The organism is Dyadobacter alkalitolerans DSM 23607 (genome assembly GCF_000428845.1).
Classification (GTDB): Bacteria; Bacteroidota; Bacteroidia; order Cytophagales; family Spirosomataceae; genus Dyadobacter; species Dyadobacter alkalitolerans.
In genome coordinates this window covers 57672-115342 of the sequence record NZ_AUAS01000009.1, presented here as the reverse complement: position 1 = coordinate 115342, position 57671 = coordinate 57672, and the positions used below count along the sequence as shown (strand labels likewise).

36 protein-coding genes (2 of these 36 cut by a window edge) are annotated in these 57671 nt (G+C 48.7%); 4 read left to right on the top strand and 32 right to left on the bottom strand.

The window, feature by feature from the left end:
- The 16 genes from G395_RS0118525 to G395_RS0118445 all read right to left on the bottom strand — a co-directional run.
- Positions 1-1043, bottom strand: the start of a protein-coding gene (locus tag G395_RS0118525) for a SusC/RagA family TonB-linked outer membrane protein (protein ID WP_026631422.1). The gene continues 2104 nt to the left of window position 1, outside the view; only the first 1043 of its 3147 coding nucleotides appear in the window; the start codon lies at positions 1041-1043; its stop codon lies off the left edge, out of view.
- A gap of 252 nt (positions 1044-1295) precedes the next feature.
- On the bottom strand, positions 1296-2777 hold the full coding sequence (locus tag G395_RS0118520) for an FGGY family carbohydrate kinase (protein ID WP_026631421.1): 1482 nt from the start codon (positions 2775-2777) through the stop codon (positions 1296-1298).
- A 67-nt stretch (positions 2778-2844) separates the two neighbouring features.
- On the bottom strand, positions 2845-5160 hold the full coding sequence (locus G395_RS0118515) for a glycoside hydrolase family 95 protein (protein WP_026631420.1): 2316 nt from the start codon (positions 5158-5160) through the stop codon (positions 2845-2847).
- 41 nt (positions 5161-5201) lie between these two features.
- Positions 5202-7463, bottom strand: coding sequence for a DUF5703 domain-containing protein (locus G395_RS0118510; protein WP_229204220.1), 2262 nt, complete (start codon positions 7461-7463; stop codon positions 5202-5204).
- Between the two features lie 99 nt (positions 7464-7562).
- Positions 7563-8156: a DUF3826 domain-containing protein gene (locus tag G395_RS0118505; protein WP_026631418.1), complete on the bottom strand. Its 594-nt coding sequence runs from the start codon at positions 8154-8156 to the stop codon at positions 7563-7565.
- Between the two features lie 12 nt (positions 8157-8168).
- A complete protein-coding gene (locus tag G395_RS0118500) occupies positions 8169-9053 on the bottom strand; it encodes a sugar phosphate isomerase/epimerase family protein (RefSeq protein WP_026631417.1) in 885 nt (294 codons plus the stop codon).
- 62 nt (positions 9054-9115) lie between these two features.
- The gene (locus G395_RS0118495; protein WP_026631416.1) at positions 9116-10198 is read right to left on the bottom strand and encodes a sialidase family protein; all 1083 of its coding nucleotides are present in this window, start codon (positions 10196-10198) and stop codon (positions 9116-9118) included.
- The gene (locus tag G395_RS0118490) at positions 10195-11745 is read right to left on the bottom strand and encodes an MGH1-like glycoside hydrolase domain-containing protein (protein WP_035361726.1); all 1551 of its coding nucleotides are present in this window, start codon (positions 11743-11745) and stop codon (positions 10195-10197) included. The genes G395_RS0118495 and G395_RS0118490 overlap by 4 nt, the downstream gene beginning before the upstream one ends.
- 2 nt (positions 11746-11747) lie before the next feature.
- Positions 11748-14870 (bottom strand): DUF6298 domain-containing protein, encoded by a 3123-nt coding sequence (locus G395_RS29750; protein ID WP_035361773.1) that lies wholly within the window; start codon positions 14868-14870, stop codon positions 11748-11750.
- 37 nt (positions 14871-14907) lie between these two features.
- A complete protein-coding gene (locus G395_RS0118480; protein ID WP_035361771.1) occupies positions 14908-16608 on the bottom strand; it encodes a pectate lyase family protein in 1701 nt (566 codons plus the stop codon).
- A 303-nt stretch (positions 16609-16911) separates the two neighbouring features.
- On the bottom strand, positions 16912-18666 hold the full coding sequence (locus G395_RS0118475; protein ID WP_026631413.1) for a RagB/SusD family nutrient uptake outer membrane protein: 1755 nt from the start codon (positions 18664-18666) through the stop codon (positions 16912-16914).
- Between the two features lie 11 nt (positions 18667-18677).
- A complete protein-coding gene (locus G395_RS0118470; RefSeq protein ID WP_229204219.1) occupies positions 18678-21767 on the bottom strand; it encodes a SusC/RagA family TonB-linked outer membrane protein in 3090 nt (1029 codons plus the stop codon).
- 392 nt (positions 21768-22159) lie between these two features.
- Positions 22160-23944, bottom strand: a complete 1785-nt coding sequence (locus tag G395_RS0118460; RefSeq protein ID WP_229204218.1) for a RagB/SusD family nutrient uptake outer membrane protein — start codon at positions 23942-23944, stop codon at positions 22160-22162.
- A 21-nt stretch (positions 23945-23965) separates the two neighbouring features.
- Positions 23966-27397 (bottom strand): TonB-dependent receptor, encoded by a 3432-nt coding sequence (locus G395_RS0118455; protein ID WP_229204217.1) that lies wholly within the window; start codon positions 27395-27397, stop codon positions 23966-23968.
- A 134-nt stretch (positions 27398-27531) separates the two neighbouring features.
- Positions 27532-28518, bottom strand: a complete 987-nt coding sequence (locus G395_RS0118450; protein ID WP_026631408.1) for a FecR family protein — start codon at positions 28516-28518, stop codon at positions 27532-27534.
- Between the two features lie 106 nt (positions 28519-28624).
- On the bottom strand, positions 28625-29197 hold the full coding sequence (locus tag G395_RS0118445) for an RNA polymerase sigma-70 factor (protein WP_211237789.1): 573 nt from the start codon (positions 29195-29197) through the stop codon (positions 28625-28627).
- Positions 29198-29307: 110 nt separating this feature from the next.
- On the opposite strand from G395_RS0118445, the gene G395_RS29745 reads away from it, so the two are divergent.
- Entirely contained in the window at positions 29308-30633 is a 1326-nt protein-coding gene (locus G395_RS29745) for an alpha/beta hydrolase family protein (RefSeq protein WP_229204216.1), read from the top strand.
- 13 nt (positions 30634-30646) lie between these two features.
- On the opposite strand, the gene G395_RS0118435 is transcribed toward G395_RS29745, so the two are convergent.
- The 12 genes from G395_RS0118435 to G395_RS0118380 all read right to left on the bottom strand — a co-directional run bounded on the left by G395_RS0118435 (position 30647) and on the right by G395_RS0118380 (position 52320).
- On the bottom strand, positions 30647-30997 hold the full coding sequence (locus G395_RS0118435) for a hypothetical protein (protein ID WP_026631406.1): 351 nt from the start codon (positions 30995-30997) through the stop codon (positions 30647-30649).
- A 10-nt stretch (positions 30998-31007) separates the two neighbouring features.
- The gene (locus G395_RS0118430; protein ID WP_026631405.1) at positions 31008-31673 is read right to left on the bottom strand and encodes a dihydrodipicolinate reductase C-terminal domain-containing protein; all 666 of its coding nucleotides are present in this window, start codon (positions 31671-31673) and stop codon (positions 31008-31010) included.
- A 156-nt stretch (positions 31674-31829) separates the two neighbouring features.
- Positions 31830-33038 carry an inositol-3-phosphate synthase gene (locus tag G395_RS0118425; RefSeq protein WP_026631404.1) on the bottom strand — a complete coding sequence of 403 codons (1209 nt, stop codon included), beginning with the start codon at positions 33036-33038 and terminating at the stop codon, positions 31830-31832.
- 178 nt (positions 33039-33216) lie between these two features.
- Complete coding sequence (locus tag G395_RS0118420) at positions 33217-34368, bottom strand: efflux RND transporter periplasmic adaptor subunit (protein ID WP_035361766.1); 1152 nt, start codon at positions 34366-34368, stop codon at positions 33217-33219.
- Positions 34369-34375: 7 nt separating this feature from the next.
- The gene (locus G395_RS0118415) at positions 34376-38737 is read right to left on the bottom strand and encodes a CusA/CzcA family heavy metal efflux RND transporter (RefSeq protein WP_026631402.1); all 4362 of its coding nucleotides are present in this window, start codon (positions 38735-38737) and stop codon (positions 34376-34378) included.
- Positions 38738-38834: 97 nt separating this feature from the next.
- A complete protein-coding gene (locus G395_RS0118410; protein ID WP_229204215.1) occupies positions 38835-39194 on the bottom strand; it encodes a hypothetical protein in 360 nt (119 codons plus the stop codon).
- Positions 39195-39262: 68 nt separating this feature from the next.
- Positions 39263-40822: a glycoside hydrolase family 30 protein gene (locus tag G395_RS0118405; RefSeq protein WP_026631400.1), complete on the bottom strand. Its 1560-nt coding sequence runs from the start codon at positions 40820-40822 to the stop codon at positions 39263-39265.
- Positions 40823-41051: 229 nt separating this feature from the next.
- On the bottom strand, positions 41052-42737 hold the full coding sequence (locus G395_RS0118400) for a RagB/SusD family nutrient uptake outer membrane protein (protein WP_035361722.1): 1686 nt from the start codon (positions 42735-42737) through the stop codon (positions 41052-41054).
- Positions 42738-42748: 11 nt separating this feature from the next.
- Complete coding sequence (locus tag G395_RS0118395; protein WP_026631398.1) at positions 42749-45907, bottom strand: SusC/RagA family TonB-linked outer membrane protein; 3159 nt, start codon at positions 45905-45907, stop codon at positions 42749-42751.
- 207 nt (positions 45908-46114) lie between these two features.
- A complete protein-coding gene (locus G395_RS0118390) occupies positions 46115-50308 on the bottom strand; it encodes a hybrid sensor histidine kinase/response regulator transcription factor (protein WP_084439709.1) in 4194 nt (1397 codons plus the stop codon).
- 16 nt (positions 50309-50324) lie between these two features.
- On the bottom strand, positions 50325-50567 hold the full coding sequence (locus G395_RS0118385; RefSeq protein ID WP_026631396.1) for a hypothetical protein: 243 nt from the start codon (positions 50565-50567) through the stop codon (positions 50325-50327).
- A gap of 103 nt (positions 50568-50670) precedes the next feature.
- Positions 50671-52320, bottom strand: a complete 1650-nt coding sequence (locus tag G395_RS0118380) for a glycoside hydrolase family 28 protein (RefSeq protein WP_229204214.1) — start codon at positions 52318-52320, stop codon at positions 50671-50673.
- A gap of 356 nt (positions 52321-52676) precedes the next feature.
- Between G395_RS0118380 and G395_RS0118370 the strand changes: the two genes are divergently transcribed.
- The 3 genes from G395_RS0118370 (at position 52677) to G395_RS29735 (ending at position 54361) form a co-directional block, all read left to right on the top strand.
- Positions 52677-53150 (top strand): GNAT family N-acetyltransferase, encoded by a 474-nt coding sequence (locus G395_RS0118370; RefSeq protein ID WP_051350243.1) that lies wholly within the window; start codon positions 52677-52679, stop codon positions 53148-53150.
- Entirely contained in the window at positions 53150-53401 is a 252-nt protein-coding gene (locus tag G395_RS0118365) for a hypothetical protein (protein WP_026631393.1), read from the top strand. Before G395_RS0118370 ends, G395_RS0118365 begins: the two co-directional genes overlap by 1 nt.
- A 144-nt stretch (positions 53402-53545) precedes the next feature.
- The gene (locus tag G395_RS29735) at positions 53546-54361 is read left to right on the top strand and encodes a hypothetical protein (RefSeq protein WP_051350257.1); all 816 of its coding nucleotides are present in this window, start codon (positions 53546-53548) and stop codon (positions 54359-54361) included.
- On the opposite strand, the gene G395_RS0118355 is transcribed toward G395_RS29735, so the two are convergent.
- The 4 genes from G395_RS0118355 to G395_RS0118340 all read right to left on the bottom strand — a co-directional run.
- Positions 54354-56057, bottom strand: a complete 1704-nt coding sequence (locus tag G395_RS0118355; RefSeq protein WP_084439707.1) for an alpha-amylase family protein — start codon at positions 56055-56057, stop codon at positions 54354-54356. The genes G395_RS29735 and G395_RS0118355 overlap by 8 nt on opposite strands.
- A gap of 82 nt (positions 56058-56139) precedes the next feature.
- On the bottom strand, positions 56140-57039 hold the full coding sequence (locus G395_RS0118350) for a histone deacetylase family protein (RefSeq protein WP_026631391.1): 900 nt from the start codon (positions 57037-57039) through the stop codon (positions 56140-56142).
- A complete protein-coding gene (locus G395_RS0118345; protein ID WP_035361717.1) occupies positions 57040-57465 on the bottom strand; it encodes a DUF1810 domain-containing protein in 426 nt (141 codons plus the stop codon).
- Positions 57466-57569: 104 nt separating this feature from the next.
- A protein-coding gene (locus G395_RS0118340) for a hypothetical protein (RefSeq protein WP_026631389.1) crosses the window boundary here: on the bottom strand, positions 57570-57671 show its 3' end. The gene runs 579 nt beyond the window's last position; the window shows 102 of its 681 coding nt (coding positions 580-681); the start codon falls outside the window, past its right edge; it ends in the stop codon at positions 57570-57572.

Genomic DNA, 57671 nt, shown 5'->3' with positions numbered 1-57671 from the left:
ACAGCCGTTTGATCCAGGTAAGCAGCCGAAAACATGTATTGCGTTTTTTCCGTGCCACCCGAAATCGTCACTTGCGCATTGTAGGACGGGGCTGTGCGGAACATGACATCCTGCCAGTTGGTGCCTTTTCCGAATTGCTCCGGATTATTTGTAAAGTCTTCCGGTATTTTTAATGTTGCGGGACGCACACTGTTCGGGTCGCTGGCCTTCCCGCCCTGCGCCGTCCACGCATTGTTTTTTGCATCTTTATAGGTTTCAATGTATTGCTGTGCGTCCATCATTTTCACGCGACGGACTACTTTTTGCGATCCGTATTCCACATTTGCGCTAACGCTTACTTTTCCAGGCTTGCCCATTTTGGTCGTAACCAAAATCACCCCGCTGGAACCTCTGGAACCGTAAATTGCAGCAGAAGAAGCATCTTTCAAAACCTCGATCGACTCGATGTCCTGTGGATTAATGAGGTTCAGATTGAAATTTTCAAGCGGAACGCCGTCCACAACGATCAGCGGGTTTGTGCCAGCTGTAATGGAGCTGACCCCACGGATCTTGATCACCGGTGAAGCGCCCGGTGCTCCCTGCGATTGGGAAATGTTAACCCCCGGCAAAGTCCCGGCAAGCGACTGCGTCACGTTGCTGAAAGAGCGGTCTTTGAATTTATCATAATTAATAGAAATCACCGCCCCGGTAACGGCGCGCTTGCTTTGTGATCCATAACCGACCACGACCATTTCTTCCAGTGATTTGCTTTCTGAATTTAGCTTTACCGAAATCTCCGTGCGACTCCCAACTGTCTCTTCAACAGACTGATAACCTACGAAACTGAAAACCAGCACTGTTTCCTGACTCGGCACCTCAATCTGGAATGTTCCATCCGCGCCCGTTGTCGTTCCCCGCTGCGTCCCCTTGATCACAACACTCACACCCGGTAAAGGGTCCGTGTCATTAACGCCTGTCACGCTGCCTTTTACAGCGAGACTCTGCGCATTCACCACCGGCACAGCCAGTATCAATGCCAGGATGATCGGTAAGATTCTCTTCATATGTGATCTTTCTTTTACTTTCTTTTTTATTCTATTTTTTACGAAAAATAGGAACATTTTCACATACAAAAAACAGTTCGCTAATATTTATGTCTTATTTCGATAAAAAATTGTTTAAAACCATCCCGATTACGCATTTTGACTCTCAAAAGAGCATGCAATCGAAATGTTGTCTGGTAAAAAATAGAAAGTAATATAAAAAGCCTGCGTGGGACATAGAGGCTTCATCTACTAATAAAATGCTGATTTTAATCAACCAATCGCTTCCTGCCAACCTATATATCCAGCCCGGGCGATCGCATTGTCAGGCGAAGGAAGCAGCATTGTATGGTTGCTGTCCAAATTTTTGAGAAAAGCAATGTCCTTGTATACACCAGCTTGCAAGCCAGCAAGATAAGCCGCGCCCAAGGCCGAAACCTCTGGAAAGCCCAGATTCACTACCGGCTTTTCCAGTAGATCCGCCAGGAACTGAACGACGAATGTGTTGGCGGTGAGGCCGCCATCAACTTTCAATTCCTGCAACAAAATGCCCGTATCCGCCTCCATAGCCGTAATTACATCCTTGATTTGGTAGGGAATGGATTCCAGGGCAGCCCTTACCACGTGATTTTTATTACAGTCAAAAGTCAGCCCGGTGATGGAGGCTTTGCGGCTCATATCCCAGTGCGGCGCGCCTAGTCCGCTGAATGCCGGAACCAGGTATACGCCATTATTATCACGGACCGCATTTGCCATCTCCTGCGTATCTGCAATGTCCCCAAACATTCCAAGATTATTTTTCAACCATAAAACCGTCGCGCCGCACGTGACGATAACGCCTTCCAGCGCATATTCTACGTGGTCGCCCGTACTCCATCCAATGGTCGTTACCATGCCATTTTTGGAAGATTTTGGCTCTTTTCCTATATTCATTAAGATGGAGGAGCCCGTCCCCAATGTTGCTTTTGCCACGCCCGGCGCGAAACATCCTTCCCCAAAAGCAGCGGCATGCGAGTCGCCGATCATACCGGTGACATTGATTTTGGTTTGCAACAATCCTTCAAAATCAGTTGCACCAAAGGAGGAAGATGAAGGTTGAATATCAGGAAGTTGCAGGTTTTTCAAGTCAAATTTACTTAGCAAGTCGCGGTCCCAATCCAATGTTTTAAGATTGAAGAATAAGGTCCGCGAGGCATTGGTATGATCGGTGAGATAGGCTGAGCCGCTGGTTAATTTGTACAGCAACCAAGTGTCGACTGTCCCGAAAAATGCCTTTCCAGCTTCGATAGTGGCTTTTACGGCTGCATTATGCTCATTGAGCCAAATCACTTTTGAGCCCGAGAAATAAGGATCGATCAGCAGTCCTGTTTTCTCCCGGATCTCATCTTCCAGGCCGGATGTTTTGAGTTTTTCACAAACAGCAACCGATCTTTTACATTGCCAAACCACGGCCGGGCACAAAGGTTTTCCAGTTTCATCCCACAACACGAATGTTTCGCGCTGATTCGAAATCCCGCAGGCCGTTATCTCGGAAATGATTCCACCCTTTTGCTCAAAATCGGCTAGGCATTTCCGAACGGATAAAAGCACATTTTGGTAAATCTCCTCAGGATCCTGCTCTACAAGCCCACCATCCAGATACTGCGTATGAAGCGCCTCCACGCCGCGCGCGACAGCAGCGCCCATTCTGTCGAATACGAGTGTTTTAGTGCTGCTCGTGCCTTGGTCAATCGCCAGTATAAATGGGCCGTTCATATTATTCAAAAGTCAGAAAGGAAATAAATAAAAAACATTCGGAAGTAAAGATAAATACAGGACAGGTTTACTGTACTTGAAGGTCCGCATTCAATTTATAATGCTTCCCTTTCACCGTCTCGAATGTCACGCGTTTGGATCCATAGCGGACATGGCAAGGGTTACCCGCCTTCGAAAGTACGTCAACACTCTGTAACTGAGCATTTTTCCATTCCATAGTAATTTCAAAAGCGCCCCTGGCGACCAGGCCGGACACTGTTCCATCGGGTAATGCCTTGGGAAGAGCAGGCAATAAATGCAGTTCTCCCAGATGGCTTTGCGCCAGTAATTCCAGGATGCCTGCTGCTCCGCCAAAATTCCCATCGATCTGGAACGGTGGATGCGCGTCGAAAAGATTGGGATAGGAACCTCCCCCGCCCTTTTTTACGGAAGCATCCATGATGGGGTTAAAGAGCTTTCGGATCATTGTGTAAGCATGTTCGCCATCCAGGAATCTCGCCCAGTAATTGATTTTCCAGGCAAGGCTCCACCCAGTTCCGTCATCGCCGCGGAATTCGAGTGATTTTTTTGCAGCTTGAATCAGTTCAGGCGTTTTGTCAGGAGTGATTTCCTCGCCCGGATACACGCCCCACAAATGCGACACATGCCGGTGATGGCTTGTTGTGTCATCAATATCCGTCATCCATTCTTGTAATTGACCTGCCTTACCCACCTGATTGGGAGCGATTTGCGAGGAAAGTTTCTCCAATTTCGCTGAAAAATCCTGATCTGTTTTCAGCACATTTGCGCTTGCAATGCACGCTTTGAATAATGCCCTGATAATCTGGTGGTCCATCGTTGGTCCAGCTACCAAGCCACCGTTTTCAGGTGAGTTGGAAGGCGAGCTGATCAGCATGCCGGTCTGTGGGTCTTTGACCAAAAAATCAACAAAAAATGCTGCTGCGCCCTTCATGAGCGGATAAGCCGTTTTTTCGAGAAAAATTTTATCCTGTGTAAAACGGTAATGTTCCCACAAATGCAGGCTCAGCCACGCACCGCCTGTGACCCAGATCCCGTGATTGGAAGCATTGATCGGCGCCGCACCGCGCCAGACGTCGGTGTTGTGATGCACCAACCAGCCATTTGCATTGTAATGTTGTTTTGCTGTTTCCGCGCCGGTTTTCGACAGATCGGCAATCATCGCGAAAAGCGGCTGATGACATTCCGCCAGATTGCCCATTTCGACCGGCCAGTAATTCATTTCCGTATTAATGTTCACCGTGTATTTGCTGTCCCAGGAAGGTTTCAGCTGGTGGTTCCACTTTCCCTGTAAGTTCGCCGCATGCGTGCCGGGCCGACTGCTCGCAATAAGCAAATAGCGCGCATACTGCACATATAAGGCCAAAAAAGCCGGATCATCGGGGTTATCCTTGAATTTGACAAGTCGTTCGTCTGTGGGCAATGCGGAATTGGTTTTCACAGGAAGATGCAGCGCAAAACGACCGAAAAGTCGCTGATGATCTGCAATGTGGTCTTTCAAGGCCTTATTAAAAGGTGGTGCATTTTTGAGGATAGCAGCTGATCTCTCAGCAGGATTTCCATTTACAGTTCGATAATCCACATAATTCGTTGCCGCTGAAAGAATTACTGTTGCTGTTGTAGCATTGTCAACATTAATTTTACCATTCTCCTGACTGACTTTCCCATCCGTAACGACCTTCATTTTGGCCACGCCTTCAAGCACCCCATTTTCAACCTTCACTTGCAATGTCAAATCGTTAGCATACCCGGTTATGTTTTTTTGCGCATGAATGGCATCCATGCGAACGGCGAAATTCAGCTTTCCGGCTTGATCGGCTGTAAGTTTTACATAAATGGCCTTGGCCGGATAACTTGCAAAAACTTCCCTTTTAAAACCGACATTACCATTCTTATAATAAACCTGCGCAATCCCTTTTTCAAGATCCAGCTCGCGGCGATAGTCGCTCACGTTTGTATGCTCCGGAAAATCAATGTGCATATCGCCGAATGCCTGATAGGCCATTTGCCGCAGCGGAACACCCATAAAATGCTCACTGGCAAGCGCTTCCGCTTCTTTTTGCCTGCCCTCGTTCAGCAATGTCCGGATCTGAGATAAATACTGGCTTGCGCCTTTGTGCGCATAACTTCGTGGCTCGCCGGTCCACAACGTCTCCTCATTAAACTGGATCCGCTCATTTTCCACACCGCCAAACACCATCGCCGCCAGGCTGCCGTTGCCGATGGGCAATGCATCTTCCCATTGTTTGGAAGGTTGTTTATACCAAAGTTTCAGATCCTGCGCATGGCTTGACATCGTGCTCAGACTGATCACAAGCCCGGCCAGTAATGTTGCTTTTGAAAGTTGTAAGAACCTGAAAATCATTTGTATACATTTAGATTAAGAACTAAACCGCTTTACTGCGCTCAATACGAGTTCGTCCATTCAGCCATCACCACGTCTTTTCTCCGTGCTTCCGGGGTCACTTTCAAATGATAGACCTTTCCATTTTTCAGTTCTCCCTCAACAGTTGTGTTATAAGGCGCATGAAGCTTGAAATGCACATCCCAGCCTTGTGGCCAGGCCGGGAAAAGGTAAATCGAATCGCCGACGGTTTGCATCAGCATTTCCTGCAAGCCAATCATGCCCGAGCCGCCCCAATTATGGTCGGGAACCCAGTCGTGACCCGGCCCCCAGAATGCCGGAAACCGGCGGCCAGAATCTCGTAACTTCCTGATGGTAAGCGCCGCGGCTTCCTCGGCCAGCGCTAGTCTTGCGCAAAAAATATTGTCCTGGTGCCAGCTCGTATGGTTCCTGTTTTTGATGGCTTCGGTGTCATATTTCCAGGTGTTCACCGCCACTTCCAGGTCTGGCAGGCCCACGCCGTACATGCCGAAAGGGAAAACGGGGTAAAGCTGCGGGATCTCCGTGTTCTGGATCCGCTCCCAGGCCTGGGCCGGCGCAATGGTCTGGCGTCCCTCCATTTGACGAAAACTTAATGGCGGCACCCTACTAAGCCTGCTTTCCCAATCTTTTCGCTGATCCGGTGTTCCGTATTTTTCCGGCAGGGCGAGCAAGCGCGAAAGCACTGTTTTCAGGCCGGAAATGGTGGTTACGGAGTTGTAAGTCATTTTGTAAGTCTCCGCTGCCGAGCCTGGGAAAATGATGAGTTGACCGTTTTGATTGAGCTTTTTCGCTCCGCGTTTTTCAGCCAGGTATTGATAATGTTCGTCAAAAAAGACGGTGCAGCTTTCAATCAGCGGAAGATATTTGCTAATGTCAGTTCCTGTAAATCGCTCGATATCAAGCATCATCAGGCAAAATTCTAGCGACGTGTCCCAGACATATTCAAGCCAGGCATTGTATTCCAAACCCGGATCAAAATCCTTCGGGCGTTTTTGTCCGTATTCTGCATAATTGGGCAAGCCGAAATTTTCAATTTGCTCCGTAAAAGAGGCGCCCTTGTGGCCCCAGTAATGTTTTGTGCGTGCTTCTGCATTGCGCAATGTGCGCAGGTAAAAATCAAATTGCGAAGACATCATATCAAAATCGCCGCTTTTCAGCATCGGCCAATAAACCAGCCGCTGGTTCTGGGCCGTGAATGTCCCGCCGCCCCAGCTCCGGTAATCCGGCCCGAATTTCAATGTGGAATCGATAAAAACTGGATCGTATGTGAACAATCCGCCGTTGAATTTTGTGGGGTACGAACCATAAGCATTGCAACCCAGCATATATCTGAAAATCTGATAATTACGCCCCACTTGCCAAATCGGAGAAGCCGCGTCCGGCTTGCTGACATTAATTGCAAGGTGGCTTCGCTGCCAATAAGCTTTCCACCAATCCAGCGTCTTCTGACGGGCTGTTTTTTCTTCTTTTTTAACTTTTGAAACAATGGCCAGCAGCCCGCTTTTCCACTTTTCGGCATGGCTATTGTCGTCGATATGAAGGAACACATTCAGTTGATGCGTTCGGGCTGCGGCCTTGCTTCTCAGACCAAATCCCTGAAACGGAGCATTTACATAATTTCCGGAAACTGCCTTCAATTTCCCGTTGTCAAGGTTGGGAACCATATTTTCGCCCTGCATCCAGCCGCCATAAACCATCCCTTTCAGTGGATTCCATAACGCCGATTTCACAGGTTCGAGCTGCTGCTGTTTCACTGCCAGATCGAACAAGGTTGAATCTTTATTTTGATGGTAAAAAAGAATCCCGTTTTGGTGCAGATCGATAATGTCCTTTGAGGCGATTACCTTGTCTTTCAGCCATTTGAACGAACTCGCGTTCTTTTCCCGCGCCTGCACTTCCCGGTCCCGCGTCCGCCAGCTTTCATACCAGGCGTTCACGTTAACAGGCTTGTTACCAGACACATCCACATGCACAACCGGATTGAAAACATCAACCCAAACTTTTAATATAACCTCCTGATTTCCAGACTTGCCTGTAATCTCCACATATCCTTCCAGCAATTTCAGCTCCTGCCTGAATTCGGCCCCTTTTTCAAACGGATTAGGCGATATACGAACCCGCACGCGCCCTAATTTTGGAAAAATATTATTCTCGTCAAATGCCCCGCTTCGTGATAAATAAAACAGCACATCCCCATTTTCAACCCACACATTCAGCCCAACGTCGCCGCCGCCGCAAGGCATGGATTCTCCCGAATTTTTGCTCTGGCTTGTCCACTTCACATTGTAGTTCTCAGGTGAAAACGACTGCGCATATACACTATTTATAAGGCATATATGGATGAAAAACAAGAAACTACATCGTGACGAAAATGACATGGATCAGCCGTTTGATTTGGATGCTTTCTGGCGCGCTTCCCAGTTTTTCCGCTCCTGCTGAATGTCGTAGCCCCGACCCGAAAGATAGTTATTAATGCGGCCTTTGTATTTACCAAAAACCTTGTGCTTTTCTTCGGAAGATCCGCCGTCCATCGCCAGCTCCCGGGCTTCTGTTAACCAACTCATAATCTGCGCTTTCTCATCTTCTTTCAAAGATGGGATCATGTCGGTATAAGCCTTGTAAGTGATCGGAAGAACGCCATAAGTCATGCCATCCTTGATCTTTTCGACTTGCGTGGGCGTGAGCTGAGCCGAAAGTTTAGCTATGTATTGCTTGTGGAGATCAGTCCGTTTTTGAGCCGCCTGTTCGGCGTTTTTATCTTTTTCAAGATCATTCAGATCAACATATTGCTGCACCATAATTTCCCTTACCTGCTTATATTTCACTGAATCCGCGATTTGCAGCCCGGCCAGTATTTTATCGGAACGCTTAGTGACAGTTGTGATATAAGCTTTGTCGTTATCAGGGTTGCTTTGGGCGTTTGCCAATGCGCAAGTCAGCAATGCAATGCTAAGCAAAAATGATTTCAGGTTCATAATGGTTGCGTTTTATGCGTTTTGAAAAATAGATTTCATGAATCTGGTGTTGGCGCCGAAATTCCCTTTTACGTCGCGCGGTTTTGCTGCATCGCGTGAGCGCTCTATCACCAGCCAGCCTTTCCAGCCCATTGTATCCAATGTTGCCTTCACCTTTTTCATGTCGAGACGGGTGTTGTTTTCGAGCCAAACGCCATCCTTATCCGTGCAATGGATCTGACAAATGCGGTTTTTGCCCAAAATCTTTAATTCCTCATTCACATCCCGGCCCGCTTCCAGCGCGTTCGAAAAGTTAAAATAGATCCGAATCGCTTTTGAGCCAACGTCGTCCAATAACTTCACCTCTTCTGCCGCACTCAGCGCGGTTTCAATGCCAATGACAACGCCCGCTTTCTCGCCCATGGGCGCGATGCGTTTCAGCCTCTCAATGATCTGAGGCCGCAATTCCGGATTTTTAACCAGATCGCCCTGCACGCCCATTGGCAGAAAAGCGGTTTTTATGCCCATCTGTTTCATGGTTTCAATGCAATCGCCAATCGTCTTTTCAATGCCGTCGCGTTTGGCGAATGATTGCGAATAAAAACCGGTCATCGCCAGCGAGCAGATTTCGAGATTAAGCTCCTTAGCTTTGTCTAAATATTGTTTTCTTATCGCCGGATCGGCCAGTTTGTTATCAAATGTCGGCCTGTCTCCCAGCCCGCCCATATCCACTTCCAACCCATCCGCCCCGATCTCTTTCGCTAATGGTAAGGCGCTCAATTTCTGCCGTTTCAGGATCATCAGATCAATGACCGCAACCTTATAGCGCTGCTTTTTCCCTTTTGCCAAAAGCGTCGGTGCCCATAGCGAGAATGCGCCGGAGAGGGTTAAAAGGCTTAAAAATGTCCTTCGTTTCATGATTGATCTTTGGTAAAAATTCAGGCTTAACATTCGTAAACAGCATTCTCGTCAGCCCACATTTATTGCGGCCATTTGCCGTCATTAATGGCCTTTCCTTTTAACTTCATCGGATCAATTTTCACATATTTGATCCGCTCGCGGCGCCAGGTGTATACAATGTGCACCATGCCATCGGCCGACTGAATTACAGAAGGATAAGAATACTGACTGATAGGCGAATCTTCCAAAACCAGCGCGGCTTCCCAATTTTTACCATCTTTTGAAATCGCCACATTCAATGGTGTCCGCGGGCCTTTTGCTTCATTGCCCGGAGGCAGCACGTGGTTGTAAACGAGCAATTGCCGACCATCTATCAATGTCACCGCATCAGTCCCGGAGTTGTTATTAGGCAGATTGGAAGCCGTCATTTCCGACCAAGTTTTACCGCCATCCTTCGACCACGATTCAACAATGGCGCGGTTCCGGCTGCGGCACAAGATCTGCATATCTCCGTTTTTATAAGTTAAAAGGCTCGGCTGAATGGCCTGGATCGTTTTCCCGTCATTCAGCGGGCCCACTTTTCGCCATGTTTTCCCAAAATCGGGCGTCACTTCAAAATGAACGCGCCATCCGCCCTTGCCCTCCGTGCTCGACGGGCACCATAGTTCGCCGTTCGCGAGCAAAACGGGTTTGTTTTTGATCGGGCCGAGAAATCCTTCCTGCAATTCCCTGGGTTTTGACCAGCTTTTGCCATTGTCCTTCGAGGTGATCAGGAAGCCCTTCCAGCCCGGCACATTAGGCCCGACTTTGTAGAATAGCATCAGTTCACCATTGGGAATCTGATACAGAACCGGGTTCCAGCAGGCATAGCGCAATGTATCGTTTACGATGCCGTTGGCCACCTCCACGGGCGCGGTCCATTTGCCGCTTTCGAGGCGGCTTACCCAGATTCCTACATCGGGATTGCGTTCTTTTGTCCCGCCAAAAAACGCGCTCACCAGTCCGCCGGGCGTTTCTACAATCGTGGAAGCGTGACTTTCCGGGAAGGAGGTTTTTTCGAAAATAAATTCGTCGGTAATGATGCCGTCTTTCCAGGTTTGAGCATAGGCATTACTGGCGAGACAGAACAGGAATGCGGCGATTGGGATGAGGTGTTTTTTCATATTTGTTTAATCAATAATCTTTCGATTGTTTCTGATGATCCTGCTTTTTTACCGTTGACCAAAACTTGTAATCCTTTTCCTTTTTTGTAATGATCTCCATTTTTATCCCATATGATAGTCAGGATCTTACCGTGATAAAGCACATTATCTAGGCAAAACCAGTCCCACTTTTCCTGCGGGATCAATGGGTTGACTTCAATCATATCATCTTCCCTCGGCCGCAACCCGACCAAACCAGAAATAATGAGATCATTGAATGTCGAATGATTGTAATAGCGGCTTCTTTCCTGGTCGCCTTTGAGCCAGTAACCCGTCGTTTCGTCCAGATATTCGCCGATGTAAGGTTTCCCGCGATAATATTGCGATTCTACGTATAGCTCCATTAACCGGAAATACGTGGTGTCCGTTAGTGGCTTTGCCTGGTCGGCATTCATCCGGTTGGCCATGCCGGTTAATGTCTGAGAAGTGGCGAATGGCCAAACTGCGCCGTCCCACTCACATTTACAACAGCCATGCGTCCGGAAATCGGGGTGACGGCGCTCGGCGGTAGTGAGGCCGAATGGCGCCCGAAATCCCTTTGGATCGATGACTTGCTGCCAGGCTACATCGTATTTTGCATCAGGCAAATTAAAATACCAGGGAATGTAACCGATCGCCTCGCGAACGCCTGCAAATTCTCCTGCGCCGCCCTTTTTTACTGTTTCAAAAAAGTTGGTTTCCGGATTCCAGAGTTTGCTGGTGATCAATTTTTTAAGTGTATCTGCCTTGGCGTTATACAGGCTTTTGGTCATTGAATCGCCCCTTAAAGCGGCGATTTGGGCGATGGCGCGGGCGTTGCCATACATGTAACTGTTGATGGTGGGCCGGGCATTCTGCTCGCGCCTGCCGCCGCTGAGCGATTCTTCCATGCCATCTTTTACGTCTGTTTGCCAGAAAAGTCCGGTGGCTGTGCGGCGGTCTTTTTCCCAGGCCTGATATTCAGATTGCAGGTCGGGCAACATGTTCAGCACAAATGCTTTATCCCTGTTAACCTTGTATCTATTGAAAAGCGCATCGGCTGTCCAGCTGCTGAATGTGAGCAGTTTTTTCATTCTCCCACCTTCATTTCCCCGAAACCAGACATTCACATAATCATTGATATACTGCTGGTTATGGAGCCAGCGGCCTTCATAAATGTGATGCCCAAGCGCGCAGCTGATCATGTTGTATTTATCCGCATAATTACGGTCGACCAGGAATTCGGTGATGATAAAACCCTGCGGCGTGTTGTGAATGTGCTTGCGGAATGTCCACCAGCGGTAATAATAGATCTCCTGAAAATTATCCTGCGGGCTATCAAACAAGGGAATATTGGCCTTCATCCAGTCCCACGATTGCGTATTGGGAATGGCATTCACCTTATTTTCGTCCTCCATCCGGTTGAACTTTTCCACGTGATGCCGGTAGTTTTCTGCTTCTAGCACCGCAGGTCCAATGCTTCTTTTGGAACACGCACTTATGGCGACGAGGAAAATCAGCAAAACATATAGTCCGTTTTTTGTACGCATAATCAATTTTTTGAAATCCAGATTACCATAGGAGCCGCCTTTGCTTGGGCAGAAGTCACCGCCTGAATTATCTCTCCACCCTTCACTTTTTCGCTTTTGCCAATCCATGTTCCAGTGGCCGGATCAATGCGGCGAAGCACATAATTTCCTTTGCAACCGGTCAGATCAATGTTCAGATCAGCATTGGCCTCCTTATAAAAAACGGTCGCCACACCCGGATTCACCAGTTTATAACCGCCAGATGTATCCGGCTTCATCCTGGAAACGTCCGCCAAAAATTCATCCGAAACGCGTGGGATTGCGCTGATGGATCCGCCAGCCATGAACACCGCCCAAGCATTGGAATCGTAATTTCCGGCTGAATATAGGACCGCTTTTTCGGGATGTTTTTGTCTGTATTCGAGCACAGCTTTGTAAATGGATGCAAAGGAAATTTTACCCGTTTTCTGTAATCTGGCGTGTTGGCGGGGAGCGAGATTTTTGCCTCCTTCCGGAGCATAAAATGTGCCATCCTCGCGCAAATGCCAGTAACGTATGTCGATGACGTCTACGATTCTGGAATAGTTGGGCTCTGCCAAAATAGCATCCTGAACGTCCTTCGCGGTGCTTAATGCGATCAGTGCGTTTTTGCCCGTTTCCTTTTCCCAATCCACAATCACGTCCAGCCAGAACTTTACAAAGTGCAGCGGCCCCGTGTATTCTGCACCAATAAATTGAATGACGCCGCTTTGATCTGCGAAGTTTTCGAGGCATTTGCGGATGTAGGCCGTGTGGATGGCCCGGCGTTGCGGATTGCTTATGTCGTAAAACTGCTCGGCCATGAAAATTCGTTTGTCGCCCGCGTAAGGCGGCGGTTCGGGGAAGCCTGTGTTGTTTACATTGTTGGCTGTGCGCCAGGGAAAATCGGCGTAATGTGCGCCTGCTTCGAGAATGTTGTGCTGGAAATAATTTTGATGATAAAGCACAAGACCTTTCTGGTCAGCTAGTTGCGCGAAGGCTTTGAGCCTTTGCCAATACCAGTTGTTGTATTTTGTGAGATCGTATTTACTGAGGTTATCCCAAGCCGCGTCCTTGCCGCTTCTGGCAAACGGCTGCTCATAAAATGGCGGCCACACTTCCGCGTCGATCCGGCGGATGCGCTCGTGATCGTCGCGGCGGCGGTCGTACCAGAGTCCGTAATTGTGGTCGAGTACCGTGATGTTTTTGGCTAATAATGAATCTGTCATTGCTTCCGGAATGTCGGTTAATCCCGCGCTTGACCGACCTGGAACGAAGCGGGTAATGTGCGGTTTGGCCTGCGCCACATCGTGCGGACGAATGCTTCCGCGCCACCACGGCACTTCCTGGCGGTTGCCGGTAACCACTTCCTCACCACGCACCAGCCAGCCGTTTTGGATGGTTAACGGTGGTAGATTTGTCTTTCGCGCTATTTGTTTTATACCAATTTCGTCAATGGTCTTCGCATTGGTGTAGGCAACGGGAATCGGATCTCTTTTTGAGGCCTCATCAATCCAGTCTGCCAATGAAGCTGCCGGAACATTCGATTTTGCAGTTAGTTCTGCCGCCTGCGCAATGCTCGGACTGCTGGATGCCTCGGATTCTTTTGGCATAAGCGCGGCATTTGCGATTGCTTCATTACCAATCCTTTCCGCTAGCTGTGTAACATACAAACTGCGCGGTTTAATGTGCTCATTCACATTTTCCCAAAAACCATCACCCGCAAATTCTGCCCAGATCCCGAATGCAAAATTCGTCGCACCTGGCGGGCTGAAATTCTCCACACGAGAGGCAGCACATTGCCACATAACACTGTTAGCCGCAGTCCAGCCGGCACCATGGCCATCCTGACCGCGATTTTTGAAGCTCAATGCCTGCCCATCGACATTTACATTATCAAAAAGAACCCCGGAAGCCCAGCTATCCGCAGCGCCACTGAACCCGAATGGCTGAATTGACTCGCATTGGACGAATGCATTAGGTCCCGCCGCGCGGTAACCCGTGGTGAAATCGTGATAGCCGTTTTCGGCATAACACCTTTGAAAAAGCGTTAACTGCCCTTGTGTGTAGAATGTATTCCGCCGCTGCCCCGCTATTTCAGAGACAGGCATCACCGACTTGCAATCTTCAACAGTAACCCGCGAAGCCGCCTCAAAAAGTGCCACCGCCGAGCCCGCAAGGCCTTTAAAATGAACCTGCCTTACCCATGCATTTTCGACATTATCCATTGTTACACCCATCCAGCGATGTTCTTCGTCTTTTGGATTAGCCGGATCAAATGTGGATTCAATGCAAAGATTTTCAATCCCGACCTGACTAATGCGTCCAGGCCATTCATATTTGGTTATAAAAGCGCCGCCATATTTATTGTCCAAAGCGGTTGTCAAAGGTGCTTGAATGGTGATTTGGTTGCCCGAAATGGCTGTAATGGTGCGGTCCCAGACAATGTCCCGCTGCCCAGGCTTCCATCCAAGCCAGCCGGTTTCGCCGCCGAATTCCTCCATTTTTAGCAATTGAATCCATTCCTTCGTAGATGGCCGCTGAATTTGAATCCGGTCACCGGTTTTCAGATTAGCTGCATTTGATACATTGAATTTCAATGCATTAACCGGGACGTATTCATCTGCTACTTCAATGGATTTGCTTTTCTTTATATCATTCGCACCTGAAATCTGAATGATAGTTTCCCGCGAAAGTCCGGCGCCTAGTAATGTTGTTTTGTCTTTCCCCGTGCCATTTCCCCGGATAACGATTCCTGATTTTTCAATTAAAATACTTCCCTGAATGGCATGGACGCCTTTTTCCAAGAAAACCACCCCTCGAATCCCATCCCGATCCGCCGGCAAGGTTCCCACATAATCGATTGCGGACTGAATCCGTAATGTAGCATCACCCGGCTTGGCAGGCACGACAACCCGGATAGCAACATCAGGAATTGGTTTGTTTCCCGACATATAACCTGCATAAGAGAAGTCGACAATGCGGTTCCCGAGCGAATCCGGCGCGTAATGCAGCTTTCCGTCATCGCCCATGGCGACGGGAGATGGTGCTTTGATTTTTTTCTGGGCCAGGGCATAATCGGGCACAAATAAATACAATCCCGTCAGCGACAGGATTGTATTTTGCACAATCACCCTTTTTATATAGTCCTTAACCTTCAAAACCTTATTTTCTGTTAGACGTTTCCTTTAATGAAGCCAGCGTATCGCGGTTATTCTTAGGGTCTTTCCAATTTGTTTTCTTTTTCGGATCGATGCCGTTGATGAATTTTTCAATGTTGGCATAACCGTCGCCGCTCATGTCCTTTTGTGCGTCCGAAGCGTCGTTTGGATTGAGGCTGTATTTGATTTCCCAATCGTCCGGCATGCCATCATCGTCCGAATCCTTGTAAGGCGTTCCCTTGTATTCCGGATAGCCGCCAACTTGCGAAATGTCCGTGATAATGCCGTTTTTGTATGAATCAATCGGCAAGCGACGGTGCTCAAACTGTGTTTTTGGCAAAGTAACACCATCAATCGGATTGATCTTTCCTGTCCTGACCTGTGTAGTCACCCGCGTATCTACCGGATCGCGCCTGGGCAACGTTGCGCCTGCGTGAGTGAGCACATAATCAAAGGATTCTTTGGCACTCATGATCGGGAATTGAGGCATAGGCAATGGCTGGTTCCACTTCATTTTATCTTTGTATTTTCCTGTATTAGGAAGCTCTTCCACCTGCACACCGCCGTTCCAATTGTCTTTGGTGACCGCGTCGAAACCCTCCATAATATTGCCATGCACATAAGCACGGCCATAAACCTGGTAACCAAGTTTGCTCCTGCCCGCTTCGGGTTTGACGATCCGGTGCGCTATCGGGCCGTCTTTCGGCGTCTGCGGACCTGGCTTAAAATAGTTGTTGATAATGTTATACATCGCCCGGTAATCGCCGCCATCAATGGAGCGGTGGACCCAGTTGAAGATCACATTATTCGTAAAGTTAAATATACCAAACCAGCCGATGGAAGGATTTCTACCAGCGTTATTAGCCCATAGATTGCGCATAAACGTACAATTCTCCCCACCCAGCGTGCTTCCGAAAGAGTGGTTCCAGGTGTCCAGTGTTTCTGAAAAAATGGAATTTTGGATCGTAATATTCACCGTAGGAAGCTTCGCTTCGGCAGCGCCCGTGCTGTCATTATACATATGCCGATACATCGACATATTCTCATCCAATCCCCAGCTCGCCGAAACGTGGTCGATCATAATGTTGCCGATCGGATTACCACCAATCGAATCGTCACGGCGACCCACAAATGTCTCGCCCCGGCGGAAGCGCATGTGCCGGATCACCACGTCATGCGTATTGATCCAGACCGTCTCGCCCGCCACGCACACGCCATCGCCCGGAGCCGTTTGTCCGGCAATGGTAATGTAAGGCGCTCGGATAATAAGCGGCGTTTTCAAACGGATGATGCCCGCCACATTAAAAACAATGATCCTCGCACCGCCCTGCTCGCAGGCATCACGCAAGGTCCCCGGCCCGCTGTCTTCCAGACTTTTCACCACATAAACCTTCCCTCCACGGCCGCCAAAACTAAAAGCACCCCCACCTTCTGCCCCGGGAAAAGCCGGAATATCAGACTGCGGCAGATCCACCGGCCGCGCCGCCCACGGAATGTAGGGCTTTCCGTTCCTGGCCTCCTGCTCGATGATCGGCCAAGCCTTCTGCCAGGCAATCTCCGATTCCCACATCGCCGCCTTGAGAAGCGAATCGCTGGTTTTCTGCGCTGCCGGTGGAATTTTGGGATACTGGGCCTGTGCGGCTGGGGTGAGGAGTGATAGGGCTGCTGTTAGGAGTTGGAGTGGGAGTGTTTTTTTTGATATCATGTTTGTTGTTGGTTTGCTTTTCAGTTGTTTGTTGACGTTGTGCTTGCACTTCGGCCGCATCGGCGGCCCGGTCCGCTCAGTGTGACAGGCTTGGTCTTTGTCGTTGTGCCTTCACTTCGGCTCCGCTCAGTGTGACAGGACTAGTAACTCGTCAATACGCCCTGTCAGTCTGAGCGGACCGGGCCGCCGGTGCGGCCGAAGACCGCCCACCTACCAGCCCACCGCCTCGTCACAATCCACCACCTCGCCCTGTCAGTCTGAGCGGAGCCGAAGACCGCTCACCTACCAGCCGCCCGACCCTTACTACTTCAACGGATCAAACGTCCCCGAAGGCCACCCGATATTCTGTTCGAGCCTAGCATTATTAGTCAACGCTGTGCTGGGGATGGCGAAGAAGTAGTATTCGGGTAACCAGTTGATTGTGTATTTAGTGTCCAGGTCTTTGGGGACTATTTCCATGTAGTTGCGGTAGACTGAGTCCAGGCTCATGCCGTCTCGGCGGGCGGCGAAGTCTTCGGGTGATATGGCAGATGTTTTCAGGTTGATGGTTATGCCGGTTCTGCGTTTTCCGTTTAGTTTGGTTTCGAATTGTTTCCAGCGTCGGAGGTCCCAGAAGCGTTTGCCTTCGAAGGCTAGCTCTATTTGTCGTTCGTGCAGGATGGCCTGGAACATTTGCGCGCGGGTCATTTTTGGGTTCAGCCCATGGAAACCGTCTGCTCCCGGGTCGATGCCGGCTCTTTGGCGGATTGCTTTCAGTTGTGTGTAGGCTTCGTCCAGCTTGTTGATGCCGCAGGCGGCTTCGGCGAGATTGAGCATTACTTCGGCGTAACGCATTTCTATCCAGTCGGTTCCGCTGTTGGCGACTGCGCCGGTGGGCAGGTTTGGGTCAATGGCTTTGCGGACGTAGAAGCCGGTTACGGTGGCTTTTTGCTCAACGGTTTTGTTGTTTACAAAATAGGTCCATAACCTGTAATTCGTGTTGCCGTTAATGTGCCAGCTGGCGCCGTTGTAGGCAATGGTGTTGTCAAATCTTGGGTCGCGGTTTTTGTAAAACAGCTTTGGATCGTAGCCTGAGCCTTTTTCTTCAATGTTCTTACCATTCTTCATTGGAAAAGCCTGCGCTATTTCCCAGGTCGGCTGGTTGGAGCCGCTTCCTGTTCCCAGGTAGGAAGGCCGCGTATTGTTGTCCCAGGTTTGATTTTTATTGATCTGGTCCCCTACTTTATTGTTATAGCTTGTAACCCACACAGCCTCCGGGTTGTTAGCCTCCGTAAACCACAGGTCTTTGAAACTTTGGTGTAACCCAAAACCATTTGCTTTCAACAGATCAATGGCCTGTTTATTAGCATCATAAGCTGCCTGCCAGCGTTCCGGCAGGTCGTTTGGATTGAATTGCGGACTTGCGTAATGGAGTAAAATCCGGCCCTTGAAACCAGCGGCTGCTCCACTCGTGATCCGGCCCCAGTCGTTGGAATCGTTCCATTTGCCTGGGAGGTTTTCGATGCTGAAATTAAGGTCCGTTACAATTTGCTGAATGCTTTCCGACGTGCTGCTTCTTGGAATAGCGGCCTGCTCTTTCTCCTCCTCACCGATCGCGCCGAGCGGTTCCAGCACCAGCGGCACGCCGCCGTAAAGTTGCACAAGATCAAAGTAGCGGTAAGCACGGAAAAATGTAACCTGACCCATTAATTGCTTCTTATAGCCCTCACTGAGTGCGCTTGCAGGCATTTTGGCTAAAAACTGATTGATAGAACGGATCTTTCCATAATTGTTTGTGGCATTTACAGAAGTCCCGAAATCAGCGACGGTGTTCACCTGGACGGTCCCTTCAAAAAATCGCGTTTCGCCGGAAATCTCGTCTGTCGCTTTCAGGAAATCACCCGTTGGCCATACGGGCAGGTTTTGGTCATATACATAATCCACATAGCCCCTGGCCAGCAGTGTATCGTTGAAAACCTGCTCCTCATTGAATGCCGAAAGGTCCGTTTTGTCAAGCACTTTTTCGCAGCCCGAAGTCAGTAAAACAGCTGCCAGTAAAAGAATATGTTGCGGTTTCATTTCAGTCCGTTTTAAAGTGTAAGATTTAGTCCCAATGACCAAGTTTTCATCAGCGGATACACATTATAAGCGCCTACCGAGCCTTTGTAATCGTATGGATTGTAGAAATTGAACGGGTTCATGGCCACGCCGATCAGTTTGAGGCCGCTCACGCCCAGTTTTTTGGAAACATTTTGATTCAAACTGTAAGACACATTCATACTGCGCATGCGGAACACAAATGCGTCGCGGAACCAGAATGATGATGCCACCGAATAAGTGTCGTCGTAATAGGGGTCAGGATAGGCTGCATTCGGGTTTTCGGGTGTGTAATGGTCAGCCCAGAAAACAGGCCGGGAAACGTCTACAGCTGCTTTTTTCCGTGCGTCGCCATCTACAATGCCTTGTCCGCCAAATGATCCTGCGGTAACAACATCCAGCCTGAATCCTTTGTAACCGAAACCCAACGACAGACCAAAATTGTAATGGTTGTTCTCTTTGTTGGACAGGTAATCCATGTCATCTTCGGTGATTTTTCCGTCGGGCGCTTCGTAGCTGCCATCTGTCTGGCGCGGGCCGCGGATATCCTTATAGTAAAGCATGCCGGGCATCGGCGCTCTTCCAAAGATTGTGTAACCATTGTTTTGTTCAAGGAACCGATCCACTTCGTCCTGCGAGCGGAACATGCCGAGATATTGGTAACCCATAATCCCGCGGTCGCCCGAACGGCCCGTCGGGTCCAGCCAGGTTCCTACATTCGCCGGCGCTACATCCACGAGCACATTACGGTTGTCGTTCCAGGCGAGGAATGCATTTACATTGTAATCAATGCTCTTGCCAATCTTGCTGCTCCAACCGGTTGAAAACTCGAAACCGAAAGAGTTAATGGTCTCATAATTTTCCGAAGGCATCACCGAACCGATGGTTAGCGGAACAGATGAGGACAATGTAGTGAGCAGGTTGTAGCCGTGATCGTGGTAAAAGTCCAAGCCCGCGCTTAGCTTGCTGTTCAGGAAGGATGCGTCCAGACCAATGTTCTTTTTGGTAACATCATCCCAGCGGCCAAAGTAGTTGGGCAGTTTTTCAAGTTTGATCCCCACCGTGCGGTCGCTGTTCCCTCCGAAAACTGCGCCATTGGAAGCCTGGGGCGTATAACGCTGCAACCATTGCCAGTTGGCCGTGCGGTCGCCGCCCAGGAATCCGATGGATGCGCGGAGTTTCAGGAAGTTGATGAAGCTGAGTTTTTCTTTAAATAAATTTTCTTCGGAAAGCACCCAGCCGGCCGAAACCTGAGGGAATGTGCCCCAGCGATATTCGGGGGCAAATTTCGTTGACGCGTCCCGGCGGAAGGAAACTTCAAGCAAATAGCGTTCTGCAAAACTGTAATTCAGCCTGCCTACATAGGATAGCACACCGCTTTCATTCGCTGTGTTCGGGCCAATGTCCTTGGCTCCCAGTGCGGACATTAAATAATCATTTCCGCCTTCAAAAATGCCTTCCTTGAATGTGGCAATGCTTTCTGAGTAAATCTCCGACTGCTCCACCAACGCCAGTGCGCTTACGGAATGCCGGCCAAAATCGCGTGCATAGCTCAGGTTTACATTCATTTGATAGGATTCAGAGTAACCGGGGTTGAATCTCAGGCGGTCACCATTATTGAGCCGCGTGGGCGCATTAGGCGTGCCTCCGTAAATGTGCCGGTTTTCGCCTTCCATCGAAAAGCCGTAAGTCTTATAATAGGTGCCAAATTGTTTTCCCCAATCATTGCCCAGATTTTTGTTGTAAACCCCGCGCACTTTCAGGCCCTGAACAAACGGCACATTGTATTCCAGATAAGCATTGATATTCAGCACCACGTTTCTGGCGCGTGTGTAGTTGTTGAGTTTTTGGGCTTCAAAAAAATGGAAACCGGTTGTGGAAGAACCGCCGGGAAGCAGAACGGGTAAACCATTGACATAAGGCGGGATGAATTGCGGTGTATTCAAAAGATTTGTTACGTCTTTCTCCACATTTTCACCGCCCTGTTTGAGATAAAATAATTTGTTATCAGACAAATTTCCGCTCACGCCCAATCCTACTTTCAGATTCTTGGTGATCTTGACGTCACTGCTGGCTCGGAAATTCCATTTCTTGTAACTGATATTATCCACGTTTCCGTTTTGTGCAAAATAGGTGGCGCCGGCAAAGAATGTGGCCCGCTCCGTTCCTCCGCTGATGTTGATGGCATGCCTTGTATTAAAGGAAGGTTTCCAAGCCATATCAAACCAATCGTAGTTGTTGTTTCTGAAATGTTCGAGCTCGTCGGGTGAATAGAATTCGGGATCGGTTGCTGCGAGTCCTCTTGTCCGATTGAAATCGTTGAGGTAAGTGGCGAGCTGGACGCCGTTCATCATTTTGGAGCGGTCCGTGGCTTCGGATACGCCGAATGTAGTGGTATAATTCACCTGCGGCTTGCCCGCTTTCCCGCGACGTGTGCGCACTACCACCACGCCTAATGCGGCACGAGCGCCATAAACAGCCGCTGCCCCATCTTTCAGGATTGAGAGGTTTTCTATTTCAGAGGCATCCAGCAGCTGGAAATCGGCCTCGGTGCGGATCACATCATCTATAATGTAGAGGGGCGAATTGCTGCCGCCGTCTTTGGAGGCTTTGGTAGGGTTACGGATCACGATGGAAGCAGGCGTTCCCGGCCGCGCCGACCCGCCGCTAACCGATACACCCGGCAATTTGCCGACAAGCGCCGACGAAATGTCTCCAACCGGCAGCTGATCGATCTCATTAATCCTCACCGTTGCCACCGCGCCTGTCAAATGCGAACGCTTTTGCTCGCCATACCCCACCACAACCACATCTTCCAGCGCCTTCACGTCCGGCTCCAAAGCCACCTCCACCAATGACCGGTTGCCGATCTCAACGGTTTGTTTCATAAAACCGACATAGCTGATAATGATCGATTTCCCATCCGCCGGAAGGCTGAGTGAAAATTTCCCTTCGCCGTCTGTAGTGGTGCCCTGCGTCGTTCCTGCAACAAGAACGGAAACGCCCGCCATGGCTTCTTTGGAAGCTGCATCGGTCACGACGCCCTTCAACTGGCGGTTCTGCGCAGTTCCGCAAAAGGACATGGCCAAAAGAAATAGAAAAAGTAGAAAAGCCCTTGCCATATTCATCGAACGATTTAAAATAGAACTATTTCAATACAACTTCGATTATCCATTGATAAAGTACAATAGAAACCCTGTTCAAGTCTATTTATACAGAATCTGGTAAGCAAGATAATTTTCGATTTTATTTCTGCACACGTTACCGGGAACGATTGCACAGGGCAAAAGTAAATGTTCGAAATTAAACGAAAGTGTTAAATTGACACAATGTGTTATAATCCAAAATATCCAAAGGTGACAAAAAGCAGCAGGTTTAAATTGTACTTTTTCGCTATCGATGTTGTTTAGGATAAATAAAAAAAGCCCGGCCTGCTTCGCAGCAGACCGGGCTAACATTAACAAACTATAAACAGCTAGTAACCAGGATTTTGCTTTATTTTTTTGTTCTGATCGATTACTGGCTGAGGGATGGGGTTCATGTACATTTTCTTGGTAAAAACGTGCGGATGGTTCAATCCTACCACTTCATAAACCCATTTTCCTTTGTTATCATTCGGTGAGGAGTTGGTGATTTTCATTCCGTGGAAATCTTTGTTCATCACATCCTCAGCGATAACCCAGCGAATAATGTCGTAGAATCGTTTGGTTTCGAAACATAGCTCCACACGGCGCTCACGGCGAATGGCCTGGCGCATGGTTTCCTTCGTCAGTCCGGCTGCCAGGTCAGGCAGGTTTGATCTTTTGCGGATCGCATTAATGGCCGCATAAACAGATGCATCCGGCCCGGCCGCTTCGTTCCGCGCTTCCGCATAGTTCAACAGCACTTCAGCGTAGCGATAATAAACGAAGTTCTGACCGCTCTGTGCGCCTCCTCTCGGTTTCAGCGGATTGATTTTCTTTTTGAAATAATAACCTGTGTTGCCTACGTCATCCGTTCCAAAATCGATCTGGTTTTTGGAAGGCCTTACTTTATCAATGCGGGTGAAAATGGTGTCGGTTTTGGCCATCCAGTCTTGCTTGTAAGGCGCTCCGTCATAGACGATGAAGTCGTAAAAGCGTTTTTCACGATTCACATAAGGCTTTTGCGGATCGTAGCCGGAGGTGGGGTCGGTAATGGGTTTTCCGTTGGCCATTGCAAACTGGTCGACCAGTTCCTGCGTCGGACAGTAATTGCCCCAGGTGTAATAAACGCCATCGATCCATACCGGGCCGCCGTATTGTTCATAGTTAGAGCCCATGATCACGGGCACGATCTGCCGGTCCCAGATGATTTCGGAATTGTATTCATTTTTTTCCCACCAAAGCGCCGAAACGTCCGAGAATAATGCATACTGGCCGCCAAAAGTGTCCATGAACTTCTTATTGGTCACCGCAGCTTTCTCCCAACGTTTTGCGTCGAAGTTACCGAAGGCGATCAACTTGTTAGGATCTGCGCCCGACGGCGGCGTGGCCGTGTTGAATGCCGGACTCGCTGCATACAATTCCAGCCAGCCTTTCAATGCGAGCGCAGCGCCCAGTGTTGCGCGTCCTGCATCGGCATCGCCTGCATTGTATTTCGCCGGCAGCAGCTTGTTAGTAACGATCTGATCCAGTTCCGTGGTAATAAAATTGAATGTTTCTTCAAATGTATTCCGCTCATTATAAAGCTCTTCCTCACTCATTTCATTCCTGTCCAGCACCTCCGTAATAATAGGAAGCCCACCCAGGTGCATGAACATTTCGCTGTAATAGTAAGCCCGCAGGAAACGCACTTCATCCGTCCTTTTCTTGATATAAGCCTCCGAAAAGTTGGCTGCGTTTTCGGTTATTTTTTGCAGGAACAAATTGCATTTCCTGATTTTGGTAAAACCTGCTCCCCAGGAGGCATAATCCGTTGCATTGGCATTGGCGTGGTCCATGGGCGTTCCCTGGTTTACGGCCGGGTCCACAATGCCCTGGCGCCAGCTATACGATTTCCAGTAAAAACCGGCATCGTTATCGTCTGTGAAATTATCCAGGTTATCCGGCGAATTCCATTTGTTGGAAAGCGCGCTGTAGATGTCATTCAGGAAAAGGTCCGCATTGCCTTCGGAGGCCCACTGGATATCGTCGGTAAGCCTGCTTTTGATCTGATTTTCCAGAAAATCCTCTTTACAGGATGTGGTCAGGCACATTCCGAGCGCAGCGGCCAAAACGATTTGTTTGATATTTTTCATCATGTCTTTATCAGTGTTTTGAAATCAGAATGTCACATTAAGGCCAAACACATACACTTTTTGATTCGGATAAGCCGTCTCCCGATCAGTTGCACCCACTTCCGGGTCCATAAACTTCATCTTGCTGGCTGTGAACAGATTCTGCCCGGAAGCATACACGCGAACATTTTGAATTTTGATGGCTTTGAGCAAACTGGCAGGCAGTGTATAACCGATAATCGCTGTCTTCAGACGGATATGATTGGTGTTCTGCATCCAGAAATCAGCCAGCTGCGTATTGTTCGCGTAAGGCGCCTGGTTGGCGCGCGGGTAACGGGCATCCTGGGTTTCGGGCGTCCAGCGGTTGTCGTAATATTCGTAGCTGGAATTGCTGTTGTTGTTATTGAAAGGAATGGTCTGGAACTGGCGAATGTCGAGGTCGGCCATGGACGATCCCTGAAAAAACAGGTTGGCGTCGAATCCCTTCCAGCTCGCAGTGGCGTTCAAGCCGTAAGTAAGGAACGGGTAGACGGGGTTACCAATCACGGTTTCATCATTGGAATCGATTTTTCCATCGGGCGTGCCATTCGGGCCGCTGATGTCTGCATAGCGAATGTCGCCAGGGCGCAATGTTCCGAACTGCGTAATGTTATAACCATCGGCAGCATTGATGAGCCCGTCGTCATTGGTGTCGTCTTCCGTGCTGAAAATGCCCATGGTTTTGTAGCCGAACTGTGTTCCTAGCGGGCGGCCTGTGCGGCTGCGGTTGGGATTGTTCCGCGTGGCAGCCGTTTCATAAACCTTGATCATTTTGTTTTTGGCAAAGCTAACATTGGCATTCAGCCCAAGTCGCAGCCCGTTTGACAGGCGGTGATTGGTGCCTGCACTTACCTCAAAACCATTGTTTTCCATGATCCCGCCATTCTCGTCTGCGAGCGCAAGGCCGTATTCAACCGGCACGCTTACGGCAGGAGGCAGCAGCATTCCGGTGCGTTTTTCATGAAAATAATCGGCTTCCAGGGTCAGCATGCCACGCCAAAATGCCGCTTCGATACCAATGTCCGTTTTGGTAGAAATTTCCCAGGTAATATTCTGGTTAGCCTCATTCGGCACGATAGCGCCCTGTACCATGGATCCCGTTCCGAATGCATATGCATTGCCATTGAGGTTGTAGCCCGTCAGATATTGAAACGCCGTTCCCGCCAGGTTACCCGATTTCCCCCACGATCCGCGCACTTTCAGGTTATCCACCCAGCTCACTGAATTTTTGAGAAAACCTTCTTCCGAAACCACCCAACCCGCTGAGAATGCAGGGAAGTAACCCCATCTTTTGCCCGGTGCGAAGTAATAATGTCCGTCATAACGGCCTGACGCTTCCAGCAAATATTTCCCGGCATAAGCATAACCTACGCGATAGACATAACCGATCTGGCTGCCGGTTGACGAAGTGCCGCCGTTGTCGAAATCGTTCTTGTTGGAGCTTCCCATATTGAGCTCATCCACGTCCACGGCAAAGTTGTTCCGGCGTGCGGAAAACAGCTCATAAGTGTTGTTCCTGGCTTCGGCAACGAGCAAACCGGTGAAGTCGTGCTTGCCGAATGTGTTTTGGTAATTGAGGTAACCCTGATATGTAAACGTTTGTGTTTTGATAAACTGCTGTGCCAGCCAGGAGAATGCCGCGGCTCCACCTTCGGAAGTTGAAATTTCCCTTTTGTAAGTGTAGGGCGTTGTGTTCAGATCCTGGGTGTAGTAGTAAAAAGGCTTATGATATCCTTTCTTGGTGCGCGTCATCGGATCGTAGCTGAATGTTCCTTTCACGCTCAACCCTTTGATGAAAGGCAGCTTTTGTTCGATGGCGATCGTGGTAAGTAAAGTGGAGTTATTGTTTTTGGTATAACCCGCATTCAGAATGCCCACCGGCGAGTTTCCTGCAAATTCTCCCCACAAACCATTGCTGTAATAAAGGCTGCGCGTGGGAATGTATTTGAAACCATTCCGGAAAAGGTTAGCCGCCGAAACGGCCGTGTCCACAGAAGAAACGCGCTCCACGGCGCCGATCAGTGAGAGCGAAACTGTTGTCGTTTTTGTGGCCTCAGCCGTAATGTTGATGTTGTAGCTGTAACGCGAATATTTAACGGGATCAAACATGCCATTCTGTTTCAGGAAGCCCAGCCCCGTCTGATATTTGATCCGCTCCGATCCGCCGCTGAGCTGCAATGTGTAGTTCTGCATCGGCGCATTCATATTAACGAGTTCCTTGGTGTTGCTGATCGGATATTTGTCGGGATCCTCGCGGTTGAGATTAATGTAATTTTCAACCAAATCCGTGGCAAACGGAAGTTGCGCTCCGGTTGGGTTTTCGTTCAGATAGGCTTCGTTTTTAAGACGCATATAATCCTGCGCGCTCAGCAACTTGGGATAATAAGTGGGCGTCTGCGTGCCATAGTAACTGCTCAATGTTAATGTTGGAGCGCCTGTTGCGCCTTTTTTAGTGGTAATGAGCAAAACGCCGTTTGCACCTCCCAAGCCATAAGGTGCAACTGCCGCGGCATCTTTCAACACTGTTACAGTTTCAATCGACCCCGGATCTATCTGGTTTACATTATCGCGGATAATGCCGTCGACAACGACCAGCGGGCGGTTATTTCCTGTTGTGCCAATCCCGCGAATGTAGATGGCCGGGGAGTCACTGCCTGGTTGTCCGCCGTTCGGGCGCATGCTCACACCGGCAACTCGTCCTGCGATGGAATTGGAAATGTTAGGGACCGGGTTTTCCGCAATTTCACTTCCTTTCACGGATGCTATGGAGCCCGTTAATGTTGATTTTTTCTGCGTTCCATAGCCTACAACCACCACTTCATCCAGCGCTTTTGTGTCCAGGATCAAATCCACTTTCAAATCCGTAGCATTGCCAACTTTCACTTCCTGAGACAGATAGCCAACAAATGAAAAGATCAGCACGGCGTTGCCATCCGGAACGTCGATCTGAAAATTACCTGAAACATCGGTCGTCGTTCCTCTTTGGGACCCTTTCAAAATAATGCTCACACCCGGCAGCGGCTCATTGGTTTCCGGCGTCTTGACCGTTCCCCTCACCGTAATATCCGCCACCACCGGCGCGATGGTCGGCTCGTCAGCGGTTTGCAGCGAGGTCGCTTTCTTGGCCGATCTGGATAAAAGGATCTGGTTGTTTTTGACGCGGTAAGCGATGGCGAGCGGCGTCAGCAGGCGGTCGAGCACGGCGTCCAGCTTTTCTTTCCGCGCTTCAATGCTGACAATGTGCTGCAAGCTTACGAGGTTGCTGGAATAGGCGAATTTCACCTTCGTTTCGTTCTCGATTTTGATCAGTGCTTCATTCAAAATCACATTCTTCAATTCCAGCGTAACGCCCTTGTTGAGGAGTTCCTGGGCCGGTGACTTATGCGCAAAGGCCATTGCCGAGCAGAGGCCGATACATAATAGTTGGTAGATTGTCATTTGCATGATTTTGAGTAGCAATCCATGCCGTGGATGAAAAGGTTTTTTCATAAGTTTACAGTGAATCGGTTAAAAATGTTAGCAATCACTATCCTGCTTAACTGCCTCAGGGCGAGTTAATGAACCGCATCTTCTTAATGACAGCCTTCGCCGCCAAACGTAATTTTGTCTCCCTCTATCTCGTAAGTCGTTCCTAACAAGGCATCGATCATATCGAGAATTTCGGCAAGCCGCTGGTTATTGAAATCCACTTTTAATTTGCACTTCCTGATCTGCGGATCTTTGAATACAAAGCTGACTTTGAAGATCCTGCCCAAACGCTCAGCCACTTCCTCCATAGGCGCCTCGTCGAATACCAGGGAGACGCTCTGCCAGGCTTCTTTGGTTTCGTTGTTTTCACGCAATGTCTTGACAGTTAATGCATTGCTGTTTTTGGCAAAAACCACTTGCTGTGCCGGCCGCAAAACCACCGGTTTTTTCTCTTTCACCGATTCTACTTCCACCACGCCTGTAACGACCGTCACCTGGCAAGTTGCTTCGCCGGCATTGGCGCGGACATTGAAACTTGTTCCCAACACCCGGGTTTTCATATCACCTGAGATGATCTCAAACGGATGCAGCTTGTCAGGCGTCACATCGAAAAAAGCTTCTCCCGAAAACCGCACTTTTCGCTCCGTGAATGCTTGGGCATAAGACAAAGTCGCGCCGGGGCTCAGCCAAACCGTCGTGCTGTCGGGAAGGGTGTAACGGTTCACTTTCTTTTCCAGGTTTTTGAAACTCATCCAGTCGGAAACCGATGCACTTCTTTCGGAAACTGTTTTATTTGGTTTTAAATATAAATAATAACCAATGCCCAGGCCGATACACAACACCGCCGCAACCCGGAGTGCGAAGGTCCATAACGTCGCCATCCGAGCAGGCTTTAAAAGCGTTTTTTCCGTTTCAGCGATCCGCACCTGAATGCGGTTGTACAGATTTTCCTCTTCTGTGCCCGTCCAAAGTTCCGGATGTTCCGCGTCCAGACTTTGATACCAATCATTCACCTCCTGACTTTCGGCATCACTGCATGTGCCGCTCAGGTATTTTCTTAAAATTTCGGATGAAGGTTTAGGGTGCTTCATTAGGTGTAGACTTTACACTTATTAACAGGTTTCAATAGTACAGTCTATCAAATACCTGCGCAACCCTTAGTCGAAATGTAAATTTTTTTTTAAAAAATTGGATCGGTCAAATTACCGGGAGAAAAAGGACGGCAAATGCGATGTAATCCTTCATTTCTACGCGAAGGATTTTTAACGCTTTGCTGATGTGTGCTTCAACGGTTTTTTCAGAGATGTCCATGGAAGCTGCGATTTCTTTAAGCGAATAGCCTTTCCGGCTCAGGATAAAAACCTCACGGCATTTCTGCGGCAGTTTGAGCAGTGATTGCTCGTAAAATTCATGGAGATTATTGAATTCCAGATATTCGCTGGTGTCATTGTCGAGCACCTCTTCATCGTCCAGGAATGTGGTCGTTCTTTTTTTCTGCTCTTGATGGAAGTAATTGATAATGCTGTTTTTCAGCATGCCATTCAGGTAAGCCTGGATATTTTTCTGAATGTCGAACTTGTTTCTGCCAAGCCAGAATTTGACAAATGTTTCCTGCACAAGATCTTCGGCGATAGATTTCAGTCCCGTCTTCCTTATAGCAATGTGAACGAGCAGCCGCGCGTGACGCCTGTATAATTCGCGAAAGGCCAGTTCTTCGTCACACTGACAAATGAGTTTCATCAATGTTTCTTCGGAATAAGTGCTGTACACGTCTGTCACCGCTTTTCTGGATTTTGGAATTAATAAGTGTCAATGCTACATTATCGGCAAAAGCATGGGATGTGTCTTATATAATGTTAAAATAATTAAAAAATAGTTCAATGAATTTTTTTTCAAAACTCCCGTTCCGCACGGCCACTACATGGTGGTTAGCAGGCAGTTTTTTGTCCGTTGGCCACCTGGGGACCGCGCAGCAGCAAGTCGCGAACCGCCCGACCATGGTTGCCGGTTTTCCGGTGAATTATTCCGAAGATTCAGTAGGCACTTACACCCTGCCCGATCCACTGAAAACCAATGACGGGCAGAAAGTGACCAGTGCGGAGGTTTGGACAAAAAAGCGTCGGCCAGAAATTGTGAAGTTGTTTGAAGAGTCACAATTTGGTAAAATGCCTGGTCGCCCGGCGGATATGCACATTACAGTTTTTGATAAAGGAACGCCTGCATTCAATGGGAAAGCGACCCGCAAGCAGGTTACGGTTTACTTTACCAAAGACACAGCAGACCATAAAATGAACCTGGTCCTATACACACCGGCGGCGGCGTCCAAACCTGTTCCGTTGCTGATGAACATTTCATTCATTGCTTATAATCAGCTGATTGATGATCCTGGATTAATGATAGGCAATGTCTGGAATAAAGAAGGCCAGCGTGTGAAAGCAGATAAGCCTACGGCATTTGGAAAAATGAATGTGGAGCAGTTTATCGATGCCGGTTTTGGGTTTGCAACGGTTTATTACGGCGATATTGAGCCGGATTTCAAAGATGGCATCAAGCACGGGATCCGCAGCGTTTATTTACAACCCGGACAAACACAGACCGCACCCGACGAGTGGGGCGCCATAGCAGCATGGGGCTGGGGACTGAGCCGTGCTATGGATTATTTCGAAACGGACAAATCGATTGACAGTAAGCGCGTTGCATTGCAAGGTGCTTCGCGTTTGGGCAAAACAGTGCTATGGGCGGGGGCGCATGATCCGCGTTACAAAGTCATTATCGCCAGCATTTCCGGCGAAGGCGGCGCGGCGCTGAGCAGGCGGCATTATGGCGAAACAATCCAGCACATTTCTGATCCGAGCCGGTATTTATATCAGTTTGCGCCCAAATACCATGACTATGCGGCCAATGTAAACAGCTTGCCCGTGGACGGACATATGCTGATATCTCTAATTGCACCCAGACCATTGCTGCTCCAAACAGGCAGCACCGACTACTGGTCGGATCCGAAAGGCGAGTTTTTAGCGGCTGTTGCGGCGGCTCCGGTTTACAAATTATTTAAGGAAAAAGGCCCCGAAACGCAGGTTATGCCTGCCGCGGGTGACACCTCCTTACTCATGAATGAGCTCGGTTACTTCATGCACGACGGCGGACACAGCGTGCTCCCCGGCGACTGGACGCATATTATTAATTATATGAAAAAGTATTTGTAAGAGCGGTCGCTTCCTAAGTATTGAAAGCTCGTTTGATGAAACCACCCAAAAAACTGGCAACGAATGTCAGGATGAGCGAGCCATACAGACTGAAATTTTCGAGCTCTTGCCGGGCTTTGTTTTCGGGTAAATCGGTAAAAAGGAAGTAGCCTGCCAGCATAAGGGTGCATTGTAACAATGCCAAAAACCAGCCTTTACGGGGCTCTACAAATCCCAAAGAAACGGCGGTCAGCACGGCAACAATGTAGGGTAAATGAATGCTTTCCGCGCCCTTGATAACCGCAACAGCAATCGCGCTGCCGACAATCACGATCATGGAGCTAATCATCAGTTTCTTATCAAAAAAGGATGCTTTCGTATTCATGTGCTTGTTGCTATTGCATTAATTCCAGAACATTATAGCGCCTGTTTTCCAGGTCAGTTTTCATTATCAAATCAATAATCTGCCTTACGCCGGCGGCATAGGACGCATGGCCAAGGACTTTTGTTTCAATGGTCAATGTATCATTGCCATCCTGGATAGTGATTTTATGATAAGCGTGTTTACCAAGAAATTCATCCGGAATGCTGATTTCGGCTGATTGCGTTTCCGGATCGCGCACGGAAACAATCTTTTTAACCGGAAATGCGAGCGACTCGGCAAAATTATAAGCCGTCCCCGCCTCGGTCTGTTTCGCGGCCTGATGCGATTCTGTGATGGAAATCTGATAATCCTTGAAATGCCTTCCAAACTGACCTAACATAGCCATCGTCCGGAGCATTAACATGGAAGTGTTCGGACAAATAATGAGTGGACAACTGGGTGTCATATGTTCCGTTTCCAGGCCAGTGGAGAGCTCAATGAAAGCAGAACCTGTTTGCTGGCAGAACCTTATGCAATCAGCAATCTGTCGCCCGGAACCGCAATGCAGGATCATTGCCTTTTCCGTTGTTTGCTGAAATTCAGGTTCCCAGGGAATGAGCCCGCAGTTTTGAAAGGTCGCAGCGGCCGAAAGGATTGCACTTGCCAACTTACCCGAACCAACAACAAACACTTTCATTTTCGACAACGATTTTAAACTTCGATTTCTTCCCGTTGCCTGGACCATGTGCACATTATCCAGGCAACGAATATTCAGAAGAAATGGTCAGTAATGCAAACGAAACCCGGGTTAGGAAAGCTTAAACCAGGATATCGATGCGTATTTATACATTGACTACTCTGCTATGGCCGTTTTCGCCAGCTGCTTGCGTGTAGAGTCGGTAAGCTTGCGATTAGCAAGGGCATGGCATTCATAAATGGCATCGCTGAACATCATTTGCTCGGGCGGTGTTTTTTGGGTTGAAGCGGACGGGCCTCTTAATGCACCCACAAGCCCCATTTCCCGCGCTACATATACGTAACGAATGGCGTCAATGACCACGCCCGCAGAGTTGGGCGAGTCCTGAACCGAGAGCTGCGCGTCCAGGATCACAGGCGCTCCCATGAATCCTTCGAGTTCCAGCCGGAAATTGGCCACCTTATTATCGCCATAATAAGCAATGTATTCCGACGGTCCCGCGTGCAGGAAGCTGTCCTGCGTGGAAATGCCGCGAATGTCGTTTTGCGCGCGGATGACATTCTCTTTGGAGATTTTCTTTGATTTGAGCCGCGCTTTATCTTCCATATTCAGAAAGTCGGTGTTGCCGCCTACATTTCGCTGAATGTGCGCCTTCACATGATGTCCACGCTCGAAAGCGAGTTCCTGCAACATTTGAGAGACAATGCTGGCACCAAACTGGCTGCGCATATCGTCGCCAATGATCGGAATGCCTGCATCAACGAAACGCTGCTCCCACTGTGGATCAGAAGCAATGAAAACCGGGATGCAATTGACCAGCGAGATGCCCAGTTCCAGGCAGATCTCAGCGTAAAATTCGGTTGCCAGCTGTGATCCAACCGGCAGATAGTTAATCAGCACTTCTGCTTCATGCTGCCGGAGCTGCGCAACTATTTTACTGCGCATGGAGGCTACCAAATCTTTATTATACTGCTCGCTTTGGGCCAGGAGATCCGTTTCTGCCAACTCACTCTTGATCACAAAACGGTTTTCAGCCGGGTATGCTGCCATTTGTGCCGAAACACCATCCAGGACGGGCGACGTGTACACGGGCGCATCGGATTTGATGTCACTATTCAGGACAATTGTGCAGTTGGGTTTGGCAAAAATGGCTTCTCTCAAAGGCAAACCGATCTTTCTTTCATCCACTTCAAAAGCGCAGACAAATTCAATATCTGCGGCTTTATAACCCCCGATATCATCTGCCATTAATCCCGATTTAAGCTCGGAAAACTTGGTATAATATTCAACGCCCTGCACCAATGAACTCGCACAATTTCCAACGCCAACGATGGCAACTTTGATTCGTCCGGATCTATTCGACATTTGTATTTTTTGTTTAAATTTTACTTTTTCAAACCCAGCTTATTTTTCTAATTATATTTTGAAACAAATAGGCCTTCAAATACAAATAAAGCGGTTTTGTCCTGTATTTTAAACTTTTGTTGAATTTTATGCAAACGTTTGCAATTTTTCGAATCTGTTTGCACTATAACAATAAACCCTAGCCATCCTTTTCTGTATTCTTGATCTTCATGAGCAATGCGTAAGCGTTCTTCACAACGAGCCTGGTGCTGTCGTCGATGCCGGTTGCTTCAATTTGTTGCTTGCCCTGGTTAATGACGCCGGGTTTGACGTGGATCATTTCAAAATTGCCGCTGCCATTGTCGGTGAAAACGTAAAATTTGTTCTCCCAGCGCACAAGCGCATCCTCGGGAACGGTAAGTGCTTTTTTACTACTGAACGACACCTCGCCGTTCATGAACATGCCTGGCACGAGCCCGGAATTGTATTTTGCAAAATGGCAGTGCACCTCCGCCATCCTGTCCTGGTCGAGGCTTTTGGTGATCAGGATAATTTCTGCCTGGAATTTCTTGGACGGGTCACCATTGGTAAATGCGGTAACGCGCTGGCCTACCGACAACGCGCCGAGGTCTTTTTCAAACACATTCAAAACCAGATGAATGTCGTTCGGATTCACAAGCTCAAACAGCATATCCGTAGGCGCGGTGTATTTGCCCACATTAACATTGACTTTGGAAACAAAACCATTAATAGGCGATTTAATGGACACACTTTTAGAAATCCTGTCGGCTTTAAGATGAGCCGGATCAATCCCGATCACTTCGAGTTTTTGTGCCAAGGCGCTGGCCAGTATGCGCTGGGTTTCCATTTCGGCCCTGGCTTGCTGAAAGACACGGTCACTGCTGGCCTTGCTTGCATTCAGGTCGCGCTGGCGGGTAAACTCGAACTCTGCAAGGAGGAGTTTTTCCCTGGCGGTGAGATAATCCTGTTGGAGCTGGATGAACTGCATATCCTCCAATTCGGCCAACACTTCGCCCTTGCGCACGTGCATGCCCGGAAGCATTTTGGTGGATTTCAGATAGCCGCCGAGCGGAAAGCTAAGGCTTATCGTGCTTTGGGGCGGCACGTCGATTTTCCCTTGCAGCGATAATACGCCACTGATATTTTCCATCGCCGGTGTACCCACTTCTATGCCCACGCTTTTCTGCTGGGCATCGCTGATGGACACCATTTTTTCCGTTTGTGCGGAGTCCGAGGCGGCGCTTTCCGGCTGTTCGGTTTCCCTTGACTCCTTATCTGTGCAGGAAAATAGGAGCAGCAAGCTCAGGCAAATAATGATATGATTTTTCATCTTCATGTTATAAATTATTCAGTTTCAACCATTCGATCACAGCCAGGTTATAGCTGTTCAATGCATTGATATATTCGTTTTTAATCGTGATCGCCTGGTCGGCGAGAAGGGCCCATTGCAGAAAATCAATGTCGCCTTCCTGGAATCGCTGGTCGCCGGTGGTAATCATCAAGTCTGCGTTTTTGAGTCCCTGGCCTTCGTAATATTCCAGGCTCTGCCGGAATTTCCGGATCTGCTGACTGGCATTATCGAGCTCATTACGCAGCCTCAAACTGATCAGGTCCGATTGCTTTTGATTCCTTTCCCAATCGAGTTTTGCAGCAGCCACACGGGCATTGTGGGCTTTGAAAAACAACGGGATACCAATGCCCGCACTGACATAGCCAAACCTTTTGCCCGCACCATAAGTAAGCTCCTGCCCCCGCACGACCTGCGGCCCGATCAGCGTCTGATTGTTATAGCCAATGGTAAGATCCGGCAGGAGTTTCGACTTTTCCGTTTGCCAACGATAACGGGCTGCATCCTGCTGATGACGAGCCAGTTCCATCAACGGCAGCTCTTGAATAGCAGTCGAGTCGGATAATGTCAGCGGGTCATTTATCTTGGCACGATCCAGTTTTGGCGCGTAGGATTTTGAATCCTGCAACAGGAAATTAAACTGTCTGGCCGTGATTTCCAGCTCATTGTTAATCAAGTTTAATTGATTGGTAATCTGCTGCCTGCGTGTTTCGGCGGCTGTTTTTTCCAAAACATTGGCAGCCCCTTTTTCAAAACGGAGATTGGATTTTGTTTCAAATAACCGGTAAACACTGTCTGCGTAAACAAGTAACCGCCTGCGTTCGGTGAGGGAGGTATATTCAAAAAACAGTTGGCGCACATTGGCGCGGATTTCCTGTTCGGTAAGCCTTGTGGTGGCCCGGGTGGCAAGGAAATTAGCTTCCAGCACTTTCCGTTGATTGGCATAAACGGTTGGGAAACTGAATGTTTGACTGATCCCGATGCGGTTGTCATTGTTAATGCTGTTGACCTGGCCGTAATCTGCACTGACATTCGTCTTAGCCATATCAACCGAGCTGGATTGCAGGCGTTCGCTTGCGTTTTCAGCCAGCCGGTCGCTTTTTACCTGCAAATTTTTATTCAGGGCCAACTGAATGGCAGAGTCCAGGCCAATGGGCGTTTGCGCGGTTTGGGAGAAACCAATGTGGGCAAAGCAAATCAGCAGCAATGTTAATGCTGGTTGAAGCCCTTTGATCTTTGGTTTTTTATCAAACAGCAAATACAAACCCGGCAGCACAAAAAGCGTAAGTAATGTGGCGCTGATCAACCCGCCTATCACCACCGTTGCCAGCGGGCGCTGCACCTCCGCACCTGCACCATTGCTGAGCGCCATTGGCAAAAACCCGAGTGAAGCAACCGAGGCTGTCATCAACACCGGGCGAAGGCGGTTGCGCGTGCCGGTCATCACCACTTCCCATGCATCTTGGATCAAGCCTTCCTTCCGGATCCTGTTGAACTCGGAAAGGAGCACAATGCCATTGAGCACCGCTACGCCAAACAATGCAATGAAGCCGACGCCAGCCGAAATACTGAACGGCATCCCGCGCAACGCAAGCCCAAAAACGCCGCCAATGGCCGAAAGGGGAATGGCCGTGTAGATCAGCAAACCGTCTTTCACCGAAGAAAATGCAAAATAAAGCATGATGAATATCAATAGCAGCGCGATGGGGACGGCAATCATAAGCCGGGACTTTGCTTGTTGTAGATTCTCGAATGCACCACCGTAAGTAATGCTGTACCCAGACTCGAATTTCATTTTCGCGTCCACCTTATCCTGCAACTCTTCCACAATCGACTGCACATCTCTCCCCCGGACATTGAAACCAACAATGATCCGCCTGCGCGTATTCTCGCGCTGGATCTGGTTCGGGCCTTCCACTTCCTGAATGCTGGCGACCTGGTAAAGCGGGATCTGAATGCCGCCGGGCGTGGTAAGAAGCAGGTTTTGGACATCAGTAATGTTCCTCCGGCCTTCGCTACCCACCCGTACGACGAGGTCGAATTTCTTTTCGCCTTCGTAAATCTGCCCAGCGGCGGCTCCGGCGAAAGCTGCGTTAATGGTGCGGTTTACGTCGTCAATGTTCATGCCATATTTCGCAATTTCATCCCGGTTGAATTCAATCACGACCTGCGGCATCCCGGTTACTTTTTCAATGTACCAATCCGCAGTTCCGGCGACGGTTTTGGAAATGCCGCCCAGTTGCTCGGCATAGGCAGCAAGCTTGTCGAGGTCTTCCCCGAATATTTTACAAACTACATCCTGCTTGGCCCCGGTCATCAACTCGTTGAAACGCATTTGGACCGGATACTGAAAGCCGGTTGTAACGCCGGGCATCACTTCCTGCGCCGTAGCGGCCATTTTGCTGGCCAGGTCAGGGAATGTTTCCGCACTTTTCCATTCCGATTTATCCTTCAAAACAATGATCATATCGCCGCCTTCAATGGGCATGGGATCAGTGGGAATTTCGGCGCTGCCGATGCGGGAAACTATTTTTTCAACTTCGGGATAGTCGGCTTTCAGCTTTTCGGAAATGACTTTGAATGCGTCAATGGTCGTGCTGAGGTTAGTGCCGACGAGCAGCCTTGTTTCAGTGGCGAAATCACCTTCTTCGAGTTGCGGGATAAATTCTCCGCCCATTTGTGTAAATAAAAACACGGCAAAGCCGAACAATGCAAAAGCTGAAACGACAAGCGTTTCCCTGATCCTTAATGCACCGGACAGCAACCGGGCATAACCGTTTTCCAGCCGTGTCATAATGCGGTCTGAGAAAGTAGGTTTGTGCACGATCTTTTTGCTGATAAGCAATGCACTGATCATGGGAATGTAGGTCAATGATAAAATGAATGCGCCCATGACCGCAAATGCAACCGTCTGTGCCATAGGCTTGAACATTTTACCTTCGATGCCGGAAAGCGAGAGAATGGGCAGATAAACGATCAGGATAATGATCTGGCCGAACACTGCGGCATTCATCATCCGTGATGCCGAGCCCGTAACTTCCTCATCCATTTCTGCCTGCGTGACCCTTTCTATATTGACATATTTTTTGGAGAAATGCATGTGATGCAAAATTGCCTCTACGATGATCACCGCCCCATCCACGATCAGGCCGAAATCCAGCGCGCCCAGGCTCATCAGGTTTCCGCTAACGCCAAAAAGATTCATCATTGTGATAGCAAAAAGCATGGAAAGCGGGATTACCGAAGCCACTATCAGCCCGGCACGCAGGTTACCGAGGAAAAGAACGAGTATCAGAACCACTATCAGGGCACCTTCCATCAGATTGTGCTCTACTGTTCCAATGGCGTTATTCACCATTTTGGTCCGGTCCAGAAACGGCTCGATTTCCATGCCTTCGGGCAATGTTTTCTGGATTTCGGCTACACGCAACTTTACACTTTTAATTACCTCGGAAGAATTTCCGCCTTTCAGCATCATCACAATCCCACCTGCGAGCTCACCTTTGCCCCCCATCGTGAGCGCGCCATAACGAATGGCTGAGCCCAGCCGCACATCTGCAACGTGGCTGATGAGCACCGGCGTCCCGTTGTTCGTATTCTTTACCACAATCTTGCGAATGTCATCCATCGAACCGGCCAGCCCGACGCTTCGTATATACATTACAGTGGGACCTTTCTCTATATACGCACCGCCTGTATTCTGGTTGTTCCGGCTTAATGCGGTGAAGACGTCACTGATTGAAATGTTCAGCGCTTTGAGGTTAGCAGGGATCACGGCCACCTCATATTGTTTAAGGTCACCGCCGAATGTGGACACGTCTGCAACTCCCGGCGTGCCGAGCAATTGTCTGCGTACGATCCAATCCTGCGTGGTGCGCAGGTCGGCGAGGGAATATTTTTTCTCAAAACCATCTTTCGGTTTCAGCACATACTGGTAGATCTCCCCCAGCCCGGTTGTAGCCGGCGCGAGCTGCGGCGTGTTGGCATCATCAGTGATTTCTACCTGCGAGAGCCTTTCTGTAACCTGCTGCCGCGCCCAATACACATCGGATTCGTCATCAAAAACAATGCTGATGAGCGAAAGCCCGAAACGGGACATGCTGCGACTTTCTTTGAGGCCGGGAATGTTGCTAATGGCCTGCTCGATGGGAAAAGTGATGAGGCGCTCCACATCTTCGGCGCCTAGTGACGGCGCGGTGGTAATGACCTGCACCTGGTTATTGGTAATGTCGGGAACGGCATCAATGGGCAACTGGGTGACTTCATAAGTGCCGTAAATCACCCACAGCAGCATGAATATTCCAATTACCAGTTTGTTCTTCACAGAGAACCGGATAATTCTGTTCAGCATATCGAATCAAAATAATATATAGCAAATGAGGCCATATGCACCCTGATGGAGCACAAATGGAGTTCAGGATCCGGAGATCCTCCACATGGATATATATTTAAACTCGCGGCGGGCGGAAGAGAGAGCCCAGCGTGGTGTTGTACGCGACCTGAGGCTGGTCGGGGCCATAGTCGGCCTTGATAACGGGTTGGGAATTGCGAACGAATGTGAACCTTTCCTGGTGAGCAACGAAGAAGAAATTGACATGATGCATTTCAATTTTCTTGAAAGGCAGCTGCATATCCTTTTCGTCGTCATTATCGTTCAGGTCTTCGCCCCAGTAATGCATGGACAGGAAGTCGACGAAGCTTACGTTTTGGTCCAGGGATTTGTGTTCGAGAAAATGCTTGATCAGCGACGGCGCCTTCATCACCTGATACAAGGATGTTGTATCAAGAATGACAATCGTCAGGAGCATATTTCGGATAAACCTTTTCACGGCCTAAAAATAGCCCCCGACGACTGTAATCACAAGTAAAATGATTTTTATTGCGCCATCCTGCCCACGATGGTCACAATACTTTTGGCCTCGATCGACACCGGACTTCCGGCTGTAATCGATACGGGTTCGAGGTCAGCGGCGGCTGAGGTTTTGTACATTTTCATGTTTGAGAGCTTACTACCCTGCAAATTCAGCGCAACTTCTACTGCTTTGGGCTGGTCATTAATGATTACGGTCACCAGCTGATTATCTGCATTTTTGTAAGAAGAAATAAATAATCCTTCACCACCTGCCGATGCCGAAACTTCCGTCCGGACGGCGCCCGGTCGCACAAAGCGGCTGTAATTGCCCAGTGCCCACAGCATTTTAGACGATTGGTAATTACCGTCGGTTTTGTTTTTATCAATATAAATCAGGCCGTCTTTGTAGTCATAAGGCGAAATCGCGATCCACCAGTGCCAGGCCGAAGCGCTTGCATTGACGAGGTCATTGTGGATTACTTTGGCAATGTAAATGCCCGCATCCATCCCCAGATCGCGCCCCGAACCCTGGATCTCACCCTCATTATCACCCAGAATACAATATTCCGACATCCAGTATTTCAGTCCAGGTGTTGCCTGTAAAGCCTTCGCAATTTCCTGTCGTTTCGAAGCAGCCTTGGCGTAAGGTGACGATGTGAAATAGCTGTGTCCGGAGATCGTTTGAGTGAGATTGGGCAGGTTACCAATGTAATCCGGCGATGATTTATCAAAGAACGCGCGAATCTGATTGCCTCTGCCCTGCTTGTTGAATTCAGAATAGAGATAATCAATCTGGCCGGCTTCGGCCACGTCGATTTTGGTAGACAGCTTGTTTTTGAGCAATGCTGCACTCAGCGATCTGGTGATGCCTGCAATTTCATTGTTATAAAACGGCGTCCCTTCCTGCCCGCCATCGCTCCAATCCCACTGCGGCTCGTTCACCGGGCTGATGTGGTTAAAAGTAACGCCCGTTTTTTCCCGAACGCCGCTCACCACATTGGCCATGAATTCGCCGTATTTATCGAAATTTTCAGCCGTTAAATTGGGCTTTCCGGCATTGGCATAACCCTTTCTATTTACCGTAAACTGCACGGGTGGACTGTTCGGGAATGCAAGGAACTCGTTTACGCCACGCTCTTTCGCAGCTTTCAGAAACCAGATCTGCCCGGCCTGCTTGTTCCAGTTATAAGTGCCATTGTCATTTAGAAACGATTCGGCTCGCCGCCATTCGTCCTTAATCCCGCTTGCATCACCCTGCTCAGCCGTTCCGGCACCAATGTTGAACCGCCATAGCGACAATCCAATGCCCTTCGGCTTCCCGCTACCAAGCGTATCGCTGCTGAAAAGCAAATCGGCAATCCCATTCCGTTTCGCATCGGGCCAGTTGCCCACAAACTGGCAGGACCACGCATCCGAAGCGCCAAAATGGTCAATCGTCTGGAAAGTTTTGGCCGGGTTAACCGTAATAGTAACAGGCTCCGCTTTCCCACCAGGACCATTAACAGTCCCCGGCGTTGCTGAGGAGCAGGAGGAGAGTGTCAGGGCCAGGAGGAGGGTTGGGAGAAGTTTGTTTGTTGGGTTCAAGGTATTTTGGGGTTTGGGGTTGGGTTTGGGTTGGATTGGGTTTGGCTTTGGGTATAGTTCATTGGCGGTTGGGCTTTTGGGGTGCCCAGCGCAATTGGTGGTTGCCCTTCGGCTCCGCTCAGGGTGACAGAGCAGATGACCTGTCACCCTGAGCGGAGTCGAAGGGCTAGCACCAAAGCACCAAGCTAGCTACCACGCCCTTGTCACCCTGAGCGTAGCCGAAGGGCGATCAATACCCAGGATTCTGTTCCAGCCTATTATTCGAAGCCTGGATTTCCGCTCTTGGGATTGGCAGCCAGTATTGCTTTTCAGTGAATGCCTTTCCAGTTAGGGCTTCCTTTACCTTGTAAGTGAAGGCGTTGCCGCTTTTACCGATTTCGATGCCGTTTGCTGGTGCATTTTCTGTTACGTTGGCAATTTTCCAGCGGCGGACGTCGTAGAAGCGGTGCTCTTCGAAGGCAAGCTCGATGCGGCGTTCGTTACGGATTTTTTCACGCATCTGCGCTTGGGTCAGCCCTGCTTTCAATACTGGCATCATTACGCCCGGACGTCGTCTAATGGCGTTGATGGCTGCGTATACGGATGCATCCGGGCCCACTGCTTCATTTTGAGCTTCTGCGTAGTTCAGCAGGATTTCGGCGTAGCGGAAGTAGATCCACGTTTGGGTTCCGGCGATGTCCCATGGATTGTCGATCGGCAGGGCGTCATTCATGAATTTTTTCAGATAATAACCAGTCTTGGAGGTGTTCCAGTTGGACGGGCCATCCTTGCTGTCTTTTCCACCCGGCGTGAAGGTCTCGATTGTGCTTCCACGATAGGGCGCGCCGTTGTAGAGAATGGTTTCGTAAAAACGCGGGTCTCTTCCCTTGTAGGGATCTTGCGGATTATAGCTGGTTCCGGTTTCTGTAATTCTGGTCCCGTCCATCATCTCGTAATCATTTACCAGGTTTTGAACCGGAACATTGCCGCCCCAGGCATTGTAGCTGTTCGGGCCGTTGGCAATTTCAAGCGCCACGTGGCGTGCTCCCTGTGCGTAAAGACGGCCGAAAATGATCTCAGAATGGTCAGCTACTGTAAATATTTTGCCATAACCGCCTGTATAAAGGCTGTATTTATTCATATCCATTACTGCTTTGGAAGCGGCGGCTGCCTGCGCCCATGTTGCAGCATTGTACAAAGGACTCGCACCGTAAAGCAACAATCTCGCTTTCAGGGCCATAGCGGCTCCTTTGGTAGCGCGGCCCAGTTTCCAGGATCCGTTGTCATTGTCCTTTGGCAATAGCGCAGTGGCTTCGTCCAGTTGCGCAACTGCATATTCCACACCCGCCTTGATTTCGGAGCGGGTGAAAAGGTCCTGGCTTGTAAGGTCGTCGCCCAGTTCTGTAACTTTATCGCCCATCAGAACCACTTTCCCATAATTCCGGATCAGGTCGTGATAGCGGAAGGCACGCAGGAATTGCAGTTCACCTTTTAACCTGTCCTTTTTACCCTGACTCATCGGAACTTTGTCCACATTGGCAAGCGCATAGTTGATCTCGCGAATGCTTCTGTAACTTCTGCCCCAGAGCGTTCCGGCAATGCCTGTGTTTTCCGGTGCAAGCTGTCCGCGCTGGATCACCCAGGTGTTATCATCGTTGTTGTAAATAGATTCGTCGGTAAGTGACGACCACATGGCATATTCAAAACCGCGTCCGAAACCTGGCAAAGTGCCTTCCGCTTCCTTATCGGTAAGGCGTGTGCCCATGTAGCGGTTGATCACGTATGCCTCAAAAAGGACCGAGTCGAATAAGATGGATGCATCGGAAACACGGTCGGTAGGAACCACATCCAGGAAATTTTCCTGGCAAGCCACAACCACGAGCCCGCAAGCTCCGCAAACGGCTGTGATCAGTATATTTTTTAATTGCTTTATCATTTCAGTATTCTTTAAAACTTAATGTTCAAACCCAGGTTCAAGATCCGTTGCTGCGGATAAAACTGTCCGCTTGTGCTGTTTCCTTCGGGATCGTAATCTTTTACACCGGTGATTGTGAATAGGTTAAATGCGCTGGCATAAATTCTCAGGGAAGCTATCTTGATCTTGGACAATGCGTCTTTTGGCAATGTGTAACCCACTTCAATGTTTTTCAAACGCACAAAGGATGCATTATCCAGCCAGAATGTGTTGGCATAAAGCCCGCCGTTGATCGAAGACGAAGCCCGTGTATCCACTCTCGGATAAGATCCTTCGGGGTTGGCCGGGCTCCAACGGTTGTCGGCCCAGCTGCTGTAAAAGTTTCCTACCTGGCCGGATTCGGGAAGCACATACTGGCTTACCATGCCTTGGCCGGAGAAAACAACCGATGCATCAAACGCTTTGTAACCGCCATTCAAAACCAATCCGTAAGTAAGCAAAGGCACATTGCCGTAAGGTGTCCGGGTCTGGTCGTCGGCTGTGATCTGGCCGTCGCCGTTGTAATCTTCCAGGATTAAATCTCCCAGTTGAGCGCCTTTCAGGTGCGGATATGCGTCCAGTTCGGCCTGCGTGCGAAAAATGCCAATTGAGTTATACAGCAGGTTGGTATAAAGCGGCCCGCCTGTCTGACGCTGATAATCCAATGTTCCCGGTGCCTCGTCTATAAACACAACCTTGCTTTTTGCATAAGTCACGTTTCCTGAAATGTTGTAGCGGAATGTGCCTGAATGGTTGTAGCCCAATGTAGCCTCAAAACCCGCGCTATTCACTTTTCCAATATTCTGATCCGGCACCAATGGCGTGTTATCATTCGTTTTGAACGGGTTAACTATACCGGAAGTGTTCGGAATGGAAGCATTTCTGGCTGCGAGGATATCTGATCTTTTCTGTTGGAAATAAATCACTTCCAGACTGAAATTTTTCAGGAAAACCGCATTCAGACCAATGTCCATTTTCTTGGCAACTTCCCATGTAATGTTCGGGTTGGCAAGTTTGGTAAGGTCGATACCCGGCGTGATCACATTGGAACCCAGCACATACTGGTTTACGAACGAGTAATTGTTGTAATACTGGAATTGACCCACATTATCATTACCCAGTGAACCATAGGAAGCACGGATTTTCAGATCATTGATAAAATTCACGCTGTTTTTAAACCAATCCTCTTCCGATATACGGTAACCTGCTGATATAGAAGGGAAAAACCCAAACTGCTTTCCTTTCGGGAATACTGATGAACCATCGATACGTGCCTGCACTTCGGCCAGGTATTTTTCGCTGAAATTGTAGGCGATACGCCCTATCACACTTTTGCGGGTGAAGTTATAGCTGCTTCCGGAGTTGTTTTTGTCCGTTGCCGCTGCACCTCCCTGCGAAAGTTCCGGTGTGGAAACCGTCGGATAGTTGATGCGGGAAGCGTCGAATTTCACTTCGTTGCGCTTGTTCTGCTCGTAAGCGACGAATGCATTTACATTGTGATTGCCCAGTTGTCTCAAAAAGCTCACCCGGATGTTCTGGGTAATGTTGGTAATGTTCAATTGCGATTGCGTGAGCGAAGCAAGGCCCGCAGAACCACCCGTTACCACTGCATTATAAGCGCCGGTGTCGCCATTATAGTTATAAAGCGTGTAAGGCGTGCTGAAACTTTTGGAAAAATTGAATGATTTATCCACGGAGTAAAACCCGTCAGCCGACAGCCCTTCTACAAACGGCATGTTGTAGCTGGCACGAACGATCCCGTTAAAAACTGAGGTCGGGTTGTTTGTGGTTCCACCCATATCCGTTCCTAACACGACCGGATTGCTGTTTTCCACGCCTGTCGAGTAATTTCCGTTCGGGTAGCGCGAGATAACGGTTGGGTAAGCGCGGTAAATGGAGCGGAAAGTATTTCCCGCAGAAGAAATAGGAAATTGTCTGTTTTCCTGACGGCCTGATAAAGACAGGCTTACTTTAAAATCCTGCGTTACATTAGCGTCAATGTTCGACCTGAAATTGTATTGCTTGTATTTCGTAGCGCCTTTTTTATACAAACCATCCTGGTAAATCGTCCCCAACGACACATAATATTTTACATTCTCCGTTCCACCATTGATGCCAAGATTGTGCTGATTTTGCAATGCAAAACTTTTCAGCGTCTCTTTCTGCCAGTTGGTGTTCGGGTAGTTCAATGGATCCGATCCGTTTTTGAACTTCTCAATTTCTTCGGCTGTATAAAACTGGTTCATGCCGCCGGCAGGGTTGTTATAGTAGTCGATTTCGTTCAAAATCGATGCGTATGTCGGGGCGTCGGCCAGGTTTGGAAGCCTGGTTGGCGATGAGAAACCCTGGTTGAAGCTGTAAGAGATCACCGGCTTGCCTGTTGTTCCCCTTTTGGTCGTAACCAGGATCACACCGTTTGCAGCGCGGCTTCCGTACACAGCTGCCGAAGCGTCTTTCAGGATAGAAATGCTTTCAATGTCATTAGGGTCTAAACGTTCCAAACCGCCCACCTGGCCAGGAATCCCGTCGACCACGATCAGCACGTCATTGTTTCCTGTGGATGCGAAACCGCGGATGGTGTAGCTGGAACCGTCATAACCCGGCTCTCCGCCCCTATTATTGGCAACGAAACCCGAAAAACGGCCTGCCAGTGAGTTGGATAGATTTGGCTGCGGACTTTTCACAATGTCAGCACCCTTTACTTCCGACACCGAGCCGGTTAATGTTGCTTTTTTCTGTGTGCCGTATCCTACCACCACGATCTCCTGCAATGTTTTGTCATTGGTCACGAGTTTCACGTCGATTTCACTGCGGTTAGCCACAGCAACTTCCTGGTTGATATAGCCAATGTAGGTGAATACGAGCGTGCCGTTGGCGTCGGGAATGTTGAGTGAATATTTCCCGTCTGCGTCAGTCGTCGTTCCTGTCGAGGTTCCTTTTAAGATTACGCTGGCGCCCGGAAGTGCGTCGCCGTTGTCGGCAGTAACCGTTCCTTTTACCGTGATTGCAGACTGCGCGACAGCAACCTGCGTGTAGCAGAAAAACGCTGCAGCGGCCAGGAACAAAGTCAGCCGGATATGCTTCCACATCCTGCCCTCAGTTTCGTTAAGCATTCCAGGCAAAGCCCACTTGCTTCGAAAAGATTTTATCATAAATCAATGTTTAAAATAATTAAGGTAATTGGTTGTCAGCACAAAAAAAGCATGTCGCCATTTTTATGAATTGATCAATCAAAAGTATGATTATTTGTATTTGACCGACAGGGGTCATTTTCACATTAAGAAGGGGGTATATCAATAAAAAGCGCCCGATTCAGGAAAAATCGGGCGCTTGGAAAAGAAATTTTGTAACTGAATCGGCTAATTATCCAATTTGTTTTGAAAAACACCCCTGTTTACCTGGAAATTCTCATGGAACGGATTTCGGTATTTTTTGACATATTCCGAGGGCTTCATTTCGAAAAGCTTGTGAAATTGCTCCCTAAAATACTTGATATCATTGATCCCAACCTGGTAAGCCACCTCTGAAATCGTGATGTCGGTCGTAATCAATATCTGGGCTGCGCGGCGCAGGCGGATAAAGCGGATAAAGCTGTTGGTGGATTGCCCGGATATGGATTTGATGCGGTTATACAAGGTCGAATGGCTCATGCCGATCTCGGCGGCGAGCACCTTAATGGAGAAGTCCGGATCGGTCAGATGGTTCTCGACAACCCGGATACATTCTTTCAAAAACTCTTTATACTCGGATGAGATTTTGGAATCATTGGCCTGCAATGTGATTTCATTGTAAAAATATCTTTGCAGGTCATTGCGGCTTTTCAGGATCGCGTCCACGCGTGCCATCAGTAATGCTTTGTCAAACGGCTTGCTGATGTAATCGTCCGCGCCGCCTTCAATGCCTTTCAGCCGCGATTCCTGGGAAGTGCTAGCAGTGAGCAGAATGACGGGAATGTGGCTCAATGTCATGTCGCTTTTGATCTGGCTGCACATGTCGATGCCGCTGATGCCATCCATGAAAACGTCGCTGATGACAATGTCGGGTAAATGTTTTCTGACCAGCATGATGCCTTCTTCCCCATTCCCCGCCTGCAAAAGCTTGAATTTTCCTGCAAAAGCCTGGCCGATATACTGCCTGATATCCGCGTCGTCTTCCACGATCAGCATGGTCTTTACATCAGAACTTAGCTCTTCCACCACTAGCTGGTGACGCGAAATGGCCGATGACGTGAGCATTGCACCGTCTTCCGAGAGTTCTTCCAGCAACACAGAATTGCCTTCTTCCACAATGGACGGCAGATCGGCGGACACCAACTGCGGATGCGCTTTCCAGAGCAAAACCTTGAAAACAGTCCCGCTGCCCACAACCGATTCGTAATGAATGCTCCCGAAATGGCTTTCAATGAAAGTTTTAGTTAAAAATAAACCAATGCCAAAACCGCCCTTAGAAGGAAACCGGCCGTCATGGAATTGATGAAAGACGGAGAATATGCTGTCGCCTACATTTGTGGGAATACCCGGGCCCGAATCGCTGACGGTGATCTGCACCTGATCGCCCGTTTCAACGATTTCCAATGTTACACTTCCGTTTTTGGGCGTGTATTTGACCGCATTTGAAACCAGGTTGAAAAGCGCGATCTCTATTTTTTCACGATCTGCAACCAGTTCAAGGTCTTCGTTCGGACTAATAAACTGATAGTTAATGTGCTTCTGCTCAGCCTGATGGGTAAAACACTGAAAAACTTCAAGCGCCAATTTGGTAATGTTCTGAATGGCCGGGTTCAGCTTGTCTGCTTCCCGGTCGGCCTTGCGAAAAAGCAGCAATTGATCCACCATACTTAGCAGGCGTTTGGCATTCCGGTAAACAATATTGAGGCTGTTTTGATCGGGATGGCGGTTCTCGGCTTTGAGTAGAAGCTCTTTTACCGGGTTGATAATCAGGGTTAATGGTGTGCGGAACTCGTGGGAAATGTGTGTAAAGAAGGCGAGCTTCTTTTCGTTAAGCTCCTTCTCCTTCTGGGTTTCGAAATGCGCCATCTGCACTTCATATTTCAGGCGCGCCTGCCGGATCTTATATTGCTGGTAATAGTATATCACCAGCGCTGCAATGCCCATATAAAGCAAATAAGCCCACCACGTCTGATACCACGGCGGCAGCACGCGCACATGCAAGCCCACCTCATTCTCGGACCATACACCATCCTGATTGGCCGATTTGACCTTGAACACATAATCACCCGGCGGAAGATAACGGTAAGTCGCCGAGCGCTCGTTTTGCACATAGTTCCAATCCTGATCGAGGCCTTCCAGCTTGTATGCGAAATGATTACGGTCGGGATACGCGTAGTTCAGTGCGGTGTATTGAATCGTAAAAACCGACTGACTGGGCTGCAAAACAATCTCTTCCTGATCAGCGATCTGTTTTTCCAGAATGACTTTTCCATCTTTTTTGGCACCTACGGCGACGCTCTGCCCGAATAACTGAAGCCCGGTAATCATTACTTTCGGCTTGTAGTCCGACGGTTTAATGTCCGTTGGCACGAAGAGGTTCCAGCCTTCGGTGCCGCCAAAAACCATGGCATTGCTGCTTGCAATGTAAAGGGTAGAATTGGGATTAAACTGGCCGCCCTGCAACCCGTTGCTCTGGTCGTAATGGTCGATGCGGTTGCTGGGGAGATTGATCCGGGACACTCCCTTATTGGTACTAAACCATACATTATCAATGCTTTCCTCCTGAAATGCGTAGATCACATCATTTGCCAGACCGTTCTTTTCGGTGAAATGTTTTGTTGTTCCGTTTTTTATGTCGTAAACCAAAAGCCCGTTCCCCTCCGATCCGATCCATAACCTTTCTTTGGCGTCATAATGCAGCGAGAAAATGATGCGGTTTGACAAATATCCTGCTTTCCCCGGCTCGTTGAAAAACGACCTGAACTGCATTGTGCTAACATTTAAATAGTTAAGCCCGCCGCCATAGGTTCCGATCCAGAGATTTCCCTTACTATCCTCTTCGATCGCCCTGACATCATTGGAATTAATGCTGCTGTTTGTGGTTACGAAGTTCCGGAACTTGCCGGTTTGGCGGTCGAGCAGCGCGAGCCCGCCGCCATTGGTGCCTACCCACAAGTTGCGTTTGCGGTCTTCATAAACGACACGCACATCATTCTTGCCCAGGCTGGTCGGATCCCCGGGAATGTTGGCAAATTGTTTGAATGTATCTTTTTTAGGATCATACTGAAAAAGGCCGCCCGAATATGTGCCGAACCACAGATACTCGTCGCGCCCGCGATGCGCCGCTATGACCGCACCATCGGACAGCCCGCCCGGGGCGTTGGTAACCGCGTAATGTTTAACGGTTTCTCCCGAATTTTTGGTTTTATAAATGCCATCCCCATCCGTTCCCAGCCACAGATAGCCATCTTTGTCCACGCACATTCCGTAAAATCGCAAGTAACTTTCTGCACGGGAATCCTGTATTTTCTTTTCAAAACTCTTAAATTTTTCCGGAATGCTGCTGATCAGGTAAACGCCCTCGCCATAAGTGCCCAGCCAGATGTTGCGATCGGCATCCATATAAATCGTCTGGACCGAACGCTGCGTAATGCCTTCGTTTTGTGAGTTATTGACCTTTTCAAATGAGTATGCTTCCGGCTTACGGTCAGCTAATTGCGTCAGGTCCAGGCTGTACACGCCGCCGTCCTGAACGCCTACGAGCAGCTGCCCGCGGTGGTTTTCGCGTAATGACAGGTAAATGTCGCTCCGGTGGTTTCCAGGAAGATGGATCACGTAGAACCTGGCTTCATTCCGCTTAAAGAGAATCAGGCCTTTGGCCGAAGCGATCCATATGTTGCTTAAATGGTCCTCGTAAATGCTGTTAATGCGGGTAGCAGGAAGGCTTGTCAGGTTCATATTCGCTTTTGAAAGCTTCCTGTTTTGACCAACTTCCAAAACATCAATTCCCGATTCCCGTGTGCCGAGCCATAGCAACCCTTTCGAATCCTCGAATGCACTCAGGATGGCATTTGTATTGAGTTTAGGGAGATTTTGCTTGTTATAGTAGGTAAATCGCTCTGCTCTCTTATCAAACAATGCAAACCCGGCTCCATTCAGCGAAATCCATAGGTTGCCATCGCGGGCCTGGGAAATATCGCTTACATCCGTACCCGAAACGCCCTTGTCAGGCATGGGCGTGTGGCGTTCGAAGATCTCTTTTTCAGCAATGAATTTGTTAAGACCATTGCGGGAGCTGGTCCATATGATGCCGTCCCGGTCGCAAAAAACGGATTTGACATAGTTTCCGGAAAGACTTTGCTTGTCGTCGGGACTGTTTTTGAAGACTTTGAACGATGTGCCGTCGAAACGGTTGAGCCCGTCGCCGGTTGCGAGCCACATCAGTCCCTGCTTATCCTGCACAATGCTGTTGACTATGCCAAATGACAAGCCCTCTTTCAGGGAATAGCGCAGCACTCTCCCATTCTCGGCCGCTAAAACACGGAACATGCCCAGGCAGAACAGACCAAGGCCTATCAGATTTTTAAGGAACGTCCCCTTCATTTAAGTCACTCGCAGTTTACTTCAACCAACCCGCCTCTTTTGCCAAAAATAGCAATTCAATCACAACAACGATTCCCGTCACGGCAATTACCGCATATTTAATCTTGTTCTTTCTGCTAGTTGGTTGTTTTGGCTGTTCGACTTTTTTCTCAACAACTACTTTTTCAACAGGTTTCCTCATAAGCGGCATATCTGTGCCTAATTTCGCCTTATGAAGCTCAAATAGTTCCCTGCGCTTGTCGTCTAAATTTGAACTCATAAACCAAAGTATTTTTTACCTGACAAATAGATTTACAGTGTTTTGTAAAAAACGTAAACTAATGGTTTTTAGTTGAATAATGATATAGGTTATTTAGAAATTATTACTTTAATGTCAGGCTTTTATCTTGTGCACCCTTGCTGAATTCCTTAGTTTTTTGCGCTTTCGACAAGTCCGTATTATTCATTCTAATGTCTGCACTTCTCTCTCCGTTCACTGAAATGAGAACATCGCTTTTGTCATTATAACTGATCTCGTCAAAACGGATCTGTGTGCCATTTTCGACGAAGATAACCGGCTTGGTATGCTCGGTGATCAGCTTCACATTTTTGAACCGGATCTGATCGCCGTCGGTGAGCTCAATGCCCTTTTCTGCTTTTAACACCATATTCTCCATAACAATGTTCCGAACAGGCATTTCGGCAAGTCCCCGGATGAACACGCCCTTTGTGGCGCCATTGCAAACAATATTGTCAAAATGCATATCGCGGAAAACCGGCGTTCCTTCGTTCACCACTTCCCGCATGTCACGAGCGCCATCTGTGGCAAATTTTACAAAATAAAACAGATCAAAGAACACCGCTTCCTGCGCAATGTCCTTCATATAAATGTCCTTCGCATAGATTTTCTCAACCACACCTCCCCGGCCTCGCACGGATTTGAAACGAAGCCCTTTGTCGGTGCCCATGAATGTGCAGTTCTGAACAAAAATATTCCTTGCCCCTCCGCTCATTTCGCTGCCTACCACAAAACCTCCGTGCCCGTTATATACAATGTTATCTCTGATTAAACCATTTTCAGTAGGCATGCCGCGCTTCCTGCCTTCTTCATCTTTGCCCGATTTGATACAAATGGCATCATCGCCAACGTCGAGCGTGCAGCCTTCAATTAAAAAGTTTTTGCAGGACTCGATATCCATTCCGTCGCCATTATGCGCATATTCCGGATTTTTGACGCGCACGTTTCGAATTGTCAGATCCTGGCACATGAGCGGGTGGATACACCAGGCGGCCGAGTTCTGGAATGTTACACCTTCGAGCAACACCTTTTTACAATTGTTGAAAACAACGAGGTTAGGCCTCAGGAAATCCTTCATATCAGCAAAATCCGCTGGCTTTTTGCCGGCCGTGAGCAACATGCTCTTATTTCCGGTGCTGGCATCTTTGAACTGCTGGCTCGGATACCAGGTTTTGCCATCGTCTTTCAGAACGCCTCCCGACGCCACTTTTTCCTTCCATTGGCTTTCGGTCAACTGGCTTTTATGCACCGCACGCCAGACATCACCATTGCCGTCTACAATGCCCTTGCCCGTAATGGCAACATTTTCGAGGTCAATACCCGAAATCGGCGATTGGTTCCGGGCTGCGCTTTTCCCTTCATAAAAACCTTCGGTAAGGGCATATTTCGTTTTGTCGGGCGTGAAAAGCAGGGTTGCATTTTCACTTAAATGCAGGTTAATGTTGCTTTTCATTACAATAGGCCCGGTCATCCAGAGTCCAGCCGGCACCAGCACGACGCCTCCACCTTTTTTATTCACGGCATCAATGGCCTTATGGATGGCTTCCGTATTCAATGTATGGCCATCCGGCGTTGCGCCATAGGCTGTAATACGGACCGTATCTTGCTTGAACACAGGCTGCTGGGCCTTCGGCAAGTTTGTCCAGCTATAAGTTTCACTGCTCTGGGCGGCAGCGCCTAACGAGTAAAGCGCCATTAAAGCAATATTCGCGAATCGTAATTTGAAAGTCATCATGTTATTGAGTTGGTATGGATCTGCTGAATATGGCGCCGGAATATAACTTTTCGACGATCCCAGGCGCTTTTTAATTTTAGTGTCAACTTAATTTGATGGCATTTAACATCACGAGCAACGCATCCCCACAATTTTTTTATGCATACGTTACCGGCAACGTTCTCAAAGCGCCGCATCCAGGTTGAAATAATTCCTGTTTATATTAAAATCGGCATATATTTAAACTTCTCCCAGAAGCCTAATTTGGAATATAACAAGATTATTTTGCCTCAAAACCTATTTGAAGATTTACCCCATGAAATAGTTGGCCTTTTCAACTATTTTCGACCTGACTTACATGCTTAACGACCGCAGTAATGACGGGAATGACCATTTACAAGACAGCTGAAACAGATCAGGAGTTTGAACAGGCGAAAGAGCTTTTTGAAGAATATGCCAACTCCCTCGACATTGATCTGTCATTCCAGAATTTTTCTAAAGAACTGGAATTCATCCGCCAGCAATATGACCAGCCAACCGGCGCGCTTCTGCTCGTTTACAAAGACGACCTGCTGGCCGGCTGTACGGGAATCAGGCGCCTGGACGACGAGACGGCGGAATTAAAACGCATGTATGTCCGCCCAGATTTTCGGGGATTTAATTTTGGTAGATCATTACTTGAAAGCGCCATTCTTTCGGCAAGCAAGCTGGGTTACAAAAAGATCCGGCTGGATACTTTGAGCAGCATGACCAAGGCCAGGAGACTTTATGAATCCTTTGGCTTTCAGGCCATCGAGCCCTATTATTTTAACCCTATCCAAGAAACGATTTATATGGAGCGGGTCATTTGATGTGGCGTGTCTTGCTGCTGGTTTTGGGATGTTGCGGTCAGGTTTCGCGCGTCGGCAGCATTAATGCATTTGAGCTGTATGCGGAAGGATTTATTGACAAACACATTTCCGTCCGGGTTGGCAGGCAGGCGTTGACTCTGGATAACGGCCGGATTTTCTCAGTCTCTGATTCGGGCAAAGTCCCGGTTTGGCATTATCTGATGATTTCTTACACGCCCCAGTTGCTGCATTGGAAGCAAAGTGCTGAGTAGCAAATATTTCATTTCAGCGAAGAAGCCTGGCCCGGCGCGAGACCAGTGTGCTATGAAGGCCATTTCAATCGGAATATGTATTTTTGCTGGCACATACGCCGGTTATTTCCGGCAGCTTTTAATATTCCAGCATCCGCCTGTCTATTGTCAACGCCATTAACTGCCATTTCAGAAGAATATTTCACGCCGTTCGAGCATGCTGAACGGTATGTTTTGCCTGAAAAATTCACATTCCCATTCAACTATAAACCGCATCCACTGAGCTTGTTAGCCGTTTCTATGCTGCAATCGCATCTGGAAACACAGCAGGAATGGGCACACAATTTCGGCTTGTCTGACGATCCTGAGAATATTATTGGTAAAATGTTCGGCGTGCTTGTGGTAGAAACAGAGCAGCGTGAGGTCGGCTATCTCGCTGCCTTCTCCGGAAAGCTGGCCGGCGGAAATCACCATGCCAAGTTCGTCCCTCCTATCTTCGACGGCGTCGCAGAAGGCGGCTTCCTGAATGCAGGCATGACCGAGCTTTCACGCATCAACAAGGCGATTAAGGTGCTTGAATTTGACAAAAGTGAAGCATTTGAAACACAGATTCAAAACTTGAAATCAATCCGGAAAAGTCACTCGCTTTCCCTGCAAAATGCGATTTTCGATCAATACAGCTTCCTTAACCAGGCAGGCACCCACAAGAGCTTGCGAGACATATTTTCCGAAGCTTCTTACAAAAACCCACCTGCGGGCGCAGGTGAATGTGCTGCTCCTAAATTACTTCAACATGCATTTTTAAATAAAATGAAACCACTGGCTATGGCTGAATTCTGGTGGGGAATGTCTCCCAAATCTGCCTTTTGGAAACACGGACAGTTTTATCCGGCGTGCCAGGAAAAGTGTGCGCCTATCCTTGCCCATATGCTGGCAGGAACTCCTATGGAAGCCAATCCCGAGCATTCAGCCACTATTTAATCCGGAACCATTTGTAGCCGTAGCCATCAAGCTTAATGCTGTATTTCCCATCGGAAGCCTTCTGATCATCTTCATCAATCAAATCAACCAATAAGTTATTTCCGGGAATGTTAATCCGCGACTGTGCCGGCCGATCGCTGAAATTGTGCAGGATCACCAGCGCTTTTCCTTCGTGCTCATACTGGATGGCGAAAACAGCAGCTGAACCGGCGTCCAGAATTTTATATGTTCCTAACCCGATTTCCGGGCAGGATTTGCGGAGTTTGATCAATGCTGTTGTCCAGTTCAGCAATGATGCTGAGTCACGTGTCTGGTCTTCAACATTGATTTTCTTATAACCGTGATCCCCAAAATCAATCACCGGACGGAAGGCTGTATCGGCTGTGGTGAAGCCGGCATTTTTTTCGGCTGTCCATTGCATAGGCGTGCGCACAGAAATGCGCTCCTTTAAACGAAGGTCGTCGCCCATCCCGAGTTCATCGCCGTAGCGGATCACGGGAGTTCCCGGAAGAGAAAATAACAAGCTGTAAGCCAGCTCCATATGCTTGCGGTTGTTACCCAGCATGGTTGCCAGCCGCCGCCGGATGCCCCGGTCGTAAAGCTGCATGCTGGTATCCGGGCCGAATTTAGCATAAACCTCCTGCCGTTGTTTGTCTGAGAGCCTTCCCAGGTCTACTTCATCATGATTGCGCAGGAAATGTGCCCATTGTGAAGCATCCGGAATGATCTGCGTTTCAGAAATGGCTTTTTTGAATGGATCAATGTTGCCGGTTGCGAGCGCATAAAACAAATGCTGGTTGGCAAAGAAGTTGAACATCATTTGCATGCCCTCCCCATTTTTTCCAAAGTAATTCTGATTTTCCTCAGGCATAACATTGGCTTCGCCAAGAATTACGACATCAGCTCTGCGCGTTTGTGCAAACTGCCTGATATCCATCAGAAATTTGTAATCCAGCTCGGGTTTTTCACTGCCTGTTTTAGGCACTTCAATAATAAATGGCACCGCATCCAGGCGAAAGCCCGAAACGCCCTGACCCAGCCAGTAACCGATGATTTTCTGGCTTTCTTCCACGACGGCGGGATTTGCAAAGTTCAAATCGGGCTGAAAAGGGTAAAAACGGTGGTAATAGTATTGCCCGGCCAGTGTATCCATATCCCAAACCGCCTTTTGCACGCCCGGGAACACCATTCCTTTGTTATAGTCTTTCGGCAGCTTGTCGGACCAAATGTACCAGTCCCGATACTTGGAATCCTTGCTTTTTCGGGCTTGCTGAAACCAGGAATGCTGATCGGATGTGTGGTTAATTACGAGATCAATAATCACCCGCATGCCTCTTTTTTGTGCTTGAAAAACGAGTTCGGCGAAGTCGCCGCTTGTCCCCAACTTCTCGTCAACTCCATAAAAATCTGCTACATCATACCCATCGTCCTTGCCCGGCGTAGGCTGAAATGGTGCCAGCCAGATTGCATCCACACCCAATGCACGGATATAGTCCAGCTTTTCGATCAGACCTTGAAAATCGCCGCGGCCATCTCCATCGCTATCCTTAAAAACCCCTACTTCGAGGTTATATATAATGCTGTTTTTAAACCAGATGTGGTTTTTTAGGTCGACCGGCGCGAGTTTGTCCTGCGCCTGGCCGTATGCCGGCAACATGAGTAATGTGAAAAGCAAAAATTGGCTGAGCTGCTTCATTGAGTGCATTTTATGTTCAAATATTTTCGTCCTGGTTCGAATAGCGAGCTGTTTAAAAATTGTGCCCGGTTATGATGCTAACCTAAAATATTTGTCTCGCGACCCGATATGTATTCGCGTGCGCATTCAAAATGGTCCTGAGTTGCGGAGAATAACCGCCGCCCATGCTGCATTGCATTGGAATGTTGTGCTTGTGGACCAACTGCATCACCATTTCGTCCCTTAACTGGCACCCCCGCTCCGTGCACGACATCCGCCCGATCTTATCGGTTTGCAGAATGTCAACACCTGCCTGGTAGAAAATAAAGTCGGGCTTTACCTGCTCTATCAGTTTGGGGAGTGTGTTTTCCAATATCTTTAAATAAATATCATCACCGGTTTTGTCATCCAGCGGCACATCAAGATCACTCTTTTCTTTTCTAAAAGGATAGTTGTTTTTTCCATGCATGGAAAACGTAAAAACCAGCGGCTGATTCGTGAAAATCTGTGCTGTTCCATTGCCCTGGTGCACATCCAGATCAACAATAAGGACCTGGCTGCACAACTTCTGATCAATTAAATACTGGGCTGCAACGGCATGGTCGTTAATCATGCAAAATCCTTCCCCGAAATCGCGTCCTGCATGGTGCGTGCCGCCTGCAATGTTGAATGCGATCCCCGTTTCCAATGCTTTAAGCGCGCCTTGCACCGTCCCGTTAGTGATCCGCAACTCACGTTCCGCAAGCACAGGCGACTGCACAAAACCGATACGCCGCATTTCCTGCTTGCTAAGCGCTCCCTGAACGATCCGGTCCGCATAAGCGCGATCGTGGACTGCATAAACCGCCTGTATATCAACAGGTTCCGGACTGAAAAAATCCGATTCCACCGCAACGCCTTCGCGCAGTAACTGCATAGGGAGCAGCTCATATTTATCCATCGGAAAACGGTGCCCGTCCGGCACCGGGTATTTATATATAGGGTCAAACGCGATGGGGAACATTCAATGCTGTCTATTGAGGATTTCGATGGTTCTCTGATCCGGCTTACCATCAAAATATTTATCGAGGACGGCCTGGAAAACAGGATCTGCGCCCTCGGTCATACTAAATAAAGTCATACTGGACCGTAACTTCATATCATCAGGGCTGCCCAGGATCTCGTTGGCTGATTTGCCTTCGATAGCCAGGATCGCATTTGAGATTTCAATCAATCTCTTGCCCAAAACCGGATTTTGCAAGTAACGGTTCGCCTGCCCAATATCCTCAATGGCATAATGCACCGAAGTGCCACTCATCCCCAACCCTTTAATCTGCGGAAAGACATACCATATCCAATGCCCCTGCTTCCGCCCCCGCCGTATCTCCGCCAAAGCCCCAGCATAATCCCGCTCCTGGGCGGTAATGAATTTATCAAGGTCTGATTCCATATTGCTAGAAATTAGTATGGCTTCATAATGAACAAAAGCTTGCCAGCAAGAATGTTGGATTAGTGCAATGTCATATCGTCTCTGTTGGTCATATTCTTAACTAGTTATACTGCTAACAACTGACTGACACTGGCTTTAACATGGTCAATTTTGGCAAAGAACGGGACCAACTCAGGCTCAATCCACCCTACCAATTCGTATAAGCT

Bases quoted from the DNA above. Each gene is read 5' to 3' on its own strand.
- G395_RS0118520 (WP_026631421.1), bottom strand. From the start codon at position 2,777: ATGAACGGCCCATTTATACTGGCGATTGACCAAGGCACGAGCAGCACT.
- G395_RS0118515 (WP_026631420.1), bottom strand. From the start codon at position 5,160: ATGATTTTCAGGTTCTTACAACTTTCAAAAGCAACATTACTGGCCGGG.
- G395_RS0118505 (WP_026631418.1), bottom strand. From the start codon at position 8,156: ATGAACCTGAAATCATTTTTGCTTAGCATTGCATTGCTGACTTGCGCA.
- G395_RS0118500 (WP_026631417.1), bottom strand. From the start codon at position 9,053: ATGAAACGAAGGACATTTTTAAGCCTTTTAACCCTCTCCGGCGCATTC.
- G395_RS0118495 (WP_026631416.1), bottom strand. From the start codon at position 10,198: ATGAAAAAACACCTCATCCCAATCGCCGCATTCCTGTTCTGTCTCGCC.
- G395_RS0118490 (WP_035361726.1), bottom strand. From the start codon at position 11,745: ATGCGTACAAAAAACGGACTATATGTTTTGCTGATTTTCCTCGTCGCC.
- G395_RS0118480 (WP_035361771.1), bottom strand. From the start codon at position 16,608: ATGATATCAAAAAAAACACTCCCACTCCAACTCCTAACAGCAGCCCTA.
- G395_RS0118475 (WP_026631413.1), bottom strand. From the start codon at position 18,666: ATGAAACCGCAACATATTCTTTTACTGGCAGCTGTTTTACTGACTTCG.
- G395_RS0118470 (WP_229204219.1), bottom strand. From the start codon at position 21,767: ATGTCCTTTTGCGGAACTGCGCAGAACCGCCAGTTGAAGGGCGTCGTG.
- G395_RS0118460 (WP_229204218.1), bottom strand. From the start codon at position 23,944: ATGATGAAAAATATCAAACAAATCGTTTTGGCCGCTGCGCTCGGAATG.
- G395_RS0118455 (WP_229204217.1), bottom strand. From the start codon at position 27,397: ATGACAATCTACCAACTATTATGTATCGGCCTCTGCTCGGCAATGGCC.
- G395_RS0118450 (WP_026631408.1), bottom strand. From the start codon at position 28,518: ATGAAGCACCCTAAACCTTCATCCGAAATTTTAAGAAAATACCTGAGC.
- G395_RS29745 (WP_229204216.1), top strand. From the start codon at position 29,308: ATGAATTTTTTTTCAAAACTCCCGTTCCGCACGGCCACTACATGGTGG.
- G395_RS0118435 (WP_026631406.1), bottom strand. From the start codon at position 30,997: ATGAATACGAAAGCATCCTTTTTTGATAAGAAACTGATGATTAGCTCC.
- G395_RS0118430 (WP_026631405.1), bottom strand. From the start codon at position 31,673: ATGAAAGTGTTTGTTGTTGGTTCGGGTAAGTTGGCAAGTGCAATCCTT.
- G395_RS0118425 (WP_026631404.1), bottom strand. From the start codon at position 33,038: ATGTCGAATAGATCCGGACGAATCAAAGTTGCCATCGTTGGCGTTGGA.
- G395_RS0118420 (WP_035361766.1), bottom strand. From the start codon at position 34,368: ATGAAAAATCATATCATTATTTGCCTGAGCTTGCTGCTCCTATTTTCC.
- G395_RS0118415 (WP_026631402.1), bottom strand. From the start codon at position 38,737: ATGCTGAACAGAATTATCCGGTTCTCTGTGAAGAACAAACTGGTAATT.
- G395_RS0118410 (WP_229204215.1), bottom strand. From the start codon at position 39,194: ATGCTCCTGACGATTGTCATTCTTGATACAACATCCTTGTATCAGGTG.
- G395_RS0118400 (WP_035361722.1), bottom strand. From the start codon at position 42,737: ATGATAAAGCAATTAAAAAATATACTGATCACAGCCGTTTGCGGAGCT.
- G395_RS0118395 (WP_026631398.1), bottom strand. From the start codon at position 45,907: ATGATAAAATCTTTTCGAAGCAAGTGGGCTTTGCCTGGAATGCTTAAC.
- G395_RS0118390 (WP_084439709.1), bottom strand. From the start codon at position 50,308: ATGAAGGGGACGTTCCTTAAAAATCTGATAGGCCTTGGTCTGTTCTGC.
- G395_RS0118385 (WP_026631396.1), bottom strand. From the start codon at position 50,567: ATGAGTTCAAATTTAGACGACAAGCGCAGGGAACTATTTGAGCTTCAT.
- G395_RS0118380 (WP_229204214.1), bottom strand. From the start codon at position 52,320: ATGATGACTTTCAAATTACGATTCGCGAATATTGCTTTAATGGCGCTT.
- G395_RS0118370 (WP_051350243.1), top strand. From the start codon at position 52,677: ATGACGGGAATGACCATTTACAAGACAGCTGAAACAGATCAGGAGTTT.
- G395_RS0118365 (WP_026631393.1), top strand. From the start codon at position 53,150: ATGTGGCGTGTCTTGCTGCTGGTTTTGGGATGTTGCGGTCAGGTTTCG.
- G395_RS0118355 (WP_084439707.1), bottom strand. From the start codon at position 56,057: ATGAAGCAGCTCAGCCAATTTTTGCTTTTCACATTACTCATGTTGCCG.
- G395_RS0118350 (WP_026631391.1), bottom strand. From the start codon at position 57,039: ATGTTCCCCATCGCGTTTGACCCTATATATAAATACCCGGTGCCGGAC.
- G395_RS0118345 (WP_035361717.1), bottom strand. From the start codon at position 57,465: ATGGAATCAGACCTTGATAAATTCATTACCGCCCAGGAGCGGGATTAT.